Source organism: Variovorax sp. RCC_210 (assembly GCF_041355175.1).
Lineage (GTDB): Bacteria > Pseudomonadota > Gammaproteobacteria > Burkholderiales > Burkholderiaceae_C > Variovorax.
Genome location: NZ_JBFUPJ010000016.1, coordinates 167,106 through 221,692, shown reverse-complemented (window position 1 = coordinate 221,692; position 54,587 = coordinate 167,106). Strand labels below are relative to the sequence as shown.

The window sequence follows — 54,587 nt, the reverse complement described above, 5'->3', positions numbered from 1 at the left end:
ACCAGATCGCGGAGCAGGTGAGCCTGTCGCCCAGCGCGGTGCTGCGCCGGGTCAAGCGGCTCGAAGAGCACAAGGTCATCGATCGCTACGTGGCGCTGGTGCCGCCCGAGGCCGTGGGCCTGGGCCTGACCGCGTACCTCAACGTGCGGCTCGAAAAGCACACCGAGAGCCACAAGCGCAACCCGATGGACCTGTTCCGCGCGAGCGTGCAGACCTGGCCCGAGGTGGTCGAGTGCGCGGCGCTGACCGGCGACATGGACTATCTGCTGCGCGTGGTGGTGGCCGACATGGCCCACTACAGCCGCTTCATCATGGACACCCTGCTCAAGCACCCCAGCGTGCAGGACTGCAAGACCAGCTTCGTGCTGGACCGAGTCAAGGCCACCACGGCTGTGCCGGTTTAGCCACACCCGGTTGCGCGAGCGCCACGTGATCCGGCATTGGGTCACGAATGTGTCTTGCAATTGACCCTGCATGCTTGTTGATTAAGGGAAAACCCTTACATTCGACGCATGCTCAACGCCAAGACCTTCCTCAAAGCGTCTCTAGGCCTCGGCTCTTTCCTCAAGGCGCCGATGGTTGAAACGCAACCGCGCGCCGCCAGCGCGCCTCAACCCGTGATGGTGCCGATCCGCTCGATCGGCCCGCGCGAGCGCGAGCGCATCGCCCGCCACCTGCTCGACCTGACCCCGCACGACCGCTACCTGCGCTTCGGCTACGCGGCGGCCGACGAACAGGTGCAGCGCTACGTCGACGGGCTCGACTTCGAGCGCGACGAGCTCTTCGGCATCTACAACCGCCGCCTCGAACTGATCGCCATGTCGCACCTGGCCTTCGCGCCCGGCGACCAGCACAGCGACTGCGCGGAGTTCGGCGTGTCGGTGTCGGCACACGCGCGCGGCCGCGGGTATGGCGCCCGCCTGTTCGAGCGCGCCGTGGTTGTGGCGCGCAACGAGGGCGTGGGCATGCTCTTCATTCATGCGTTGAGCGAGAACGCCGCCATGCTGAAGATTGCGCGCAACGCCGGCGCCACCGTGGTGCGCAGCGGCGCCGAGGCCGAGGCCCACCTGCAGCTGCCCAGCGCCACCTTCGACAGCCGCATGAGCGAGATCGCCCTGGAACACTACGCCGCGGTCGACTTCGCGCTCAAGAGCCGGGCGAAGCAGTTCTGGTCGTTCCTGGCCAGCCTGCAGGAAGTGCGCAGCGGCATGCGCGCGGCACGGCGCAAATCGGGTTCCTGAGCCTCCGCTTTGGGGCGCCGCGCGGACTGGGCATGGCCCACGCAGGGCCCACGCATGGCCTATAACGGCCGTGCGATAGAGGCTGTCACACGCAATCCGGTATCCTTGCGTCTCTTCAACTAAGCCCTCCCGCAGTGGCCGAACCTCACCCTGAACGCGCTCCCGTTGAACGGGAAGACAAGCGCGGCTTCCTCCAGAAGCTCGCCGAATTCATCCACCCCGGACCAGACTCGCGCGACGAGCTGATCGAAACCCTGGCGGACGCCGAGGACAACGAGGTGATCGGCGCCGAGTCGCGCGTGATGCTCGAAGGCGTGCTGCGCATGGCCGACATGACCGCCGGCGACGTCATGGTCGCCGCCCCGCGCATGGACACGGTGAACATCGACGCGCCCTACGACGCGTTGCTGCACCTGGTCATCGACACCGCGCACTCGCGCTTTCCGGTGTACGAGGGCGAAAAAGAAAACATCATCGGCATCCTGCTCGCGAAAGACCTGCTCAAGCTGCAGCGCGCGCCGGGCCTGAACATTCGCGCGCTGCTGCGCCCGGCCACCTTCGTGCCCGAGAGCAAGGGCCTGAACGACCTGCTGCGCGAGTTCCGCGGCAACCGCAACCACCTGGCCATCGTCATCGACGAGTTCGGCCGCGTGGCCGGCCTGATCACCATCGAGGACGTGCTCGAGCAGATCGTCGGCGAGATCGAGGACGAGTTCGACATCGCCGAGGACGAGGGCGACATCTTCGGCCTGGCCGACCACACCTACCGCGTCTCGGGCGACACGCCCATCGAGCGCGTGGCCGAGGCCTTCGGCATCGTGTTCGACGAAGAGCAGCTCAGCGAAGACTTCGACACCATCGGCGGGCTGATCGCGCACGAGATGGGCCACGTGCCCAAGCGCGGCGAGCACCACGCCATCGGCGGCTTCGACTTCGTGGTGCTGCACACCAAGGGCGGCGCGGTGCGCTGGTTCAAGGTGTCCCCGGCCCGCGGCGGCGACGCGGCCGACTGATGCGCGGCACGCCCGCCTCTGGCACGCCGGCCTCTTCTTCCGCCCACCTGTTCCGCCTGCTCGGCTTCGGCGCCGCAGGGCTCGCCCAGGCGCTGTCGATGGCGTCGCCCGTGGGCGGCAAGCCGCTGTGGTGGCTGCAACTGCTGTCGCTCGGCGCGCTGGTGTGGCTGCTCGACGGGTTGCGCGCGCAAGGTGCCGGCTGGCGCCGGGCCGGCCTGCATGGCTGGCTTTTTTCGACCGCCTGGCTCACCGGCAGCTTCTGGTGGCTCTTCATTTCCCTGCACACCTACGGCGGCTTGCCCGCGCCCTTGGCGGTCATCGCCGTGGTGGCGCTGGCTGCGGCGCTCGGGCTCTACTACGCGGCGGCTGCCGCCTGGTTCGTGGTGCGTGGACCGCAGGGCCGGGTAACGGGCGCGCTGGTGTTCGCTGCCTTGTGGACGCTGGCCGAGCTCGTGCGCGGCAGCTGGTTCACGGGCTTCCCGTGGGGCGCGGGCGGCTACGCGCATGTCGAAGGGCCCCTGGCCGCGCTGGCCCCGTGGGTCGGCGTGTACGGCATCGGCGCGGCGGCGGCGCTGGTGGTGGCGCTGGTCGCGCTTCACCGGCCGGTTCGCGCCGTCGAGTGGGCGCAAGGCGTGGCGCTGATCGCGCTGGTGGTCGCCTTGCCGCACCTCGTGCCTTCGCTGCGCGCCGACGTGCAAGGCGACAAGGGCGCCGCCGGCAAGCTCCAGGTCGCGCTGCTGCAGGGCAACATCCCGCAGGACGAGAAATTCATTCCGGGCGGCGGCATCGAGACCGCGCTGCGCTGGTACGGCGAACAGCTGCGCGACGCCAAGGCCTCGCTCGTGGTCACGCCCGAAACCGCCTTGCCGCTGCTTCCCCAGCAGCTTCCGCCCGGCTACCTCGAGGCCATCCAGGCGCGCTACAGCCAGGGCACGCAGGCCGCCATCGTCGGCCTGCCCATGACCGGCCTCGGCGGGCCGGGCACCTACAGCAACTCGGTGCTCGGCTTCCAGCCCGGCGCCGTGCAGGCCTACCGGTACAGCAAGCACCACCTCGTGCCCTTCGGCGAGTTCATTCCCACGGGCTTTCGCTGGTTCATCCAGATGATGAACATCCCGTTGGGCGACTTCGAGCGCGGCGGCCTCGCGCAGGCGCCGTTCCTCTGGCAGGGCCAGCGCATCGCGCCCAACATCTGCTACGAAGACTTGTTCGGCGACGAGATCGGCGCCAACTTCAAGGACGAGGCCACGGCCCCCACCATCCTGCTGAACGTGAGCAACATCGCGTGGTTCGGCGACTCGGTGGCCATCGACGAACACCTGTCCATCTCGCGCATGCGCGCGCTCGAGTTCGCACGGCCGATGGTGCGCGCCACCAACACAGGCGCCACCGTGGTCATCGACGCGCAAGGCCGCGTGACGCACGAGCTGCCGCGCCTCACGCGCGGCGTGCTGGAGGCCGACGTCGAAGGCCGCCGCGGCCTCACGCCCTATGCGCGCTGGGTGGCGCCCTTCGGGCTGTGGCCGCTGTGGATTCTGGCGATGGCCATCGTGGCCGCGGCGTTCGTGCTCGGCCGCCGCCGCTGAACCTCAAGCGGTCTGAGCAGCCTTCACCGGCCAGTCGCGCAGCTTGCCAGGGTTCAGCAGCCCCAGCGGATCGAAGCGTTTCTTCACCTCGATGACCTCCGGCGGCAGCGGCCCGCCGGCCTTGCCGTCTTCCACGATGTTCACGTGCGGGTTGTTGATGTGCACGTGGTGCGCGCGGTGGATGTCGATGATCTCGTTCAGCCGCTCTTCCGTGCTGAAGCGCACCAGCTGCAGCCCGCTGCAGGTCAGCAGCCCCGCCACGTTGCGCAGGAACTCGACGTGCATCATCACCTCGCCGCCCAGCAGCTTTTCCATCTCGATGATCTGCTCGACGTGCTTGCCCGGAATGAAGCCGCTCTGCAGGTAGGTGAGCGTGGGGTCGATCTTCAGCGCGTGCAGCGTCGTGTGGTTCCAGGTGAACTCCATCAGCGTGCGGTTGCTCTTCTGCACCTCGGCCGCCGTCTTGCGGTAGCCCACGGTGCCGCCGTGCGCCTCCACCAGCAGCATCATGGCCGGCTCGTTCGACTCGGCCACCAGCGACAGCACCGTGTGGCAGCCCTTGGGCAAATGCGCCGCCAGCTGCGCCAGGTGCTCGCCGATGGGCGCCGCGAAGAAGGTGACGCCGCGCTTCACGATGCCCGGCGCGTTCGCGAGCTTGTCGGCGAAGTTCAGCGCGTTCTCGAAGCTGTCGAAAGTGACCAGCGTTTCCAGCCACGGGTGCGCGGGCGCCAGCGCGATCTCCAGCTCCAGCACCAGCCCGTTGGTGCCCCACAGGTGGTGCATGCGCATGGCGTCGGGGCCGCGCAGTTCCACCATCTGCGGCTCGGCCTCGATGGTCATCGCGCGAATGCCGATCACGTTGCCCGGCGCGCTCAGCGGCCCGTAGTTGAGGGAGCCCACGCCGCCGAAGCCGCCGCCGAAGAGCCCGCCCAGCGTCGCGCTGCGGTAGGTGGAAGGCACGCAGCGCATTTCCTGGCCGGTGGGCTTGGTCTGCTTCTCGAGCTCGCCCAGGCGGATGCCGGCCTGCGCGCGCGCCACGCCGGGGCGCACCCACAGGCAGGCGTTGTAGCCCGTCATGTCGAGCACCACGCCGCCGGCCAGCGGCGTGGTCTGGCCGTAGTTGCCGGTACCGCTGCCGCGGATGGTGATGGGCACGCCGCGGCGCGCGCAGGCACCGACCACCGAGCGGATTTCTTCTTCGGTGCGCGGTCGCACGACCACGTCGGCGCGCTTGTCCTTCAGCTGGCGCGTGAGCACCGGGCTGAACCAGGAGAAGTCTTGCGAGAGGCGCGTAACGCGGCCCTCGTCGGTGATCCAGTCGAGGTCGGGGAGCTCGAGCAGCAGCTGCTCGATGACGGAAGCGGGAGCGTTCATGGTTGGGTTCAATCCTGGGAAAGTTCGCTCGCATGCCACGAGCCCAGCGCCACCTTGGTGAGCCAGGCCATCAGCACGAAGAGCGCGACGCCGGTGAGGGAAATGAGCAGCAGGGCGGCGAACATGCGCGGAATGTTCAGCTGGAAGCCCGCCTGCAAGATCTGATACGCCAGCCCCGCGCCCGAGCCGCCCGTGCCGGCGACAAACTCCGCCACCACCGCGCCGATGAGCGCCAGGCCGCTGGAAATGCGCAGCCCGCCGAAGAAGTACGGCAGCGCGCTCGGAATGCGCAGGCGCACCAGCTGCTGCCAGCGCGTGGCGCGGTTCAGCTTGAAGTAGCTCTGCAGGTCGGGGTCGATGCTGCGCAGCCCCAGCGTGGTGTTGCTGATGATGGGGAACAGCGCCACCAGCGCCGCGCACACCGTCATGGCCGCCACCGGGTTCTTCACCCAGATGATGATCAGCGGCGCCACCGCCACGATGGGCGTCACCTGCAGCAGCACCGCGTACGGAAAGAGCGCGGTCTCGATGCGCTTGCTCTGCACGAACAAAAACGAGATCAGCACGCCCGCCACCGTGGCCAGCAGGAACGACAGCACCGTGATCTTCAGCGTGACCAGCAGCGCGTTGCCCAGCGGGCCCCAGTCGGTCACCAGCGTCTGCATCATCAGGTAGGGCGAGGGCACCAGGTAGGCGGGCAGCTCCATGGCGACCACCATCCATTGCCACAGCGCCACCAGCACCACGCCGATGAGCACCGGGTACAGCACGCGCTGCACGCGCGGCTGGGCCAGCAGCGGCGTGGGCGCCTTCTTCGTCGGCAAGTTCTTCGGCTTGTTCTTCTGTTGCGTCGCGGTCATGGCGCAGCCTCCTCTTCGGTGGTGCTGGCGCGCAGCAGGCTGTCCTGCAGCTGCTTGGCGTAGCGCGCGAACTCGGGCGTGACCATGAAGTCGGCCTTGCGCGGATAGGGCTCGTCGATGCGGAACTGCTCCACCACGCGGCCCGGCCGCGCGGCCATCATCACCACGCGGCTCGACAGGAACACCGCCTCATGAATGGAGTGCGTCACGAAGATCACCGTGAGCTTCTTCTTGCGCCACAGGTCGAGCAGGTCGGCGTCGAGCTTGTGGCGCGTGATTTCGTCGAGCGCGCCGAAGGGCTCGTCCATCAGCAGCAGGTCGGGCTGCGTGACCAGGCCACGCGCGATGGACACGCGCATCTGCATGCCGCCCGAGAGCGCGCGCGGCAGTGCGCTGGCAAACTTTTCGAGCCCCACCAGCGCGAGCGATTCGGTCACGCGCGCATCGGCCTCCTTGCGCGGCACGCCCGCCAGGTCCAGTGGCAGGCGCACGTTGGTCTGCACGCTGGCCCACGGCATCAGCGTGGCCGACTGGAACACGAAGGACATCTTTCGCGTGCTGTCCTGCAGCTGGCTCACCGGCTTGCGCCACACCAGCAGGCGGCCGTCGCTGGGTTCGAGCATGCCCGCCACCATCTTCAGCAGCGTGCTCTTGCCGCAACCCGAAGGGCCCAGCAGGGTGACGAACTCGCCCTCGGCGATGGACAGGTCTACCGGCAGCAGCGCCTGCGTGCCGTTGGGGTAGGTCTTTTCGGCCGAGAGTATTTCGACGGCGGGCACCGAGGGTGCGAGCTCCGGCGGTGGCGCCAGCGTGTGGGGTTCGATGCGATTCATGCTTGGGGCCTTTCGAGAACGGCCGCAACGCGCGGCCGCCTGGTTTCAGGGCTGAACAGGGTCCAGCGCGTCGAACGCGTCAGGGCAGGACCTTCGCGTCCTTCACGAACTCGGTCGTGTAGGTCTTGGCCAGCTCCACCTTGGCGGGGTCGAGCAGCTTCGCGCTCACCAGGAAGTCGTAGCTCGCCTTGGCGCGCGCATCGGTCATCACGCCGATGCCGAGCTTGGCGGCGTCGCCGCCGGTGATCATTCCCATCTCCTTCAGCTTGGCCACGCTGTAGGCGAGCTGGTCGTCGGTCATGTTGGGGTTGTCCTTCTTGATCAGCGCGTTGGCGGGCGCCGGGTCGGCCAGGTAGCTCTTCCAGCCTTCGGCCGAGGCCTTGACGAACGCGGCGACCTGCTTGTTGCGGTCCTTCAGCGTCTTCTCCATGCACGACACGGTGGTGGCGTAGGCCGGGAAGCCGTGGTCGCTGAACATCAGCACGGTGCTCTTCACGCCGGCCTTTTGAATGGCGTAGGGCTCGGAAGTGAGGTAGCCCTGCTGCGCGGTGTTCTTGTCGGCCACGAAGGGCTGGATGTTGAAGGTGTAGGGCCGCGTCTGTTCGTCGGTGAAGCCGAACTTGGTCTTCAGCCACGGCCAGTAGCCGCGTTGCGCCTGCGCGCCGATGAGCAGCGTCTTGCCCTTCAGGTCTTCGAACTTCTTCACGTCGTCGTGCGCGATGAGCACCTGCGGGTCCTTCTGGAAGAAGGCCGCCACGTTCACCACGGGCACGCCGCCTTCGCGCACCTGCATCATCTGGATGTCGCTCGAACCCATGATGCAGTCGGCCTGGCCGGCGGCCATCATCTGGGTGATGTTGACCTGCGGGCCGCCCATCTTGATGGTCACGTCCAGGCCGTACTTCTTGTAGATGCCCTGCGCCACGGCCTGGTAGAAGCCGCCGTGCTCGGCCTGCGCGTACCAGTTGGTCATGTAGGTGAACTTGTCCTCGGCCTGCGCGGGCGCGGCGGCGAGGAAGGCGATGGCGGCGGCGCCGGCCAGGGACAGAGCGAAGGAGCGCATGGAATGGACCTCTCGAGGGCTGGGTGAAGTGAAAAAAAAGGAAAACGGTGAAGGGGCCGATGCAAGAAGCAGGCTCGGCCGGGTTCAGGTCAGGCCGGCGTGAAGCTCTGCTGGATGAAGCCCTGCTGGTGGCCGCGCTCCCAGGTCGCTTCTTCGCGCACGACCCAGCGCAGCGCGTGGAGCTCGGTCAGCGCCTGCACCCAGCTGTCGGACAGCGTGTCCAGAATGGCCTCGCCCTGTTCGCGCGTGGCAGTGGTCGGGTCGCCGATGACGCCGCTGGGGCCGAAGTCGCGCGCCGTCCAGGCGCAGGCCGGGCGGCCGTCGGCCGACAGCAGCTTGATGGGGAAGGGCGGCGGAAAGTTGGCCACCGCGCGCTCCATGTGCACCGTCTCGGGCGCCAGCGCGAGCATCAGCGCGGTCTCCGAATGGCCGGCGTGCATCGCGAGCTTCTTTTCCTGCTCGCTCACCTGCTTGCTGGCCGCGCTCGGCAGGCGGGACACGCCGTGCGGCACGATCACGAAGTCGCCGTGGCGCAGGCGCAGCTCGCGCGCCGCCATCTCCAGCACCTGCGGCTGGCCGCCGTGGCCGTTGGCGAACAGCAGCTTGCGAAAGCCCGAGCGGTAGACCGACTCGCCGATCTCGATCACGGTCGACAGCAGCGTGGTGCCGGTGAGCGTCATGGTGCCCGGAAAGTGCAGGTGCTCTTCCGACTTGCCATAGGTGATGGTCGGCAGCGCGAAGGCGCGCACGTCGGCCGGCAGCTTTTCGAGCGCCTTGCCCATCACGCCCGAGCTGATGACGCTGTCGACCGAGCACGGCAGGTGCGGGCCGTGCTGCTCGATGGCACCGCAGGGCAGCACGATGACGGTGTTCTCGCGGTCGGGCAGGGCGGCGATTTCGGTCCAGCTCAGGTAGGGCAGGAAGCGGTGGGGCGGGATGTAGCCGTGGAGCATGGGGTGTCCTTGGGGTTCGTTACCGGGGGAGGAAGGGCGTGGCGTCGCCGCGCGTCACGCGGCCGTCGCGCAGCACCACGCGGTTCGCGGTGCGCGAGGGCCAGCCGTGACGGTCGGCGTCGGTGAAGAGCACCAGGTCGGCGGGCGCGCCGACCAGCGTCGGCTGGGCGGGGGCGGGCTCGCGCCGCAGCCAGTCACCGCGGCACAGCGCCTGCGACCAGGTGTCGAAGGGCTCGTCGAGCTGCGCCACCAGCGCGGCCGTGCCCAGCGCCTCGACCGGGTCGAAGCTGCCGAGGCGGCAGAAGGGGTCTTGCACGTTGTCGCTCGCGAACAGCAGCGGAATGCCGCGCTCGCGCGCTTCCTTCACCAGCGTGATGCCGCGCTGGCGCGGCGTGCGGCCGGTGACGGCGTCCTGCAACAGCAGGTTGGTGGCGGGCAGCGACACCACGGTGATGGGCGCGCGCGCCACCGCGTCGAGCGTGGCGAAGGCCTGCGCCTCGGGCTGGGCCGCCAGCGCGCAGATGTGGCCGCAGACCACGCGGCCTTCGTAGCCGATCTCGCGCAGGATGCGCGCCGTGGCCTGCAGCCCGACCGCCGCGGCGTTGAGCTCTTCGTCCACATGCAGGTCGATGTCCAGGTCGCAGGCCTGCGCCGACACCAGCAGGTTGCGCAGCGCGTTCTCGCTCCAGTTGGTGGAGTGCACGAAGCCGCCCAGCAGCGCGTGCGGGCCGGTGGCCTTCACCTGCCGGGCCAGGCGCAGGGCTTGCGCCGCGTCTTCGAACAGCGGCAGCTTGATGAGGCTCACCTGCTCCAGGCGCACCTTGCCGGCCCACTCCTGCGCCAGCTCGGCCATCACGGGCCAGGCCATGGGCAGCGACTCGGGCTCCCACCAGTCGACGTGCGTGCGCACGTGCGTGGTGCCGCATTCCCAGGCCCACTGCAGGCCGCGCGCGGCGCGCTCGCGCACGTCGGCGGACGTCCAGTGCACGCGGTCGGCCAGCATTGCGTCGATGGCGCCGAGCAGGCCGGGCTGCACCTGTTTCATGCGCGGCAGCGTGAAGGCCTTGTCGAGGTGCGTGTGGGCGTCGACGAAGCCGGGCAGGGCGAGCGTGCCGGCCAGGTTCCATGCGGTGGCGGCGCTGCCTTCGGTGGCGGGGCTGCCTTCGGCGTCGGCCACGGGGTGCACGGCCTGCACGCGGCCGGCTTCGATGGCGATGCGCGCCAGCACCGGCACGCCGTCGTGCTGCGGCCAGTCGGTCGGCAGCAGCCAGCGCGGCAGCCGCACGTTGTCGAGCAGGGTTGGCGCGGTGCTCATGCGAAGCGCGCCATCGCGTTGCCGACCTTCGCCATGAAGCGCTTCAGCTGGGGTTCGGTCGCCACGTTCATGTGGTAGTGGGCGTGGTAGTCCACCTTGGCGCCCTGGCCGGTAAGTCGTTTCATGTACCGCGTGACGATCTTGCGCGGCGGGTCGCCCATGTACATCGCCACCCAGCGCGGCCGGCCGTAGGTGACCACGGCGCTGATGCGCTTGATGTGCGTGAGCATCGGCTTCACGTTGGCCGGGTCGCTGATGTCGAAGGCCACGCCCGGCATGAAGATCCGGTCGAAGTAGCCCTTGAGCATGGCCGGCAGGCCGAAGCACCAGGTCGGAAAGCAGAACACGATGCCCTCGGCCCACTGCAGGCGCTCGATGTAGGGCTTCAGCGGGATCTGGTTGGCCGGCACCTCGTGGTAGCCCAGGCGCTCCTCGCGCGAGAGCACCGGGTTGAAGCCTTCGGCGTACAGGTCGCAGTCGTCCACCTCGTGCCCGGCGGCGCGCAGGTTCGCCAGCACCTCCTGGTGCAGGGCGGCATGGAAGCTGGTTTCGACCGGATGGCAGTAGATGACGAGCACGCGCATGGTGTTTGACCGCTTAATCAGAGCAAGTGGTCAGGTTATGCAAGCGACGTGCCAGAGCGAGTGCACCGGGTTGGGGCGGGCCTTCTCTTCAAGCGCCCCTTCAGTTCCGCCGGGGCTTGCCGATATCCGAGGGGCGGGCGCGGAGGGCGCGCGCCTTTCCTGCTTTTCTGATCGGCGACATGACGGAACCTTGGCTTCGATGGGCGAGTGGCGCGCGGTGTGCGGGGGCGCCTGTTGCCGGCGCGCTGGCGCTGGCACTCGCGGGCGTCGGCACGCTCGTGCCGCTGCCGTCCCGGGCGGAGTCAGGCTATGGCAGCGGCAGCGCCTCGGCGCGCGTGCACATCACCGTGGTCGTGCCGCCGGTGTTTCGTGTGCTGCAGGTCACGCCGGTGGCCGACGGCTACGAGTACCGGGTGTGGACCAACATGAAGCTGGTCGCCATCGGCGGGCGCGAGTACCGCTTCGACCACGTCGGCGAAAACACGGTGCGCGTGCCCACGGCGCCCGGAGACACCTGGATCGTGCACGGGCTCTAGGCCGCGTCAGCCCTGACAGCCCTGACAGCCCTGACAGCCATGCAGGCCCTGCAGCCCCGCGGCTTCAGGTCTTGATGCCGCACCCGTTCAGCACGAAGGTCACCAGCTCGCGCGCGATCGGCTCGCGGTCGATGGGCGCGTCCGGCGGCAGGCCGAGCATCACGCGCGTCTGGATGGCGTAGTCGGCGTAGCTCTGGGTCATGGCCCACACGTGCATCAGCAGGATGCGCGCGTCCAGCGGGCGCATCTGCCCGCGCGCGATCCAGCCGTTGATGATGTCGACCTTCTTCTGCGTCCAGGCCCGCGCGTTGGGCCAGTAGCGGTCCAGGTTGCGCCCGCCGTCGAGGATTTCGCGCGTGAAGATGCGTGACATCTCGGGGCTGTCGATGGCGTGGTCCAGCTTCTTGCGGATGTAGTCGCCCAGCACCGTGGCGGGGTCGCTCGCGTCCTCGAACGAGAACACCACCTTCCACGCGTGCAGCACCTGCATCAGCAGCTCTTCGTAGAGCTCTTCCTTGCCCACGATGTAGTAGTGCAGCTGGGGCTTGGTCAGGCCGGCGCGCGCGGCGATGGCCTGGGTGGACGTGCCCTTCAGGCCGTGCAGGCTGAACTCCGCGACCGCCGCGGTGCGGATCGCCGCCATGATGCGTTCGCGCCCGGGCCGCGCGCGCGACAGCGGCCCCTCGGGGGCGGGCATTTCCTGGGCGGGAGAGGCGGCGAGGGCTGCGGAATCTGCGGAGGAGTCTGCTGAGGAATCGGCGTTCATGGCAAGGCGGGCTGCAGAGGGGCGCGGTCGATGGTAATCCTTCGCGCATGGCTGCATGCGATGCCGGCATGGACGCGCGGTGCATGCGGGCATGGTTCATGTATCTTCCTCGCCGCCTCGAAAGATTCCACTTCAACACAGGAGCTCTCCATGTACCTTTCTCCCCGTTTCAGGGCCCTCGCGGCCGGTGCCGCCCTGCTGGCGGCCAGCGCGCTCGCGCAGGCGCAGCAGGCACTGCCCAACGTGGTGATCCTTGCCACCGGCGGCACCATCGCGGGCGCAGGCGCCTCGGCCGTCAACAGCGCCACCTACGCGGCGGCGAAGGTGGGCGTGGAGAAGCTCATCGCCGGCCTGCCGGAGCTTTCCAAGGTGGCCAACGTGCGCGGCGAGCAGGTGTTCCAGGTCGCATCGGAAAGCCTCACCAACGACAACCTGCTGACGCTGGCCAAGCGCGTGTCGGCGCTGTCGAAGCAGCCCGACGTGGACGGCATCGTCATCACGCACGGCACCGACACGCTCGAGGAAACCGCCTACTTCCTGACCCTCACCGTGCACACCGCCAAGCCCATCGTGGTGGTCGGCTCGATGCGCCCGGGCACCGCGCTGTCGGCCGACGGCGCGCTCAACCTGTACGACGCCGTGAACGTGGCGGGCAGCAAGGACGCCATGGGCAAGGGCGTGCTGGTGACGATGAACGACAACATCGACAGCGGCCGCGACGTGAGCAAGAACGTCAACATCAAGACCAGCGCCTTCTCCAGCCAGTGGGGCCCGCTGGGCATGGTGGTGGAGGGCCGGAACTACTGGTTCCGCGCGCCGGTGAAGCGCCACACCATGAACTCGGAGTTCAACATCGACAGCATCAACGCGCTGCCGCCGGTGGAGATCGCCATGGGCTACGAAGGCGTGTCCTCGGTTGCCATCGACGCCATCGCCAAGAGCGGCGTGAAGGCGCTGGTCCATGGCGGCACGGGCAACGGCTCGGTGGCCGACCGCATCGTGCCCAACCTGCAGAAGGCGCGCGCCGACGGCGTGATCGTCATTCGCAGCTCGCGCGTGCCCGACGGCTTCGTGATCCGCAACGCCGAGCAGCCCGACGACAAGTACGACTGGGTGGTGGCGCACGACCTGCGCCCGCAGAAGGCGCGCATCCTGGCGATGGTCGCGCTGACCAAGACCAGCGACACCAAGGAACTGCAACGCATCTTCTGGGAGTACTGATCTCCCGGGCCTGGCCTGGCCCGGTTCAGGCCAGCGCGCGCCGCAGCTTGCGGTGCCGCGCGTATTCCAGGCTGCCCACGCACACCAGCAGCCAGGCCAGGCCGGTCAGCAGGCCGGCGGCCACATCGCTCGCGAAATGCACCTGCAGGAAGATGCGGCTGCAGGCGATGGTGACGATGGCCCCGGCGGCGGCCATCGCGCCCGGCACATGCCAGCGCGGCGGCATGGTGCGCAGCAGCAGGTACAGCAGCATCCCGTAGCTCACGATCGCGCCCGCGCTGTGGCCGCTGGGAAAGCTGTAGCTGGTCTCCAGCGCCAGCCCGTGGTCGTGCAGCGGCCGGGCCCGCGCGAAGATGTGCTTCAGCGCCGGGTTCAGCACCACGATGCCGCCCAGCGCCATCACCCAGCCCAGCGCCAGACCGCGGTGCCGGTGCCACCACAGCACGGCCGCCACCAGCACGCACACCGGCGCCAGGAAAGCCGCGTCGCCCAGGTGCGTGACCCAGCTGAACACCACCAGCGCAGCCCACGGCAGGTGCGCGGCGATGGCGTCGGTGAGCGCGTGGTCGGCCTGGCCGACCACGCGGCCGTCGGAAATGTTCGACGCGATCCACGCGAACAGGCTGGCCGCCAGCAGGATCAGCACGAAGCCCGACGCCAGCCCGAGCGCGATGCGCGGCTCGCTGGGCTCGTCGGTGTCCAGCGTGTTGAAGTGGCGCTTCTGCAGCACATGGCAGACCGCGCCGGCTCCCAGCACGGCGACCGCGAGCAGCGAGACGAACCAGGGCAGCGCATGCGCGCCGAGCTGCTGCGCGGTGAGAACCAGGGAGGAGAGGGGGGCTTCCGTCGACATAGCGGCGCACCCTAAGGCTGCGTCGCTTCGCTGGCAAGAGAAAGCCCGAATACTTCGGCGCAGCCGAAGGCCTTGTCGCGCGCCACGTAGTCCCAGCGTTCCACCCGGCACGCGCGCCGGCCTTCGACCATGTCCGGGCGCACCACGTTCACCGAGTTGGGGTGCCCCGCGCGCACCCGCCACGACGTGGCCGTGCCCGCCTGCACCGCCCATGCCGTGCGCGCGCAGCCCGCGAAGGCGTCGTGCAGCGGCCGCACGAAGGGCAGGTGGATGTGGCCGCCCAGCACCAGGTCGGCGCCCGCCGCCGTCCAGCGCGCCACGGCCTTCTCGCGGCCGTGCAGGCGGTTGCCCAGGTCCTGCGTGCGCGTGACCATCACCGGCTGGTGCGTCACCACCACGCGCACCTGCGACGGCAGCGCGGAAGCGAGCCGCTGCGCCACCCGCTCCACCTGCGCCGCCGAGACCGCGCCGTCTTCATGGCGGTACCAGCGCGTGGTGTTGACCGTGACCACCAGCCACTCGGGCGACTCGAACACCGGCTCCAGGTCGTCGCCGAAGGCCTGGCGATAGCGCGCGTAGGGCGCGAACACGCGCGCGGCCAGCTGGTACAGCGGAATGTCGTGGTTGCCCGGCACGGCCAGCACCGGCGCGCCCAGCCGGTCGGCGAAGGCGCGCGCCGCCGCGAACTGCGCCACGGTCGCGCGCTGGGTGATGTCGCCCGAGAACACGACCAGCCCCGGCGCCAGCGCGTGCGACAGCCGCTCGAGCGCCTGCAGCACTTCGGGCTGCTCGGTGCCGAAGTGCGGATCGGAAATCTGCAGGAGGCAAGTCATCGGCAGCTCATTCGCGGGCGGCTTCCAGCTCGGGCGCAGTCTGCGCGGGCCGCACCAGCCACAGCGGCTCGGGCGACACGCGAAACAGCAGCGGCATGTCGACCCAGCCGATCTCGCCGTCGGTCGCCACCTTCACGCGGCGCGGGCCCCGCGGGCCCACCGGACCGAGCGCCCGGCCGCCCTTGACGGTGAGCGACTCGAACGGAAAGCTCAGCACCTCGTCGGCATCGCCCAGCCGGCCCAGCGCACCGCGCACCAGCAGCCCCGGCATCGACAGCGGCCCCACCGGCTTCAGCGCGATGGCGGCGAGCTGCCCCTGCTCGGGCGCGTCGGCCTCGGCGATGCCGACCTGGTGCAGCTGCAACGGGTTGTTGCCGACGAACAGCGTGGGCGTGCGAATGTCGCGCTCCTTGCCGCGCCAGGCCATGCGCAGGTTCCAGTGCCGGTGGCCGCGCAGCACCGTGAGCAGCCCGGCACCGAACGCGATCCAGCGGCTGCGGCCGAAGCGCGACTTGTAGCTCTCGCGCTCTTCCAGCAGCTCGGCGTACAGGCCCATGCTGGCGTTGACCAGGAACACGCGGTCGTTCACCAGCCCGACCTGCACCGCCCGGGGCTGCTCGGTCAGCAGGATGTGCAGCGCCTGCGCGGTGTCGCGCGGAATGCCGTGGGTGCGGCTGAAATAGTTGAAGGTGCCCTGCGGCAGCACGCCGAAGGCGCAGCCGCTGCCCAGCGTGGCCTGCGCCACCGCGTTGATGGTGCCGTCGCCGCCCGCGGCCACCACCACGCCGCCGGCCGCGCGCGCCCGCTCGACCGCTTCGCGCGCCAGCGCCTGCACCCGGCCGGGGCCGTCGACCACGAAGATGCGCAGGCGCCGCCCGGCCGCGGCGCAGCCCTCTTCGATGACCCGGCGCGCCTCGGCCGCGTCCTCGCTGCCGGAGCCGGCGTTGAGCACGATGAAAAGAGGAGCGTCGGGTGTGGGCTCGGGCACGGGCATGTCCAGGGGTCCAGGGAAAAACGGGGGAGGGCGGGTGGAAAGCGGCGGAAAAAAGAGAGGGATGGCGCCCGCCGCGGTCCGTCGCAAGCGACGGGTTGGCAGTTGTCGCACCCGCCGCGCGGCCTCGCCAGCAGGCGACTTCCCGCGCCGCTGTGGGAGAGTTGCCCTCCGAACGTAAAATCGCCCGCTTTCGCGGCGTGTCGCCGCGCTACCCGTCCACGCTACCGTCCAATGTCCGGCCCCTGCCGGCCAGCTTCATGTTGACCTTCCAGCAAATCATTCTCAAACTGCAGTCGTACTGGGCCGACAAGGGCTGCGCGCTGCTGCAACCGTACGACATGGAAGTGGGCGCGGGCACCTCGCACACCGCCACCTTCCTGCGCGCCCTCGGCCCCGAGCCCTGGAAGGCCGCCTACGTGCAGCCCAGCCGCCGCCCCAAGGACGGCCGCTACGGCGAGAACCCCAACCGCCTGCAGCACTACTACCAGTACCAGGTCGTGCTCAAGCCGGCGCCCAGCAACATCCTGGAGCTGTACCTCGGCAGCCTCGAGGCCCTGGGCTTCGACCTGAAGAAGAACGACATCCGCTTCGTGGAAGACGACTGGGAGAACCCCACGCTCGGCGCCTGGGGCCTGGGCTGGGAGGTGTGGCTCAACGGCATGGAAGTGACGCAGTTCACCTACTTCCAGCAGGTCGGCGGCATCGACTGCAAGCCCATCACCGGCGAGATCACCTACGGCCTGGAGCGCCTGGCCATGTACCTGCAGGGCGTGGACAACGTCTACAACCTGACCTGGACCGATGGCCTGAGCTACGGCGACGTCTACAAGCAGAACGAGGTCGAGCAGTCGACCTACAACTTCGAGCACAGCGACGCCGAGTTCCTGTTCACCGCCTTCAATGCGCACGAAAAGCAGGCCAAGCACCTCATGACCGAGCAGCTCGCGCTGCCGGCCTACGAACAGGTGCTGAAGGCCGCGCACAGCTTCAACCTGCTGGACGCGCGCGGCGCCATCAGCGTGACCGAACGCGCCGCCTACATCGGGCGCATCCGCAACCTCGCGCGCAGCGTGGCGCAGAGCTACTACGAAAGCCGCGAGCGGCTGGGCTTCCCGATGGCGCCGCGCGAATGGGTCGCGCAGATGCCGCCGAAGAAGGCGGCCTGATCCGCTTCACGCCCGCTGCTGCACCACCGATGCCCACCGTCTTCACCCACGTCGCCGTTCCCGTCTGCGCAGCCCTTGCGCTGGGCACGCGGCGCGTGCCGGTGCCGGCGCTGCTGGCGGGCATGGTCGCGGCCATCGCGCCCGACTTCGACGGCCTGGCCTTCAAGCTCGGCATCGCCTACGGCGGCATGGCAGGGCACCGCGGCTTCACGCACACGCTGCTGTTCGCGCTGCTGCTGGGCCTGGTCGGCTGGTGGCTCGCGCCGCGCTGGGGCATGCGCCGCGCGGTGGGCTGGGCGTGGATTTCGCTGTGCACCGTGTCGCATCCGCTGCTGGACATGCTGACCAACGGCGGCATCGGCATCGCCTTCTTCTGGCCGTTCAGCGACGTGCGCTACTTCAGCCCGTGGCGCCCCATCGAGGTGTCGCCGATCGCGCTGAAGAAGTTTTTCTCGCCGCGCGGCGCGGCGGTGCTGTTCAACGAGATGGTCACCGTGTGGGCGCCCTTGCTGGCGGCCGCGGTGCTGGTGCTCGTCGCGCGCCGCCATGTGGAGCGGCGCGACGGCGCCGTCGCCTCATGAATTCGACTTTCTCTTCTTTCCCCTCCACGGCGCCGCTTCGCTGCGCGCCCGTGACCGGTGCCGCTCGCGGCCCATTTCCAACAACGCTCTGAGCCATGTCGTCTGCCAGCCTTCTTGTCGAACTGTTTGTCGAGGAATTGCCACCCAAGGCGCTGAAGAAGCTCGGTGACGCCTTTGCCGGCGTCCTGCGCGACCAGCTCGTGGCGCAGGGCCTGGCCGAGCCGGGCGCCGTGCTCACCGCCTACGCCTCGCCGCGCCGCCTGGCCGCGCACCTCACTCACGTGGCCGAGCGCGCCGCCGACAAGGCCGTGTCGCAAAAGCTCATGCCCGTGGCCGTTGGCCTCGACGCTGCTGGCCAGCCCACGCCCGCGCTGCTCAAGCGCTTGGGCGCGCTGGGCGCCGACGCCTCGGCCGTGCCCGGCCTGAAGCGCGCGATGGACGGCAAGGCCGAGGCCCTGTTCTACGAAAGCACCGCCAAGGGCGCCACGCTGGCCGAGGGCCTGCAGAAGGCGCTGGCCGAAGCCATCGCCAAGCTGCCGATTCCCAAGGTCATGACCTACCAGCTCGAAGAAGGCAGCGAGCTGCCCGGCTGGAGCAGCGTGAGCTTCGTGCGCCCCGCGCACGGCCTGGTGGCGCTGCATGGAAGCACCGTGGTGCCCATCGAGGCCCTGGGCCTGAAGGCCGGGCGCGACACGCACGGCCACCGCTTCGAGGCGGCCGTCGACCCCGTGGTGCTGCGCGACGCCAACAGCTACGCGCTGCAACTGCAGGAAGAGGGCGCCGTCATCGCCAGCTTCGAGGCCCGCCGCGCAGAAATCGCGCGCCAGCTGGCCGCCGCGGCGGTGAAGGTCGGTGGCGGCTCCGTGCCCATCCACGACGACGCGCTGCTCGACGAAGTCACCGCGCTGGTCGAGCGCCCCAACGTGCTGGTCTGCAGCTTCGAGCGCGAGTTCCTCGAGGTGCCGCAGGAATGCCTGATCCTCACGATGAAGGCCAACCAGAAGTACTTTCCGCTGCTCGACGCGCAGGCCAAGCTCACCCACCAGTTCCTGGTGGTCAGCAACATCAGCCCCGACGACGCCAGCGCCGTCATCGGCGGCAACGAGCGCGTGGTGCGCCCGCGCCTGGCCGACGCCAAGTTCTTCTTCGACCAGGACCGCAAGAAGAGCCTGGCCTCGCGCGTGGAGTCGCTGGGCAAGGTGGTCTATCACAACAAGCTGGGCACCCAGGGCGAGCGCGTGCAGCGCGTGATGCACATCGCGCGCGGCATCGCCGAAAAGCTCGGCGATGCGAAGGTCGCCGCGCAGGCCACGCAAGCCGCCCAGCTGGCCAAGGCCGACCTCGTGACCGACATGGTCGGCGAGTTCCCCGAGCTGCAGGGCACCATGGGCCGCTACTACGCGCTGCACGACGGCCTCGACGCCGCGGTGGCCGACGCCATCGAAGACCACTACAAGCCGCGCTTCGCCGGCGACGAACTGCCGCGCAACACCGTGGGCGTGGTGGTGGCGCTGGCCGACAAGCTGGAAACGCTGGTCGGCATGTTCGGCATCGGCAACCTGCCCACCGGCGACCGCGACCCCTTCGCGCTGCGCCGCCATGCGCTGGGCGTGCTGCGCATGCTCATCGAGAAAGACCTGCCGCTGGGGCTCGACGCCCTGCTGCAGGACGCCGCCGCGCAGTTCGGCGGCATCGCCGGCTTCGACAGCGGCAAGGCCACGGTCGAGCTGCAGGACTTCGTGCTCGACCGCCTCGCCGGCAGCCTGCGCGAGCAGGGCGCCAGCGCACAGGAAGTCGACGCCGTGCTGGCCCCGCGCCCGCAGCGCCTGGGCGAAGTGCCCAAGCTGCTGGCGGCCGTGCGCGCCTTCGCTGCCTTGCCTGCCGCCGCCGCGCTGGCCGCGGCCAACAAGCGCATCGGCAACATCCTGAAGAAGGCTCCCGAAGCCGACGCGCACGTGAGCGAGCTGCTGCTGCAGGAGCCGGCCGAGAAGGCGCTGCACGCCGCCATGGCCCAGGTGGTGCCCGCCGCCAACGCGCAGTTCGACGCCGGCGACTACACCGCCTCGCTGCAGACGCTGGCCGCGCTGCGCGAGCCGGTCGACGCCTTCTTCGACGGCGTGATGGTCAACGCCGAGCAGGCCGATCTGCGGCTGAACCGGCTGGGCCTGCTGATGTCGCTGCACGCCGCGATGAACCGCGTGGCGCAGCTCGAGCGGCTGGCGGCCTGACCCCCTTCACGACGCCTCCTCCAGGAGTGTCCCCGCCATGAAACTCGTCATCCTCGACCGCAACGGCACGATCAACGTGCACCGCGAAGACTTCGTGAAGAGCGACATCGAGTGGACGCCGCTGCCCGGCGCGCTCGAGGCCGTGGCGCGGCTCAACCATGCGGGCTGGCACGTGGTGATCGCGTCGAACCAGTCGGGCCTGGGCCGCGGGCTGTTCGACATGGCCTCGCTCAACGCCATGCACGCCAAGATGCACAAGATGCTCGCGGCCGTGGGCGGCAAGGTCGATGCGGTGTTCTATTGCCCGCACAGCCCCGACGAGGGCTGCGACTGCCGCAAGCCCAAGCCGGGCCTGTTCCTGCAGATCGGCGACCGCTACGGCATCGACCTGAAGGGCACGCCCACCTGCGGCGACAGCCTGCGCGACCTGCAGGCCGGCGCGGCCGCCGGCTGCGAGCCGCACCTGCTGCTCACGGGCATGGGCGCGGCCTGCCGCGGGGTCGATCCGCTGCCTTCCGAATACCCGGCGAACACGATGGTCCACGACGACCTTCCCGCCTTTGTCGATTTCCTGCTTGCGCGCGAAGCGCAGGCTGCATTGCAGGTGTCTATTTGATGGCGTTTTTTCGTTCCGTTCTCCACGCGCTGTGGATGCTCGTCACCGTGGTGCCCTGGGGCATCATCATGTGCGTCAGCTCGATCTGGAAGCGCGGCATTCCGCTGTACTGGATGGCCGAGCGCTGGCTCGGCTGGGCCATCGGCGGCGCGCGCGTGCTGCTGGGCATCAAGACCCGCGTGAGCGGCATGGAGAACCTGCCGACCGACGCGCTCGCCGGCGCGGTGCTGCTCGTAAAGCACCAGTCCACGCTCGAGACCTTCCTGATGCCCACGCTGATGCCGCACCCGCTGGCCTACGTGTTCAAGAAGGAGCTGATCTACGTGCCCTTCTTCGGCTGGGCGATGGCGCGGCTGGACATGATCCACATCGACCGCAGCCAGCGCGCGCAGGCTTTCAACAAGGTGGTCAACCAGGGCCGCAAGCTGCTGGCGCAGGGCATCTGGATCATCATGTTCCCCGAAGGCACGCGCATTCCGCGCGGGCAGAAGGGCACCTACAAGAGCGGCGGCACGCGCCTGGCGTGCGAGACAGGCGTGCCGGTGATTCCCATCGCCGTCACCTCGGCCAAGGTGTGGCCGCGCAAGGCCTTCATCAAGCGCCCCGGCGTGGTGGACGTGTCCATCGGCCCGGCGATTTCCAGCGTGGGCCGCAAGCCCGACGAGCTGATGCGCGAGGTCGAGGCCTGGATCGAGGCCGAGATGCGCCGCCTCGACCCCGAGGCCTACGCCGACAGCCCGCAGCCCGTGCAGGAAGCGGTGCACTGAAGACGAAAGAGCCCGACATGGGGGGACTGCTCCAGTTCACGATGGACCTCTTCGAGGGGCTGGGCAGCGAGTTCGCGCCACCCGCGCCTGCGCCCGCACCGGCACCTGCGCGGCCGCCGCGGGCGAAGAAGCCCCGGGCGGCGACACCGCCGGGCTTGCCCCTGGCGCCGCCCGCACCCGTCGATTTGCCTGACCTGCACGCGCCACCCGCCGTTCCACTGTCCGACACGCTCGCGCTGGCCAGCTTCGTGCACCCGCAGGCCTCGCGCGAAGTGGTGCTCGGCGCCGCGTGCGTGGCCTACGAGTTCAAGCGCGGCAAGCGCAAGACCATCGGCTTCCTGGTCGGCGCCGAAGGGCTGTCGGTGCGGGCGCCGCGCTGGGTGGCGCTGCGCGATGTCGATGCGGCCATCCACGAGAAGTCCGACTGGATCCTGCGCAAGCTCACCGAGACGCAGCAGCGCCATGCGCGCGTGGAGGCCACGCGCATCGAGTGGCGCGACGGCGCGCTGTTTCCGTTCATGGGCGAGACGGTGGTGATCCGGCTCGACCCGAAGCACGGCTTTGCCAGCGTCGGCGGCACGCTGGACGCGGCGCAGGGCGACGAACCGCGCGTGCTGCGCCTGGCGGTGGCGCAGAACGCCCAGCCCTCGCAGATTCGCGACGCGGCGCAGGCCTGGCTCATGCGGCAGGCGCGGCGCCTGTTCATCGAGCGGCTGGACCACTTCGCGCCCCTGCTGGGCGTGCGCTGGGCGAAGCTGTCGCTGTCGAACGCGGCCACGCGCTGGGGCAGCGCGAGCGCGGACGGCTCGATCCGGCTGAACTGGCGGCTCATTCATTTCCGCCTGCCGGTGATCGACTACGTGGTGGCGCACGAGCTGGCGCACCTGCGGGTCATGGACCACTCGCACAGGTTCTGGGAAACGGTGGAAAGCGTGGTGCCCGACTACGGCGTGCTGCGCCAGCAGCTGAAAGACGAAGCGGTGCCGCGCTGGGCCTGAGCCCTTCGGGGCTCACCCGTTGAACCGCCTTCCGGCGCCGCGCAACGGCACCGCCGGAAGGCAAGCTCAGGCGGTCAGGAAACGGCGCGAATGGGGATGTACATCTCCCCGCCGCCCGCCATGAACTCCTTCGACTTTTCCTGCATGCCCTCGGCCATGGCCGCGCTTTCGGCCACGCCCTTCTTCGCTGCGTACTCGCGCACTTCCTGCGTGATCTTCATCGAGCAGAACTTGGGCCCGCACATCGAGCAGAAATGCGCGACCTTGCTGGAGTCCTTCGGCAGCGTCTCGTCGTGGAACTCGCGCGCGGTGTCGGGGTCGAGGCCCAGGTTGAACTGGTCCTGCCAGCGGAACTCGAAGCGCGCCTTGCTCAGCGCGTCATCGCGCGAGCGCGCGCCCGGGTGGCCCTTGGCCACGTCGGCCGCGTGCGCGGCGATCTTGTACGCAATGATTCCCTGCTTCACGTCGTCGCGGTCGGGCAGGCCCAGGTGTTCCTTGGGCGTCACGTAGCACAGCATCGCGGTGCCGGCCCAGCCGATCATGGCCGCGCCGATGGCGCTGGCGATGTGGTCGTAGCCCGGCGCGATGTCGATGGTCAGCGGCCCCAGCGTGTAGAACGGCGCTTCGTGGCAGTGCTTGATCTGCTCGTCCATGTTGGCCTGGATCATGTGCAGCGGCACGTGGCCGGGGCCTTCGATCATGGTCTGCACGTCGTGCTTCCACGCGACCTGCGTGAGCTCGCCCAGCGTGCGCAGCTCGGCGAACTGCGCCTCGTCGTTGGCGTCCGCGCCCGAGCCCGGGCGCAGGCCGTCGCCCAGCGAAAAGCTCACGTCGTACGCCTTCATGATGTCGCAGATGTCCTCGAAGTGCTCGTAGAGAAAGCTCTCCTTGTGGTGCGCGATGCACCACTTGGCCATGATCGAGCCGCCGCGCGACACGATGCCCGTCATGCGGTCGGCCGTGAGGTGAATGAACGGCAGCCGCACGCCGGCGTGGATGGTGAAGTAGTCGATGCCCTGCTCGGCCTGCTCGATCAGCGTGTCGCGAAAGATCTCCCACGTCAGGTCTTCGGCCACGCCGCCCACCTTTTCCAGCGCCTGGTAGATGGGCACGGTGCCGATGGGCACGGGCGAGTTGCGCACGATCCAGTCGCGCGTGGTGTGGATGTTCTTGCCGGTCGACAGGTCCATCACGTTGTCGGCGCCCCAGCGAATGGCCCACACGAGTTTTTCGACCTCTTCCTCGATGCTCGAGGTGACGGCGGAGTTGCCGATGTTGGCGTTGATCTTCACCTTGAAGTTGCGCCCGATGGCCATCGGCTCCACTTCCGGGTGGTTGATGTTGGCGGGAATGATGGCGCGGCCGCGGGCCACTTCGTCGCGCACGAACTCGGGCGTGATGATGCGCGGAATGGTGGCGCCCATCGGGTTGCCCCGCACGCGCGTGGCGCGTTCCTCGTTGGCGAGGTACTCGGCCATCCACTCGCGCTTGCCGTTCTCGCGCAGGGCCACGTACTCCATCTCGGGCGTGACGATGCCGCGGCGCGCGTAGTGCATCTGCGTGACGTTCGCGCCCGACTTCGCGCGGCGCGGCGTGCGCTGCAGCGCCGCGGCACCGGCGCGCAGTTCGGCCAGGCGTTGCGCATCGCGGTCTTCGTTCTTCGCGCCGTCGTCCAGCGCGTGGTGCGTGCGGCCCTGGTAGGTCTCGGTGTCGTCGCGCTCGGCGATCCACGCGGCGCGCACGTCGGGCAGGCCGCGGCGCACATCGATCTCGACCTTCGGGTCGGTGTAGGGGCCCGAGGTGTCGTACAGCGACACGGTCTCGCCGTTGGTCAGCTGCACGTCGCGCACGGGCACCAGCAGGTCGGGCCGGCTGCCCGGAATCACGCACTTGTGCGACGCCGGAAAGGGCTCGCGCGTGAGCGAAAGCAGCGTGGTGAACTTGTCGGGGGCATTCATCGGGAGGCACTCCTTGTGGGGGAAAGGGTGCTCCGCAATCGCTCGATGGACTTCGGCAAGGCCCGTCACTGAAGGGGGAGTGACGGACCGAAGTCAGGGAGTGCAGCTCTTCTTACGCCGGTATGACCCGGATCAAGTTCGCGGGTCGGCAGCTTTGCCATCTCAGCACGCCACATGCGTGCACCCCGGAGCGGGGCCGATTGTGCGAGCCTCGGCCCGGCGCGTCAAGCCAGGGGCAGTTGCAGGTCGCCGTCGAGGTAATACCAGCGCTCGCCCTCGCGCACGAAGCGGCTGCGCTCGTGCAGCCGGGTGGCGGCGCCGGTGGCCGCGCTGCGCTGGCGGGCGACGAACTCGACCTCGGCGTGCTCTGCGTCGAGCACCGAGCGCGAGCGGATGTCCAGCCCCAGCCACTTGACGCCCGGCTCGAACTCGATGGCCGCCGGTCGCCGGGCCGGGTCCCAGGTGGCGAGCAGGTAGGCCCCGCGCTCCAGCACGAAGGCCGTGTAGCGCGAGCGCATCAGCGACTCGGCGTCGGGCGCGGGGGTGTTGTCGAAGTCGTCGAGGTAACGGCCGCAGCACATTGCGTAGGCAATGGGCTTGTCGCGGCGGTCGGTGCGCCCGCAGGGGCAAGGTCCGGTGGTGGGATCGTTGGCGCTCATGAAGACCGCTATTGGAACACCTTGCGCACGAAGCGCCGAGAGGGCAAGCCCGGAGGCCGCCCGCCCGGCTTGCCCTGGCTCAAGCCAGCGCGCGCTGGATCAGCAGCTTCTGGATGTCCGAGGTGCCTTCGTAGATCTGGCACACGCGCACGTCGCGGTAGATGCGCTCCAGCGGAAAGTCGTTCACGTAGCCATAGCCGCCCAGCGTCTGGATGGCCGCGCTGCACACGCGCTCGGCCATCTCGCTGGCGAAGAGCTTGGCCATGGCGGCCTCCTTCAGGCAGGGCCGGCCGGCGTCGCGCAGGCTCGCGGCGTGCCAGATGAGCTGGCGCGCGGCCTCGATCTGCGTCGCGCACTCGGCCAGGCGAAAGCCCACCGCCTGCTGGTCGAAGATCGAACCGCCGAAGGCCTGGCGCTCCTTGGCGTAGGCCAGCGCCACGTCGAAGGCGCTGCGCGCCATGCCCACGCTCTGCGCGGCGATGCCGATGCGCCCACCCTCGAGCGCGCCGAGCGCGATCTTGTAGCCTTCGCCCTCCGCGCCGATGAGGTTCTCGCGCGGAATGCGGCAGCCGTCGAAGTTGATCTGCGCGGTGTCGCTGCTGTGCTGGCCCAGCTTGTCTTCCAGGCGGGCCACGTTGTAGCCGGGTGCGTTGGTGGGCACGATGAACGCGCTCATGCCGCGCTTGCCCGCGCCCTTGTCGGTCACCGCGATCACGATGGCCACCTGGCCGTTCTTGCCGCTGGTGATGAACTGCTTCACGCCGTCGATCACGTAGCCGTCGCCGTCCTTGCGCGCCGTGGTGCGCAGGCTCGATGCGTCGCTGCCGGCCTGCGGCTCGGTGAGGCAGAAGGCGCCGAGCATCTGCCCCTGTGCCAGCGGCTCCAGCCACTGCTTCTTCTGCTGCGCGTTGCCGTAGCGCATGAGGATGGCGTTGACCGGGCAGTTGGTCACGCTGATCGCGGTGCTGGTGCCGCCGTCGCCGGCCGCGATTTCTTCCAGCACCAGTGCCAGCGTGAGGTAGTCGAGGCCGGCGCCGCCGTGCTCCTCGGGCACGCAGATGCCGTAGGCGCCCAGCGCGGCAAGGCCTTGGTGGGCCTCCTTGGGAAAGCTGTGTTCGCGGTCCCACGCGGGGGCGTGGGGCCAGAGCTCGGCTTGCGAAAAATCGCGCACCGCGTCGCGAATGGCTTCCTGGTCTGCGCTGAGCAGCATGGCGTTGTCTCCTGTCTTTTTTCGATGCGGGGCTTGCGGGACTGCGCGGGCTTTACTTGCCGGCGCCCAGGTCCATGATCAGGCGCGCGGCCATGTACAGGCGGCGCGGAATGGCGCTGATGTCCACGTACTCGGCCTTGTCGCTGTGGTAGCCGAAGCCGGGCAGGCCCAGGCTCTCGATCACGGGCTTGCCCGAGAGCGCCGCGTAGGCCGCGTCGGTGCCGCCGCCGGTGCGCTCTTCCACGCCCAGGTTGCCGCCGGCTTCCTTGTAGAAGGCCACGGCCTTGTCGACCAGCTTCTTGCCGCCTTCGCCCGCGTTGAAGGCCGGGCGGCCGCGCGTGACCAGCACCTTGACGTCGGCGTCGGGCAGCTTCTTTTGCTGCGCGCGCTCTTCCAGCGTCTTCATGGCGGCATCGAAGTCTTCGTTGCGCGCGTAGCGCACGTCGGCGTTCAGCGTGGCGCTGGCGGGAATGATGTTCGACACGTTGCCGGCCTTGGCAATGGTCCAGTTGAAGCGCAGGTTCTTCGACTTGTCGTCGATGTTCATGGTGCGCAGCACCAGGTCGGAGGCCTCCACCAGCGCGTTCACGCCCAGCTCGGGCGCGGCGCCCGCGTGCGAGGCCTTGCCCGTGATGTTGACCTGCACGTAGGCGATGCCCGAGGTGCCCAGCGAGAGCTTCTCGTCGCCGGCGCTGGTGGGCTCGAAGGAGAGCACGTAGTCGGCCAGCTTGGCTTCTTCCTGGATCAGGTCGCGCGAACCGAAGGAGCCCTTTTCCTCGTCGGTGTTGAACAGCACGGTGATGGTGCCGTAGTCGCGCACGCCGTAGTCCTTCAGCAGCTTGAGCGTGTGCAGGATGACGGCGTTGCCGCCCTTGTCGTCGGCGATGCCGGGGCCGTAGGCCTTGTCGCCCTCGACCTTGAACGGCGCCTTCGCGAGGATGCCCTTCAGGTACACGGTGTCCATGTGCGACAGCAGCAGCAGGTTCTTGCCGCCGCGGCCCTTGATCTTGCCCACGATGTTGTCGCCCACCACGATGCCGGCCGACTTGCTGCGCGTGACGGTGAAGCCCAGGTTCTTGAGCTCGCCCTCGAGGTAGCTGCCCGCGGCGGCAATGCCTTCGGCGTCGCCGGTGCCGGTTTCGATGTTGACGAGCTTTTCCAGCGTCTTGATCACCGCGGGCTGCTCGTCGGTGGCAGCCTGGAACAGCACGTTGTCGCGCTTCTGGGCCCAGGCGGCGTTCGCCATGAAGGCGGTGGCCAGCACGGCGCCAATGGCGGTCACGGCGGTACGGTGGATGGATGGGCGCATGAATTCTCCTGCTCTACGCATGTTTTGCATTGTTTGAAATAACCGAATGAAAAAGCCGGCAAGGCGCCCGTCCCCCGGGCGCCGTGCCGACCATTGCTTTTATAGCAATTCGAGTGCCACCGCCGTGCCTTCGCCCCCGCCGATGCACAGCGTGGCCACGCCGCGCTTCTTGCCGCGCGCCTTCAGCGCGTGGATCAGCGTGACCATGATGCGCGCGCCGCTCGCGCCGATCGGGTGGCCCAGCGCGCAGGCGCCGCCGTGCACGTTCACGATCTCGTGCGACACGTCGAGCTCGTGCATCAGCGCCATCGGCACCACGGCGAAGGCTTCGTTCACTTCCCACAGGTCCACGTCCTTCACCGCCCAGCCGGTCTTCTTGAACAGCTTGGCGACGGCGCCCACCGGGGCGGTGGAGAACCACTCGGGCTGCTGCGCGTGCGTGGCGTGGCCGACGATGCGGGCAATGGGCCTGGCGCCGATCTTCTTCGTGTGCGACTCGGTCATCATCACCAGCGCGGCCGCGCCGTCGTTGATCGACGAGCTCGACGCGGCGGTGATGGTGCCGTTTTCCTTCTTGAACGCGGGCTTGAGCGTGGGGATCTTGTCGAGCTTGACCTTGCCCGGGCCTTCGTCGATGGACACCACCGTCTCGCCGCCGCGGCCCTTCACGGTGACGGGCACGATCTCGTCCTTGAACAGGCCGGTGTCGGTCGCCTTCTTGGCGCGCTCGACGCTGGCGATGGCGAAGGCGTCCTGCTGCTCGCGCGTGAACTTGTACTTGGCCGCGCAGTCTTCGCCGAAGGTGCCCATGGAGCGGCCCGGCTGGTAGGCGTCTTCCAGGCCGTCGAGCATCATGTGGTCGAAGATGCGGTCGTGGCCCATGCGGTAGCCGCCGCGGCCCTTGAGCATGAGGTAGGGCGCGTTGGTCATGCTTTCCATGCCGCCCGCCACGATCACGTCGTGCGTGCCGGCCAGCAGCAGGTCGTGCGACAGCATGGCGGCCTTCATGGCCGAGCCGCACATCTTGCTGAGCGTGACCGCGCCCGCGCTGTCGGGCAGGCCGCCCTTGTAGGCCGCCTGGCGCGCCGGCGCCTGGCCCTGGCCGGCCATCAGGCAGTTGCCGAACAGCACCTCGCCCACGCTGTCGGGCGCGATGCCGGCGCGCTCGACGGCGGCCTTGATGGCGGCGCCGCCCAGGTCGTGCGCGGCAAGCGATGAAAAGTCGCCCTGGAAGCTGCCCATGGGGGTGCGGGCCAGGCCGACGATGACGATGGATTCGGACATGTGGAGGTCTCCTTCAGGAATGTGGAAGCGAAGCGAAAAACAAACAGAAACGGTCGGTCAGAAATGCGTCGCGTGGCCTTCGTGCTGGAAGCGCTGCGACTCTTCGTACGGGAACACATCAAGCATCTGGCCGGCCTGGATGCGTTCCTTGTGGTGCTGCCAGAAGGCGGCGTCGAGCAGGTCGGCGTGGTGCGCCATGAAGGCCGCGCGCACGTCGCTGTTGCCCAGCAGGAAGGGCTCGAAGGTCTCGGGGAACACATCTTTCGGGCCCACCGAGTACCAGACCTCGCCGCTCATTTCTTCTTCTTCGTTGCGCGGCGCGGGCACCTTGCGAAACTTGCAGTCGGTGACGTATTCGATCTCGTCGTAGTCGTAGAACACCACCTTGCCGCCGCGCGTGACGCCGAAATTTTTCCACAGCATGTCGCCGGGAAAGATGTTGGCCGCGACCATGTCCTTGATGGCGTTGCCGTACTCGACCACCGCATGCTCCAGCTGGTCTTTCGCGCGCCTGGCGTGCGCCGGGCTCTCGGGGTCGGCCAGCGTGTCGAAGGCTTCCTGCAGGTAGATGTTCAGCGGGATCATGCGGCGCTCGATGTAGACGTGCTTGAGCACGACCTCCATTTCGCCGTTGCCGTCGCGGTCGCCGATCTCGAGCTGGCTGGGCGCGAACTTCTGGATTTCTTCGATCAGCCCGGGCTCGAAGCGGTCGAGCGGAAAACCCACGTCGCTGTACTCCAGCGTGTCGGCCATGCGGCCCACGCGGTCGTGCTGCTTCACGAGCATGTACTTGCCCTTGATCTGCTCGCGCGTGGTGTCCTTCTGCGGCGGGTAGTAGTCCTTGATGAGCTTGAACACGAAGGGGAACGACGGCAGGTCGAACACCAGCATGACCATGCCCTTGATGCCGGGCGCGATGCGGAAGCGGTCGCTGGAGTAGTTCAGGTGCGAGAGAAAGTCGCGGTAGAAAAGGGTCTTGCCCTGCTTGGCCAGGCCCAGCGCGTTGTAGATCTCGGCGCGGGGCTTGCGCGGCATGAGCGAGCGCAGGAACTGCACCCACGCCGAAGGCACTTCCATGTCGACCATGAAGTACGCGCGCGCAAAGCTGAAGAGCATCTGCAGGTCGTCTTCGCCGAACAGCGCCGCGTCGATGTAGAAGCGCCCGCGGCTGTCGTGCAGGATGGGCAGCGAGAACGGAATCTCGACGAAGCCGTTCATGATCTTGCCCACCACGTACGCGCCCTTGTTGCGAAAGAACAGCCCCGAGAGCACCTGCAGCTGGAAGTTGGCGCGCAGCTTCACCTGGTGGAAACGGTTCGATATGGCATGCGCCACGCGCTCGGCATCGCGCCGCTTGTTGGCGAAGGTGCCCAGCAGCGCGAAGTCGTCGAGCATCTGCTCCACGGTGTCGGCCAGCGTCCGGGGCTCGGGGTAGTAGGGGCGGTAGGTGGGGGCGCCGCGCGGCTCGATGTACTCGGTGCTGATCGCCGGGCGCACGAAGATGAAGTCGTTCTGGAAGTACGCGCGGTGAAGGATCTTGGTGGTCACCGAGTTGAAGAAGCTCTCGGCCAGCTCGGGCTGGTGGTGGTCCACCAGCAGGCCGATGTAGTGCAGCTTGACCTGGTGCCACACGTCCATCGGCTGCTCGCCGGCCTTGAACTCCTTCTCGAGCCGGGCCACGGCCTCGCTCACGCGCAGGTCGTAGAACTCGATGCGCTCGCGCTGCGCGCGCTGCTGGCCGTGCCAGTCGGCGGTTTCGAAGCGGTGCTTGGCACGCGCCGACTCGGCGCGAAACAACCGGTAGTGGCGGTTGAAACCGTCCATCATCGCCTTCGCGATGTCATAGGCCAGCGGCGAGTCGAGGCGTTGCGGGAACATGGACGGGGGACGGGGCAAAGCGCCGCTGGATTGCCGTTCTATTACCGTTCTATTGCCGTTGCGTCGGTCTGCCGCGGCCCGCGTCAGGCCGCGGCGGGGCTTCCCGTGCCGCCGGCCTCGGGCTGCGGCGCGATGGCCTGCGCCTCCTGCACGGCCTGGTTCACCTGCACGCCTTGCGTGGTCAGCGCCTGGATCACTTCGCCGGGCTTGCTCCACTTGTAGCGAATGCGCTGCACCGCGGCCTTGTACACGCCGTCCAGCGGCTTGGCGCCGTCCACGCTCAGGCCCAGGTCCTGCAGCAGTCCGTCGTGCACGCCGAAGGTCCAGCCGTGGATCTTGACCTTCTGGCCGCGCGCCCAGGCGTCGACCATGACGGTGCTGACGGCCACGTTGACCACCTGCTCGGCCACGTTCAGCTCGCACAGCGCATCGACGCGGGCTTCTTCGTCGGGCAGGCTTTCGAGCATCACGTGGTGGCGGTCGCGCACGTCCTGGATGTGGCGGATCCAGTTGTCGGCCAGGCCGATGCGCTTGCCGCTGAGCGCGGCCTTCACGCCGGCGCAGCCGTAGTGGCCCACCACCATGATGTGCTCGACCTTCAGGTGCTCCACCGCGAACTGGATGGCCGAGAGCGCGTTGAGGTCGGAGTGCACCACGATGTTGGCGACGTTGCGGTGCACGAACACTTCGCCGGGCTCCAGCCCGGTGATCTGGTTGGCGGGCACGCGGCTGTCGGAGCAGCCGATCCACATGTAGCGCGGTGTCTGCTGCTTGACCAGGCTGGTGAAGAAACCGGGGCGGTCGCGCTCCATTTGCGCGGACCACGCACGGTTGTGGGCAAAGAGGTCGTCGAGGTTGTCGGTGATGTCGGACATAGTGGCTCTATTGTCGATGAGTCGCGTGGTTCAGGCGCTGGCTTCCGCCGCCTTGGGGGCCTTGAGGGCCTTGTTGGGCCTGGCCGGCCTGACCTGCTTTGTTGTCTTGCTTCCCTTGATTGCCTTCTGGGCCTTGGCCAGCGTGGCCCGCCCCTTTTTCTCGTGTTCGCGCACTTCCGCCAGGTTGGCCTGCAGCTCGGTCAGCTGGGCTTCGAGCTGGGCCCGGTGCGCGCCCAGCACGCCGAGGAATTTTTCCAGCTGCGGCACCGTGTCGCGCGGGCTGTCGTACATGTCCAGGATGTCCTTGGCCTCCGTCAGGCTCAGGCCCAGGCGCTTGGCGCGCAGCGTGAGCGTGAGCCGGGCCCGGTCGCGCGCGCTGTACACGCGCTGCAGCCCGGCCCGCTCGGGGGTGAGCAGGCCCATGTCCTCGTAGAAGCGGATGGCCCGCGTCGTGAGGTCGAATTCCTTCGCGAGCTGGCTGATGGTGAAGGTGGACGCGGGCATGGCAGGGAGTGGTGACGACGAAGGAGCCGAACAGGGCAAAAAAGGGTCGTTGCGCGGGCGACAGCAGATTCACGCCGCGATCCCTACAATGGTGCCCTTGACTCATGACGTTTACGTAAACGTCAATCTTACATGAACCTCCTCGAACGCGAACTCCACTACCCCCTGGGCGACACGCTGCCCCAGCCCGGCGAAGCCATGGAGGTGGCGCCAGGCGTGCGCTGGATCCGCATGCGGCTGCCCTTTGCGCTCGACCACATCAACCTCTGGCTGCTGCGCGACACCCTGGACGGCGTGGCCGGCTGGACGGTGGTCGACTGCTGCATCGACCACGCCGAGTCGCGCGCCCAGTGGGAGCAGATCTTCGAGACCCAGCTGCAGGGGTTGCCGATTCTGCGCGTCATCGTCACCCACATGCACCCCGACCACATCGGCCTGGCGCACTGGCTGTGCGAGCGCTGGAAGGCGCCGATGTGGATCAGTTCCACCGACTACCACGTGGCCCGCGTGCTCAGCACCGCCGGCGACACGCTCGCGGGCGGCGAGCAGGCGGCGAGCTTCTTCGCCTCGCACGGCATGACCGACCCCGAGGCGCTGGACAAGATCCGCGGGCGCACCAACTACTACGCCGAGCTGGTGCCCGCGGTGCCCGACACCTTCGTGCGCATGCTCGACGGCGACACCGTCACCATCGACGGCCACGCCTGGCGCTGCATCGTCGGCTACGGCCATGCGCCCGAGCACATCGCGCTGTTCTGCGACGAGCTGAAGCTGCTGCTGGGCGGCGACATGATGCTGCCGCGCATTTCCACCAACGTGAGCGTGCATGCGGGCGAGCCCGAGGCGAACTCGCTGCGCCTGTTCCTGGACAGCATCGACAAGTTCAAGGCGCTGCCGGCCGACACGCTGGGACTGCCGTCGCACGGCAAGCCCTTCACCGGCATCCACCGCCGCGTCGAGCAGCTGCAGGAGCACCACCGCGACCGCCTGGCCGAACTGCTCGAGGCCTGCCTCGCCAGCCCGCTGACCGGAGCGCAGGGCCTGCCCATCCTGTTCAAGCGCCAGCTCGACGTGCACCAGATGACCTTCGCCATGGGCGAGACCGTGGCCCACCTGCACCTGCTGTGGTTCTCGGGGCAGGTGAAGCGCGAGCTGGGCAAGGACGGCATCTACCGCTTCGGCGCCAAGGCGAGCACCGCCTGAGGGAAATGCCGGGCATTTAGACTTGCCCGCATGAACACGCTGGCTCAGCTCCGCGCGGGCCAGCTGGCAGGCGCACAACGAATCGATCTCTCTTGCGGGCTCACCGAGTTCCCGCGCGAGGTCTTCGACCTTGCCGACTCGCTCGAGGTGCTGAGCCTGTCGGGCAACGCACTCGACACACTGCCCGACGACCTGCACCGCCTGCACAGGCTGCGCGTGCTGTTCTGCTCCGACAACCGCTTCACCACGCTGCCCGAGGCCATCGGCCGGTGCCAGGGGCTGGACATCGTCGGCTTCAAGGCCAACCGCATCCACACCGTGCCGGCCGCCTCGCTGCCGGCATCGCTGCGCTGGCTGATCCTCACCGACAACCACATCGAAGAGTTGCCTGATTCGCTGGGCGCCTGCACCCGCATGCAGAAGCTGATGCTCGCGGGCAACCGGCTGCGCAAGCTGCCGGCATCGATGGCGGGGCTGGAGCGGCTCGAGCTGCTGCGCATTTCGGCCAACCGCTTCGAGGCGCTGCCCGCCTGGTTGCCGTTGCTACCGCGGCTCGCATGGCTGGCCTGCGCCGGCAACCCGTTCGACACGCAGGCTGAAGACGCAGCCATCGCCGCGCAGTCGGTGCCGCGCGTCGACTGGGCCGAACTCTCGCTCGGCAAGAAGCTCGGCGAGGGCGCCTCGGGCGTGATCCACCAAGCGTCGCTCGGCAAGAAGGCGCAGCAAGTGGCCGTCAAGCTCTTCAAGGGCGCGGTCACCAGCGACGGCTGGCCGCACAGCGAAATGGCCGCGTGCATCGCCGCCGGCCCGCACCCCACGCTGATTGCCGCGCAGGGCCGCATCGACGGCCATCCCGAGCGCACCGAAGGCCTGGTGATGGGGCTGGTCGACCCCACCTTCGTCACGCTCGCCGGGCCGCCCAGCCTGGCGTCGTGCACGCGCGACGTGTATGCGGACGACGCGCGGTGGACCTGCGGCGTGGCCCTGCGCATCGCCCGCGACATCGCCTCGGCCGTGCAGCACCTGCACGCGCGCGGCATTGTTCATGGCGACCTGTATGCGCACAACATCCTGTGGCATGCGCAGCGCGGCGGCCGGCTCGGCGACTTCGGCGCGGGCTGGATGACGGCGTCGTTGGACGCCGCACAGGCGCGCGCGTTCCAGGCGCTGGAGATGCGCGCCTTCGGCTGCCTGCTCGAAGAGCTGCTCGAGCGCTGCGCCGACGCCGTGCCGCCCCAGGTGGTCGCGCTGAAAGACCGCTGCCTGCAGCCCGATGCGCGGAAGCGGCCCTCGGCCGCCGAGGCGCTGTCGCTGCTGCAGCAGGCCTCCTCGTCGCCATGACCCGCCGCCGTCCGCCGCAGCTGCCGCTGCCCACGCGCGACGGCGTGGGCCCGAGCTGCGTCGGCCTGCCGTACGGGCCGTGGCCGACCATCGCCGAGTTCCTGATCGAGCGCTTTCCCGCCATCACGCGCGAGGCGTGGCTGGCGCGCATCGAGGCGAACGACGTCGTCGACGAGCACCACGTGCCGGTGACCGTGGCGCGCCGCTACCAGTCGCCGCTGCGCGTGTACTACTACCGCGCGCTCGACAACGAGGTGCGCATTCCGTTCGACGAGCAGATCGTTCACCAGGACGACGAGCTGCTGGTGGTCGACAAGCCGCCCTTCGTGCCCGTCACGCCCACCGGCAAGTACCTGCAGGAAAGCCTGCTGGTGCGGCTGAAACGCAAGCTGCAGCTCGACGACCTGGTGCCCATGCACCGCATCGACCGCAGCACCTCGGGGCTTGTGTTGTTCTCGGTGCGGCAAGCGACGCGCGGCGCCTACCAGGCCATGTTTCCGGAGCGCCGCATCGACAAGCACTACGAGGCGGTGGTGCCCTGGCAGGAGGGCGTGTCGTCGGTGCCCGAGGTGTACCGCAGCCGGCTGGTCGACGACGCGCATTTCATGCGCGTGCGCGAGGAGCCCGGCGAGCCCAATTCCGAGACCCGCATCGAGGTGCGGCAGGTGCGCGACGGCCATGCGCTGCTCAGGCTCTCGCCGGTCACGGGCCGCAAGCACCAGCTGCGCGTGCATTGCCAGGCGCTGGGCATGCCCATCGTGAACGACCCGATCTACCCCGTGCTGCTGCCCGAGGGCGCGGACGATTTCAGCAAGCCCTTGCAGCTGCTGGCCAGGTCGCTGTCGTTCGTCGATCCGCTGAGCGGCGAGCTGCGCAGCTTCACCAGCCCGCGCAGCCTGTCGCTGCCTTCGGCGCAGACGTCGGGGCTGACACCGAGGTGACGCGCGCGCGGCGCCGCGCGCACTAAGCTCGTTTCCTGAAAAATCTTTCATTCAGGAGACACCCGCACCATGGACACCACCCAACTCTTCTCGCTGAAGGGCCGCACCGCGCTCATCACCGGCGGTTCGCGCGGCATCGGCCGCATGATCGCCGAGGGCTACCTGGCCCAGGGCGCGCGCGTGTACATCTCGGCACGCAAGGCCGCGGCCTGCGACCAGACGGCGAAGGAGCTGTCGGCCTTCGGCCACTGCGTGTCGCTGCCGGCCGACGTGTCGACGGTGGAGGGCGCGCAGGCGCTGGTCGAGGCCTATGCCAAGCATGAAGGCTCGCTCGACATCCTGGTGAACAACGCCGGCGCCGCCTGGGGCGCGCCGTATGCGGAGTTTCCGGAAAGCGGCTGGGACAAGGTGGTCGACCTGAACCTGAAGACCCCGTTCTTCCTGACCCAGGCGCTCACGCCGATGCTGAAGAAGGCGGCCACCGACCACCTGTCGAAGGTGATCAACATCGCCTCGATCGACGGCATTTCGGTGAACCCGCAGGAAACGTATTCGTATGCCGCCAGCAAGGCCGGCCTGATCCAGCTCACGCGCCGCATGGCGCTGCGGCTCGCGCAGGACCGCATCGTGGTCAGCGCCATCGCCCCGGGTGCTTTCGCCTCCGACATGAACAAGGACGCCCGCGACCACGGCGACGTGGTGAAGGACCGCATTCCGGCCGGCCGCATCGGCGTGCCCGAGGACATGGCGGGCGCGGCCATCTACCTGGCCTCGCGTGCCGGCGACTACGTGATGGGCTCGACGCTGGTGGTGGACGGCGGCGTGACGCACGCGCGCTGAGCGGAACCACGCGCTTTCACGGGGCGCCTTGTCCCTTCGGGGGCGGCATTGCACAGGCGGTTGCTACCATCAAGGCAATCCCAGCAATGCCAACCCATGACTTCATTTCCCTTCTCCGCCGTGCTGTTCGACTGCGACGGCGTCCTCGTGGATTCGGAACCCATCACCAACCGCGTGCTCGCCGAAATGCTCGGCGAGCTCGGCTGGCACCTGAGCACCGAGGAGTCGATGAACACCTTCACCGGCAAGGCCGTGAAGGACGAGGCCGCCCTCATCGAAGCGAAGACCGGCTTCAAGATCACCGACGAATGGCTCAAGGCCTTTCGCGCGCGCCGCAACGAGGCGCTGGAGCGCGACCTGGTCGCCATCGCGCATGCGCCGGCCGCCATTCGAGAAATCCACGCGAAGCTCAAGGGCCGCATCGCCTGCGCCTCGGGCGCCGACCGCCACAAGGTCGAGCTGCAGCTGGCCAAGGTCGGCCTGCTCGACCTGTTCCAGGGGCGCATCTTCAGCGGCCACGAAATGCCGCGCTCCAAACCTCACCCCGACGTGTACCTGGCCGCCGCCGAGGCGCTGGGCGTGGACCCGAAGCGTTGCGCCATCGTGGAGGACACCGTCACCGGCGCCATGGCTGGCGTGGCCGCGGGCGCCACGGTGTTCGGCTACAGCACCGGCGAATCGGGCCACAGCGGCCCCGGCCCGCTGCTGAGCGTGGGCGTGGCGCGCGTGTTCAGCGACATGGCCGAATTGCCCGCGCTGCTTTCGGGGTACGGCCTGCAGCCGGCCTGAGTTTCTGATGCAATGAGGGGCTAAACCGACGAGCCGCAAGGCCTGCAGAGGAACCACACCCCCATGACCTCCGAATACAAGACCGAGCAACCCGAACGCACCCACATCGACGCACTCACCGGCCCCGCCGTCGTCGAGTTCGGCACCAACTGGTGCGGCATCTGCAAGGCCGCGCAGCCGAACATCGAAGAGGCCTTCGCCAAGTACCCGAACGTGCGCCGCATCAAGGTGGAAGACGGCAGCGGCCGTCCGCTGGGCCGCTCGTTCAACGTGCGGCTGTGGCCCACGCTGGTGTTCATGCGCGATGGCCAGCAGCTTGCCAAGCTGGTGCGGCCGGAAGACAGCCAGTCGATCGCGGATGCGCTGGCGTTGATCGATCAGCCGGGCTGAGTCTCGGGGTTTCGTTGCTGGGCGCGATCAGGCCGGCGGCCTGTTCATGCGCGCCGAACCTACAACCCCTGCTGCCGGAAGTCCCGGGGCGCATGCCCCGTCCACTGGAAAAAAGCGCGAGAAAAACTCTTCTCGTTGCGAAACCCGACCGCCAGCGCCACCTGCTTGATCGGCCGCGTGGTGCGGCGCAACTGGTCGACCGCCATCTCGTGGCGCACCTCGTTCTTCAGCACCTGCAGCGATGTGCCTTCCTCGTGCAATTGCCGATGCAGCGTGCGGCTCGACACATTGAGCAGCCCCGCCAGCGCCTCCGCCGTGGTCGCCTCGCTGGCGCGTGAGCGCAGCAGCTCGCGCACGCGCTGGCCCAGCAGCCGGTCCCGACGGTATTGCAGGATGGTCAGCGGCAGCGCCCGCTTGAGCATGGTGCGCAGCGCGCGCTCGTCGCGTTGCAATGGCAACGCCAGGTAGCGCTCGTCGAAGCTGATGCTCGCCTGCGGCGCGTCGAAGCTCACGTCGGGCGTGAACATCGGGGCGTAGGCGTCGCGGTGCGGCGGCGGCGCGAACGGAAAGCCCGCATGGCGCAGCGAAATGCGCGAGTCGATGGCCCAGCACATGTAGCCGTGCATGAAGCGCAGGCTGGTCACCAGGCAGAACTCACGAAAGGCCGCGTCGAGCGGGCGGTTCTCGGTGATGCGCAAGGTGGCCATGCCGCCCGCCACCTCCAGCGCCAGCCCGATGTCTTCGGTCAGCAGCCGGTGGTGGCGGCACCAGCGCTTGATGGCCACGCCCAGGTCGGGCGAGCTCAGCGAGGCGCGGCACAGCATGCCGTAGCTGCCCCAGGGCAGGCGCCGCGAGAACCAGCCGAGCGCCTCGTCGTCGAGCTCCTGCATGGCGTGCTCGGACAGCGCCTCGAACTGCGCCGCCGTCACCCGGGCGCCCGGCCGGGCCAGATCGCGCGGCGTGATCTGTGCCGCTTTCAGGGCCTCGGCCGGGTCCTTTTCATAGCGCTCGTAGCCCTGCACGATGGCTCTCACGAAGGCCATGGGCGTGACGGCGCGGGCGGGCCTGAGGAACGATGGGGACGACATGTGTTCAGCGAATGGGCGTGGCGCAATTTGCAACCATTGTGGCGCCAATTGCGGCGCTGCCGGGCGTAAGCTGCGGTTCTTCCAAGCGCCATTTCGCGTGGGCAGCCCTGCGCGCCGACCCCTCAGAGGAGACAACACACATGCACGATCCCGGCCTGAACTTCGACCTGGGCGACACCATCGATTCGCTGCGCAGCGCCATCCAGGACTTTGCCGCGAACGAAATCGCGCCGCGCGCCGCCGACATCGACCGCGACAACCTGTTCCCGCACGACCTCTGGCAAAAGCTCGGCGAGCTCGGCCTGCACGGCATGACGGTGAAGGAAGAGTTCGGCGGCACCGAGCTCGGCTACCTGGCGCACATCGTGGCCATGGAAGAAGTCTCCCGCGCGTCGGCCTCGGTGGGGCTGTCTTACGGAGCGCACTCCAACCTGTGCGTGAACCAGATCCACCGCAACGGCAGCGACGCGCAGAAGAAAAAATACCTGCCCAAGCTGGTGAGCGGCGAGCACGTGGGCGCGCTGGCCATGAGCGAGCCCAACGCCGGCTCCGACGTGGTGAGCATGAAGCTCAAGGCCGAGAAGAAGAACGGCTACTACGTGCTTAACGGCGGCAAGATGTGGATCACCAACGGCGGCGACGCCGACACGCTGGTCATCTACGCCAAGACCGAGCCCGAGATGGGCGCGCGCGGCATGACGGCCTTCATCGTCGAGAAGAGCTACAAGGGCTTCTCCGCCGGCAACAAGCTCGACAAGCTCGGCATGCGCGGCTCCAACACCTTCCCCCTGTTCTTCGACAACTGCGAAGTGCCCGAGGAAAACGTGCTGGGCGGCGAAGGCCTGGGCGCCAAGGTGCTCATGAGCGGGCTCGACTACGAGCGCGCCGTGCTCTCCGGCGGCCCGCTGGGCATCATGGCCGCGTGCATGGACGCGGTGCTGCCCTTCGTTCACGACCGCAAGCAGTTCGGCCAGAGCATCGGCGAGTTCCAGCTCATGCAGGGCAAGCTGGCCGACATGTACTCGACCTGGCAGGCCACGCGCGCCTACGTGTACGCCGTGGGCAAGGCCTGCGACCGCAACGACCATGCGCGCACCTTCCGCAAGGACGCGGCCGGCGCGATTCTGTATTCGGCCGAGAAGGCGACGTGGATGGCCGGCGAGGCGATCCAGGCGCTGGGCGGCGTGGGGTACACGAAGGAGTTTCCGGTCGAGCGGCTGTGGCGCGACGCCAAGCTGTACGAGATCGGCGCGGGCACGAGCGAGATCCGTCGGATGCTGATCGGTCGCGAGCTTTTCGCGGAAACGGCGTAGGGTTCCAGGATGAAGCGCTGCCCCCTCTTGCTCCCTCTCCCCTCGGGGAGAGGGCTGGGGTGAGGGCAGCAGCGATCGAGTCGAGCGCCGCGCTTCATCAAGGGCCGGCACCCTCACCCCAACCCTCTCCCCAAGGGGAGAGGGGGCAAGACAAGGAGACAAGACGATGCCACTGACACAAAGCATGGCCCAGGGCGCCACAGACGTCCCCCTCATCGAACAACCCATCGGCGACTTCTTCGACGACATGGTCGAGAAGCAGCCCGAGCGCGAAGCGCTCATCAGCCGCCACGAAGGCCAGCGCTTCACCTACCGCGCGCTGCAGGCCCGGTCCAACCAGCTCGCCAGCGCCCTGCTGAAGCTCGGCCTGCGGCCCGGCGACCGCGTGGGCATCTGGTCGCACAACAACGTGCCGTGGGTGCTGATGCAGATCGCCACCGCCAAGGTCGGGCTGATCCTCGTCAACATCAACCCGGCCTACCGCACCTCGGAGCTCGAGTACGCGCTCAACAAGGTCGGCTGCAAGGCGCTGGTGACGATGGCGCAGTTCAAGACCAGCGACTACCTCGGCATGCTGCGCGAGCTCGGCCCCGCGCGCCTGCCGCAGCTGCAGCACACCTTCTGGATCGACAAGCCCGGCCAGGGCGACGAACAGCCGGGCATGCAGCGCTTCAGCCAGCTGCTGGCCAGCGGCGACGCCGCCGACCCGCGCGTGGCCGCCACGCAGAAGACGCTGAAGGCGACCGACCCCATCAACATCCAGTTCACCAGCGGCACCACGGGCTTTCCGAAGGGCGCGACGCTCACGCACCGCAACATCCTGAACAACGGCTTCTTCATCGGCGAATGCATGAAGCTCTCGCCGGTCGACAAGCTGTGCATTCCCGTGCCGCTGTACCACTGCTTCGGCATGGTGCTGGGCAACCTGGCGTGCCTCACGCACGGCTCGGCCATCGTGTACCCGAACGACGGCTTCGACCCGCTCACCGTGCTGGAGACGGTGCAGGCCGAGAAGTGCACCGGCCTGCACGGCGTGCCCACCATGTTCATCGCCGAGCTCGACCATCCGCGCTTCAAGGAGTTCGACCTGTCCACGCTGCGCACCGGCATCATGGCCGGCTCGCCGTGCCCGACCGAGGTGATGAAGCGCGTGGTCGACCAGATGCACCTGGGCGAGATCACGATCGCCTACGGCATGACCGAGACCAGCCCCGTGAGCTGCCAGAGCAGCACCGACACGCCGCTGGACAAGCGCGTGTCCACCGTGGGCACGGTGCAGCCGCACCTCGAGGTGAAGATCATCGACCCCGAGACCGGCGCCATCATGCCCACGGGCCAGTCGGGCGAGCTGTGCACGCGCGGCTACTCGGTGATGCACGGCTACTGGGACGACGAGCCGCGCACGCGCGAGGCCATCGACCCCGAGCACTGGATGCACACCGGCGACCTGGCCACCATGGACGCCGAGGGCTACGTCAACATCGTCGGGCGCATCAAGGACCTGGTGATCCGCGGCGGCGAGAACATCTACCCGCGCGAGATCGAGGAGTTCCTGTACCGCCACCCGAAGGTGCAGGACGTGCAGGTGGTGGGGCTGCCCGACCGGAAGTACGGCGAAGAGCTGTGCGCGTGGATCATCGTCAAGCCCGGCCAGAGCGCCACCGACGAGGACATCCGCAGCTTCTGCAAGGGCCAGATCGCGCACTACAAGGTGCCGAAGTACATCCAGTTCGTCACCGAGTTCCCGATGACGGTGACAGGCAAGATCCAGAAATTCAAGATCCGCGACGCCATGACCGAGCAGCTCGGCCTGACGAAAGAAAAGACAGCATGAGCCAACTAGAAACCAAACTCAACGCACGTTCGGCCGACTTCCAGGCCAATGCCGCCGCCATGCGCGCGCTGGTCGACGACCTGCACGCGCAGTTCGCCAAGGTGGAACAGGGCGGCGGCGAGGCCGCGCGCGCCAAGCACACGGCGCGCGGCAAGCTGCTGCCGCGCGACCGCGTGGCCGAGCTGCTCGACCCGGGCACGCCCTTCCTGGAGATCGCGCCGCTGGCCGCGCATGCGATGTACCTCGACGCGAAGGGGGCCGAGTCGGCACCCGGCGCCGGCATCATCGCGGGCATCGGCCGCGTGAACGGCGTCGACTGCATGGTCGTGTGCAACGACGCCACCGTGAAGGGCGGCACCTACTACCCCATGACGGTGAAGAAGCACCTGCGCGCGCAGGAAATCGCCGAGCAGAACCGCCTGCCCTGCATCTACCTGGTCGACTCGGGTGGCGCCAACCTGCCGAACCAGGACGAGGTGTTTCCCGACCGCGACCACTTCGGCCGCATCTTCTACAACCAGGCCAACATGAGCGCCCAGGGCATCCCGCAGATCGCGGTGGTCATGGGCTCGTGCACGGCCGGCGGCGCCTACGTGCCGGCGATGAGCGACGAATCGATCATCGTGAAGAACCAGGGCACCATCTTCCTGGGCGGCCCGCCGCTGGTGAAGGCGGCCACCGGCGAGGTGGTGACGGCCGAGGACCTGGGCGGCGGCGACGTGCACACGCGCCTGTCGGGCGTGGTCGACCACCTGGCGCAGAACGACCTGCATGCGCTGGCGCTCGCGCGCTCGGCGGTGGCCAACCTCAACGCGAAGGCGGCTGATGCCCCGGTGAAGACCGGGGTGCGCGCACCCGCGTTCCCGCGCGAAGAGCTCTACGGCGTGATCCCCACCGACACGCGCAAGCCCTTCGACGTGCGCGAGATCATTGCGCGCATCGTCGACGGCAGCGAGTTCCACGAGTTCAAGGCGCGCTTCGGCGCCACGCTGGTGTGCGGCTTCTCGGAGATCGAGGGCATGCCCGTGGGCATCGTGGCCAACAACGGCATCCTGTTCAGCGAGTCGGCGCAGAAGGGCGCGCACTTCATCGAGCTGTGCTGCCAGCGCAAGATCCCGCTGGTGTTCCTGCAGAACATCACCGGCTTCATGGTGGGCCGCAAGTACGAGAACGAAGGCATCGCGCGCCACGGCGCCAAGATGGTGACGGCGGTGGCCACGGCCAACGTGCCCAAGTTCACGATCATCATCGGCGGCAGCTTCGGCGCCGGCAACTACGGCATGTGCGGCCGCGCGTACAGCCCGCGCTTCCTGTGGATGTGGCCCAACGCGCGCATCAGCGTCATGGGCGGCGAGCAGGCTGCGAGCGTGCTGGCCACGGTGAAGCGCGACGGCATCGAGCTCAAGGGCGGCAGCTGGAGCAAGGAAGAAGAAGAGGCCTTCAAGGCCCCCATTCGCCAGCAATACGAAGACCAGGGCCACCCCTACTACGCCACCGCGCGCATCTGGGACGACGGCATCATCGATCCGGCGGACACGCGCCGCGTGCTGGCGCTCGGTCTTGCCGCGGCGCGCAACGCGCCGATTCCCGAGCCGAAGTTCGGCATCTTCCGCATGTGAGGCGAGCGGCATGAGCGAATTCACCAAGCTGAAACTTTCCATGGAAGGCGCCATCGCCCGCGTGTGGCTCGACCAGCCCGATGCGCGCAACGCCTTCGACGACGTCGTCATCGCCGAGCTCACGCAGGCCTTCACCGAGGCCGGCGCCGCCGCGCAGGTGAAGGCCATCGTGCTCGGCGCCAACGGGCCGGCCTTCTGCGCCGGCGCCAACCTCAACTGGATGCGCCGCATGGCCGACTACACGCGCGACGAGAACATCGCCGACGCGGGCAAGCTGGCCCGGATGCTGCGCACCATCGCCGAGTGCCCCAAGCCGACCATCGCGCGCGTGCAGGGCGACGTGTACGCGGGCGGCATGGGGCTGGTGGCGGCCTGCGACATGGCCGTGAGCGTGGACACCGCCTGGTACTGCCTGAGCGAAGTGAAGATCGGCCTGGTGCCAGCCACCATCAGCCCCTACGTGCTGCGCGCCATGGGCACGCGTGCCTCGCAGCGCTACTTTCTCACGGCCGAGCGCTTCACCGCCGCCGAGGCCCACCGCATCGGCTTCGTGCACGAGGTGGTGGCGGCCGACGCGCTCGACGCCAAGGTCGACGAGCTGCTGAAGGCGCTCACCGGCGCCAGCCCGGCCGCCGTGCGCGCCTGCAAGCAACTGATCGACGACGTGGCCGGCCGCGAGATCGACGACGCGCTGGTCGCGAAGACCGTCGAGGGCATCGCCGACATCCGCGCGAGCGACGAGGGCCGCGAGGGCGTGCAGGCCTTCCTGCAGAAGCGCAAGCCGTCGTGGCTCAACGCAGGCAAGGGCTGACGCACATGGCCACGCACGTGCCGCACGGCGCACTCATCGAACGCATGGACGCGTGGCTCGCCGCGCACCGCGCCGGCTACCACGCGTCGCTCCAGCCCGGCGTGACCGACGCCGAGCTCGACGCCTTCGAGGCCAGGTTCTCGCTGAAGCTGCCCGAGGCCTTTCGCGCGCTCTACCGCTGGCGCAACGGCCAGCCGAACAGCAACTTCGACAGCCTGCAGCACAACCGCATGTTCAGCGCGCTGGGCGATGTCGCCGACACCAAGGAGATGCTCGACGACATGATCGGCACCGACTTCGAAGACCCCGCCATCTGGCGGCGCGGCTGGGTGCCCTTCCTGTCGAACGGCGGCGGCAGCTACCTGTGCGTGGACATCGACGCCGAGGGCGGCGGCCGGCCCGGGCAGCTCGTCGCGTTCTGGAAGGCCGACGAAGACCGCCCCGTGGAACATGCGTCCGTCGACGCATGGCTCGCCGACCTCGTGGCTTCCATGGAAGCCGGCACCATCGAATTCGACTGAAGGAGAGGCCGCCATGGACACCCCGCTCGACATGCCCCAGCTGCTCGCACTGGCCGCCGCCATCGGCTGGGCCAGCGGCGTGCGGCTGTACCTGGTGGTGCTGCTGACGGGCGTGGTGGGCTACTTCGGCTGGGTGCCCTTGCCCAGCGGGCTGCAGCTGCTGGCGCACCCGGTGGTCATCGCGGCCAGCGGCTTCATGGTGTTCATCGAGTTCTTCGCCGACAAGATTCCTGGTCTCGATTCGCTGTGGGACGTGGTGCACACCGCCATCCGCATCCCGGCCGGCGCGGCGCTCGCGGCCAGCGTGTTCGGCGCCGACCACGGCGTGATGGCCATCGTCGCGGCGCTGGTGGGCGGCGGCTTCGCGGCCACGGCGCACGCGGCCAAGGCCACCACGCGCGCGGCCATCAACACCTCGCCCGAGCCGTTTTCCAACGTGGGCGCGTCGCTGGTCGAAGACACGATGGTGCCCGCCGGGCTGTGGCTCGCGGTGGCGCACCCCTTCGTCTTTCTCGTGCTGTTCGTGCTGGTGCTTGTGCTGAGCGTGTGGCTCATTCGCAAGAGCTGGCGTTTCCTCAAGGCGCTGTTCGGTCGCGTGGCCCGCATCTTCAGCGGCCGAACCGATCCGGGCGTGGTGCCCGCGTTTCAACTGAAAAAGAATCCTCCGGGAGACATTCCTCATGTTTAAGAAGATCCTGATCGCCAACCGTGGCGAGATCGCCTGCCGCGTGGCGGCTACCGCGCGCCGCATGGCGATCCGCACCGTGGCGGTGTACTCCGATGCCGACGCGCACGCCAACCATGTGCGCGCCTGCGACGAGTCGGTCCACATCGGCGGCAGCGCCCCGAAGGACAGCTACCTGCGCTGGGAACGCATCCTCGAGGCCGCCAAGGCCACGGGCGCCGAAGCCGTGCATCCTGGCTACGGCTTCCTGAGCGAGAACGAGGAGTTCGCGCAGGCCTGCGCCAACGCGGGGCTGGTCTTCATCGGCCCGCCGCCCTCCGCCATCAAGGCGATGGGCCTGAAGGCCGAGTCGAAGCAGCTGATGGAAAAGGCCGGCGTGCCGCTGGTGCCCGGCTACCACGGCCACGACCAGGACCCGCAGTTGCTGCAGCGCGAGGCCGACCGCATCGGCTACCCGGTGCTCATCAAGGCCAGCGCCGGCGGCGGCGGCAAGGGCATGCGCGCGGTCGACAAGGCGGAAGACTTCGCCGCCGCGCTCGCCTCGTGCCAGCGCGAGGCCATCAACAGCTTCGGCGACGACGCGGTGCTGATCGAGAAGTACGTGCAGCGCCCGCGCCACATCGAGATCCAGGTGTTCGGCGATACGCAGGGCAACTGCGTGTACCTGTTCGAGCGCGACTGCTCGGTGCAGCGCCGCCACCAGAAGGTGCTGGAGGAAGCGCCCGCGCCGGGCATGACCGAAAGCATGCGCAAGCAGATGGGCGACGCCGCCGTGGCCGCGGCGCGTGCCGTGAACTACGTGGGCGCGGGCACGGTCGAGTTCATCGTCGAGCAGCGCGAAGGCGGCGAGATGAACTTCTTCTTCATGGAGATGAACACGCGTTTGCAGGTGGAGCACCCCGTGACCGAAGCCATCACCGGCCTCGACCTGGTCGAGTGGCAATTGCGCGTGGCCTCCGGCGAGCCGCTGCCCGCCAAGCAGGCGGACCTGAAGATCCACGGCCACGCCATCGAGGCGCGCATCTGCGCCGAGAACCCCGACAACAACTTCCTGCCCGCCACCGGCACCTTGCGCGTGTACCGCAAGCCGCAGGCCACGGCCTTCCAGCGCAGCCGGGTGCGCATCGACGACGGCGTGCGCGAGGGCGGCGAGATTTCGCCGTTCTACGACTCGATGATCGCCAAGCTCATCGTGCACGGCAGCACGCGCGAAGAAGCGCTGGCCCGGCTCGATGCCGCGCTGGCGCAGGTGCAGATCGTGGGCGTGCAGACCAACGTGCAGTTCCTGCGCGGCATCCTGGCGACCGAGTCGTTCGCCAAGGCCAACCTGGACACCGCGTTGATCGAGCGCGAACGCGCCGTGCTGTTCGACCGCGAGACGCTGGGCCTGCCGCTCGCGGCCGCCGCGGCCATCACGCGCACGCTGATCAGCGAGTGGCCCGGCAAGATGCCCGACCCCTTCGCGCGCCGCGACGGCTGGCGCTCGCACGGCGAGTACCTGCGCCGCTTCGACTTCGAATTCCGCGGCGCCGAACAGATCGCCCTGCTGACCTACAAGCGCGACGGCAGCCTGTGGCTAGAGGCCGGCGGCGCCGAAGGCGCGCTGGTGATCGGCCAGTTCCCGAGCGGTGAGTTCGAGGTCGAGTTCGCGGGCGCCCGCCAGACGCTCGACGTGCGCCTCGACGGCGCCACGGCGCACATCTTCGCGTCGAAGGGCGCGACGAAGATCACCACCATCGACCGCCTCGCCCACGCCGGCGAAACGCAGGCCGAAGGCGGCCGGCTCACCGCGCCCATGCCGGGCAAGGTCGTGTCCTTCGCCGTGAAGGCGGGCGACAAGGTGGTGCGCGGCCAGCCGCTGGCGGTGATGGAGGCGATGAAGATGGAGCACACCATCGCCGCGCCGGCCGACGGCACGGTGGACGAGCTGATGTTCGCCCCGGGCGAGCAGGTGGCCGAGGGCGACGAGCTGCTGCGCATGAGCGCAGCCACTGCGGCGACTGCGGCGAGCGGAACCGCGGCAACCGCGGCGACCGCGGCCTGAAAAAAAGTTAACCCCGTCGCGGGCGGCCGCCCGTATCAGCTGCGGTAGTCATCACTCAAGGGATCTCTCCATGACCAGCCGCACGCCTTCCCGCACGCCTTCCGCTTCGCCGCGCCTTTCTTTTTCTTCTCTTTCTCGTTCTGCCCGCCACCGCTCGGGCATCGTCCTGCTCGCCCTGGCGGCCGCGCTGTCGCTGGGCGGCTGCGACCGCAAGAGCGACGAGGCGGCGGGGCTTTCCGAGCCGGCTCCCCCGCCCGCGCCGATGCAGGCCGCGCCTCGCCTTGCCGGCGGCATGGCCATGAAGGAGCAGCGCCGCGCGAAGTCGGTGGAGGCGGCGCTCGACGAATCGGCCTCGTCGCAAGACACGCCGCTGCAGCGCTTTCTCGCGGTGCGCCAGGAGCTGAACGTCGAGGTGCCGTCGGAGCAGCTCGCCGATGCCTGGGGCAAGGTGCGCGACCTGTGCGGCACGCTGAAGTGCGAGCTGCTGTCGTCCTCACTGCTGCGCGAGACGCCGCAGCAGCCCGGCAACGCCATGCTCGAAGTGCGCGTGGAACCGGCGGACGTCGACAAGCTGCTCGGCGGCCTGGCCGGCGTGGCCAACGTGGTCTCACACACCACCACCAGCGAGGACAAGACCGCCGAGGTGATCGACGTCGAGGCCCGCATCCGCAACCGCACCGAGTTCCGCGACAGCCTGCGCGTCATGCTGCGCGACACCGTCACCAAGCGCACCATGGCCGACCTGCTGGCCATCCAGCGCACGCTGTCGGACACGCAGGCCGAGCTGGACGCCACCGCCACGCAGCGCAAGGTGCTGGCGCAGCAGACCAGCAAGCAGCACATCCAGATCCAGTTCACGCCCAGGCGCGCGCTGGTGGGCAGCGGCGACGGCTACAGCCCGATGGGGCAGGCGCTGCGCAACGCGGGCTCGGTGCTGGCGGAGAGCGTGGGCTCGCTCATCACCTTCGTGGCGGCGGTGCTGCCGTGGCTGGTGCTGGTGGTGCTGCCGCTGGGGTGGCTGGTGCGCGTGCTGTGGCGCCGCAAGGCCAAGGGCAAGGTCAGCGTCAAGGCCGCCTGAGTTCGTTGCGGGGGTGAGGCACGGCGCGGCAAGCTGCGCCGTGCGGCTCGGTCAGCCGACCACCACTTCGTTGATCTGCATCACGGGCGCGATGTCGGTGTAGTTCTTCACGTCGCCCATGATCTCCTTCACGTGCGGGCCGAACGCCTTCTGGAAGGCCTCGACCGATTCGCTGAATACATGGCACATGCCCACGTAGGTGGGCGGCGAGCCGGGGGCGCCGCCGGCCAGGCCCTTGTCGACGGTGTACGAGAGGCAGGCGTCGCCCATGCGGGCCTTGAGCATCGGCATGTGCTTGTCGCGGTAGTAGTCGTGGTCGAACCGGGCGCCGGGGGTGTGGGGGTACATCACGCTGACCTTGATCATGGCTTGTCTCCTGGAGAGGGTTGGGTTGTCGGGGGGGCGTTCGAGCATAGCCATAAGATCCTTGCCCATGCGAATCACCGTCTACCTCACCGACAACCGCCCAGACTCCTGGATCCAAGGCCTGCAGGCCGAACTCCCCGACGCCGTCATCGAGGCCTGGAAGCCCGGCGCCCCGCAGGCCGACCATGCCGTGGTGTGGGCGCCGCCGCAGGAGTTTCTCGACGAGCAACCCGCGCTGCGCGGCATCTTCAACATCGGCGCGGGCGTGGACGCCCTGCTCAAGCTCAAGGTGCCGGCGCACACGCGCATCGTGCGGCTCGACGACGCGGGCATGTCGGTGCAGATGGCCGAGTACGTGTGCCACACGCTCATTCGCCACTTCCGCGAGTTCGATGCCTACGAGGCCGACGCCCGCGAAGGCAAGTGGAGCTACCGCAAGCCCCGGCTTCGCAGCGACTTTCCGGTCGGCATCATGGGCCTGGGCGTGCTCGGCGAGCGCGTGGCCAAGGCCGTGGCGCAGTTCGAGTTCCCGGTGCTGGGCTGGAGCCGCACGCCCAAGGCCATCGACGGCGTGCGGGTGTTCAGCGGCGAGGCGCAGTTCGACGAGTTCCTGTCGTCCACGCGCGTGCTGATCAACCTGCTGCCGCTGACCGAGGCCACGCGCGGCATCCTGAACCGCGACACGCTGGGCAAGCTGCGGCCCGAGGGCTACCTGATCAGCATCGCGCGCGGCGGCCACCTGGTGGAAGACGACCTGATCCCCCTGCTCGACGCCGGCCGGCTCGCGGGCGCGACGCTGGACGTGTTCCAGGTCGAGCCGCTGCCGGCCGACCACGCCTTCTGGCGCCACCCGAAGATCACCGTGACGCCGCACGGCTCGGCGCGCACGCTGCGCGAGGAGTCGATCGCGCAGATCGCCGGGAAGATCCGCGCGATGGAGCAGGGGCTGCCGGTGAACGGCATCGTGGACCCGGGGCGCGGGTACTAGGCCACTGACCCAGTTCGCCCGGACAGCGCCCAGCGTATGCCATCACACCGCTGGGGGCTGGTGGCCAGCGCGAGAATGTCGTTCGGCCAAGGCCATACTTCGAATGAAGCAATAAATGCTTCGTTCGAAGCTATAAAAACTACAATCGAAGCATGAACGGCTTCAATTGAGCTCCATGCTGACCGACATCCTGTTTGGCGACTACCGCAAGAAAGTGCTGAGTCAACTGCTGCTGCACCCCGACGAGGACTACCACGTCCGTGAGCTCGCGCGCCTGACCGGCACGGTCCCCGGCACGCTGCACAAGGAGCTGACCCGCCTTGCCGGCGCTGGCTTGCTCCTGCGCAAGGCGCAAGGCAACCAGGTGCGCTACCAGGCCAACCGCCAATGCCCGGTGTATCCGGAGCTGGCTGCGCTTTTTCGCAAGACCACCGGTGCGGCGGAGCAGGTGGCCCAGGCGCTGGCGCCGCTGCAGCCCTCGTTGGCGCTCATCTTCGGGTCTGTCGCGAGCGGCACCGAAACCGCCGCGAGCGATGTGGACGTGCTCGTCGTCACCGACCGCGGCTTCGGCGAAGTGGTGCGCGCGCTGCATGCCGCCCAGACCGAACTGGGCCGCGACATCAACCCGGTCGTGTACACCGCGGCCGAATTGCAAGGGCTTGCGTCGGCGCAGGACCCTTTCGTGGCCAATGTGCTCGCCGGCCCCCGCCTTCTCCTGATCGGAACCGACGATGACCTTGGTCAACTTGCTCGCCATTCAGCGGCTGCAGGCGTTTAACGCTTCGCCGCAGGGCGTGCAGCGCCTGCTGGCAGCGGCTGCGCGCAACCTGGCGGACGCGCAACTGCAGGCCTTGAGCCCGGAGAACCGTTTCGACGCCGCGTACAAGTGCATCCTGCAATGCGCCATGCTCGGCCTGTGGGCGCAGGGCTACCGCACGCCGACCAGCCAGCCCGGCCACCACCAGACCACGCTGCAATGCCTGCCCCTCACCATGGGCTTGCCGACCGATGCGATCATCGTGCTCGACGCCTTGCGCAAGCAACGCAACCAGAACGACTACGAAGGCGATCCGGTGAGCCAGGCCGTGGTCATCGAATGTCTTGGCCAGGCGCAAAGCCTGCTGGCACACACCCGCCAGTTCTTGCAAACCCGCTTTCCGGACTTGCTGAAGTAAGCAGGCCGCCAAATTTCCGTTGCCACCCCGCCAACCCGAAACCTCCGAGGTCATGTCATGAGCCTGAAGAACAATATTCCCACCCGCGTCAAACTCATCGACGTCGGCCCGCGCGACGGCCTGCAGAACGAAAAGCAGCCCGTCGCCGCCGAAGTCAAGATCGGCCTCGTGCACCGCCTGCAGGACGCCGGGCTGAACGAGATCGAGGTCACCAGCTTCGTCTCGCCCAAGTGGGTGCCGCAGATGGCCGACAACGCCGAGGTGATGCACGGCATCCGGCGCAAGGCCGGCGTGCGCTACTCGGTGCTCACGCCCAACATGAAGGGCTTCGAGGCCTCCATTGCCGCGCCGCGCGAAGAGTGGCCCGACGAGATCGTGGTGTTCGGCGCCGCGAGCGAGGCCTTCAGCCAGAAGAACATCAACTGCTCCATCGCCGAGAGCATCGAGCGCTTCGCGCCCGTGGTGGCCGCGGCGCTCGAGAAGGGCATTGCCGTGCGCGGCGCCATGTCGTGCACGGTCGGCTGCCCCTACGAAGGCGAGATCGCGCCGGCCAAGGTCGGCTACCTCGCGCAGCTGATGAAGGGCATCGGCGTGCAGCGCGTGGACGTGGCCGACACCATCGGGGTGGGCACGCCGCGCAAGGTGCAGGCGGCAATCGAGGCCACGCTGGCGCACTTCGATGTCGCCGCGGTTTCCGGGCACTTTCACGACACCTACGGGCAGGCGCTGGTCAACACGCTGGCGGCGCTCGAGCTGGGCGTGTGGAACTTCCAGTCGTCCTCGGCCGGCCTGGGCGGCTGCCCCTACGCCAAGGGCGCGACGGGCAACGTGGCCACCGAAGACGTGGTCTACATGCTGCACGGCATGGGCATCGAGACAGGCATCGATCTCGACAAGCTGATCGACGCGGGCGTGTACATCAGCCAGGCGCTGGGGCGCGAGCCGAACTCGCTGGCGTCGAAGGCCATTCGCACCAAGCGGGCCGGCTGAACGCGCCACCCACACAGCACAGCACACAGGAGTTTTCGTGGACCTTCAAGTCTGGCTCGCATTCGTGGTGGCGAGTTGCGTCATCGCGGTTTCGCCCGGTTCGGGCGCGGTGCTCAGCATGAGCCATGGGCTCAGCTACGGCGTGCGGCGCACCACGGCGACCATCGTCGGGCTGCAGCTGGGGCTCGCGGTGATCCTGCTGGTGGCCGGCTTGGGTGTGGGCGCGGTGCTCACGGCCTCGGCCACCGCGTTCACGGTGATCAAGGTGGTGGGCGCCTGCTACCTGCTGTGGCTGGGCTGGCGCCAGTGGCGCGCGCCGGTCGCGAAGATCGAAGGCGACGCGCAGGCCGCGGCCAGCGAGCCCGACCTCACCGCGGGCCAGCGCGTGCTGCGCGGCTTTCTGACCAACGTGACCAACCCCAAGGGCATCGTCTTCATGGCGGCCGTGCTGCCGCAGTTCATCCAGCCGACGCGGCCGCTGTGGCTGCAGCTGCTGGTGCTGCTGGCCACCACGGTGACGGTCGACGTGACGGTGATGCACGGCTACGCCTGGCTGGCCGCGCGGCTGCAGGGCGTGCTGCGCAGCGTGCGCGCCCGGCGCGCGCAGAACCGCGTCTTTGGCGGGGTGCTGATGGCGATGGGCGCGTTCCTGTTCATGTTCAAGCGCAGTGCCTGACGGCGCGCGGCACCGGCAGCACATGCGGCACCGCCGGCACTGGTAGATTCGAACGCATGTGCGGCTCCGAACTCCATTCCCTACCTGAAGGCGTCCAGCGCGTTGCCCGCGTGCTGCAGGACGCCGGCCATCCCCATTCCCCCCGCATGCTCGACGACGCCTGCCGCACCGCGCAGCAGGCGGCCGACGCGCTCGGCATCGCCGTGGGGCAGATCGCCAAGAGCATCATCTTCCGGCGCCTGAGCGACGAGGGCGACGAGGCGGCGGTGCTGGTCATCACCTCGGGCGACAAGCGCGTGGACGAGAAAAAAGTCGATGCGCTGGTCGGCAAGACCGGCCGCGCCGACGCCGAGTTCGTGAAGGCGCGCACCGGCTTCACCATCGGCGGCGTGTCGCCCGTGGGGCACGTGACCAAGCCGGTGGTGCTGATCGACCGCGAGCTGTTCCGCTTCGAGGAGATCTGGGCCGCCGCGGGCCATCCGCACGCGGTGTTCCAGTTGCGCCCGCAAGACCTCGAGACGCTCACCGGCGCGCCGGTGGCGGACGTGGTGTGAACTTCAGCGACGCCGAAACGCTGGCCGAGCGCGCGGTGACCGTGCAGGCCGCAACGGACAACGCGCCGTCGCCCTGCACGTCGGTGTGCCGCATGGACCGGCTGAGCGGCTTCTGCGAAGGCTGCCTGCGCACCATTCCCGAGATCGCGGGCTGGAGCAAGATGGAAGACGACATGCGCCGCCACGTGTGGCGCGCGATCGAGCTGCGCGCCAGGGCGGGCATCTGGCGCGTGCCCGAAGCCGACAGCCACGCAGGCACAGGAGACAGCACCGCATGAAGCACATCGATTTCTATCTCGACTTCATCTCGCCCTACGCGCACCTCGCGTTCGAGCACCTGCCCGAGGCGCTCGAGGGGCTGAGCTACAGCGTGGCATACAAGCCGGTGCTGCTGGGCGCGCTGCTCAAGCAGCACGGCCAGCTCGGCCCGGCGGAGATTCCGTCGAAGCGCAGCTGGACCTACCGCCACGTGCTGTGGCTGGGCCACACGCACGGCATCCAGGTACAGATGCCGGCCTCGCATCCCTACAACCCGCTTGCGCACCTGCGGCTCGCGCTGTCGACCAGCGACGACGGCACGGTGAGCCGCCTGGTGGCCGAGACGGTATTTCGCCATGTGTGGCGCGGCGGCGAAGAGGCGGGCGATGCCGCGCGGCTCGCCACCTTGACCGACCAGCTGAAGCCCAGGCGCGAAGCGGGCAGCGACGAGAGCAAGGCCCTGCTGAAGCGCAACACCGAAGAGGCACTGCAACTCGGCGTGTTCGGCACGCCGGCGTACGTGGTGGACGGGCGCCTGTTCTGGGGCTTCGACGGCCTCGCGATGCTGCGCGCGTACCTGTCGGGCGACGCCTGGTTCGACGGGCCGCAATGGGCCACGGCCGACCAGCGCCCGTCTTTGCTGCGCAGCACAAAGAACTGAGGCTTTTGCTGCGCAGCAGCAGGAATTGAAGCCCTTTGCCGCCACGCAGCAAGGGCTGAGGACAAACCCGAGCAGGGTCCGAATTTCTTACAGGCTGAAACGCGCCCCGCGGGTTTCACCTTAATTCGTAAGCGTCGGTTCAGTTTCGCGAAAGCCTCGGGTCAGTCGCGCCTCCAAGAATGCCTCACGGCCCCGAACCAACGGGCGCCGCATGAACGCAAACACACAGGAGACGACCCATGGCAGCCACACTAGATTCGCGGGGAGTGCCGCATCCGGCCCCCCGTCCCATGTCCGCGGAGGAGAAGAAGGTCATCTTCGCCTCCTCGCTCGGCACCGTGTTCGAGTGGTACGACTTCTACCT

The 54,587-nt window shown here is 68.5% G+C and carries 56 protein-coding genes and 1 riboswitch (2 of these 57 cut by a window edge); of the genes, 35 read left to right on the top strand and 21 right to left on the bottom strand.

The window, feature by feature from the left end; translation table 11 throughout:
• The 4 genes from AB6807_RS32930 to lnt all read left to right on the top strand — a co-directional run.
• Positions 1-404, top strand: the 3' portion of a protein-coding gene (locus tag AB6807_RS32930; RefSeq protein WP_116909612.1) for an Lrp/AsnC family transcriptional regulator. Its footprint begins 70 nt before the window's first position; 404 of the gene's 474 nt are visible here — the last part of the coding sequence; its start codon lies beyond the left edge, outside the window; the stop codon is at positions 402-404.
• Positions 405-512: 108 nt separating this feature from the next.
• Complete coding sequence (locus AB6807_RS32925) at positions 513-1,241, top strand: GNAT family N-acetyltransferase (RefSeq protein WP_116909611.1); 729 nt, start codon at positions 513-515, stop codon at positions 1,239-1,241.
• 134 nt (positions 1,242-1,375) lie between these two features.
• Positions 1,376-2,254, top strand: a complete 879-nt coding sequence (locus AB6807_RS32920; protein ID WP_116909610.1) for an HlyC/CorC family transporter — start codon at positions 1,376-1,378, stop codon at positions 2,252-2,254.
• On the top strand, positions 2,254-3,840 hold the full coding sequence (gene lnt, locus AB6807_RS32915; RefSeq protein ID WP_371087858.1) for an apolipoprotein N-acyltransferase: 1,587 nt from the start codon (positions 2,254-2,256) through the stop codon (positions 3,838-3,840). The genes AB6807_RS32920 and lnt overlap by 1 nt, the downstream gene beginning before the upstream one ends.
• Positions 3,841-3,843: 3 nt before the next feature.
• Here lnt and AB6807_RS32910 read toward each other — a convergent pair whose 3' ends face one another.
• The 7 genes from AB6807_RS32910 to AB6807_RS32880 all read right to left on the bottom strand — a co-directional run bounded on the left by AB6807_RS32910 (position 3,844) and on the right by AB6807_RS32880 (position 10,822).
• Positions 3,844-5,214, bottom strand: a complete 1,371-nt coding sequence (locus AB6807_RS32910) for an FAD-binding oxidoreductase (protein ID WP_371087857.1) — start codon at positions 5,212-5,214, stop codon at positions 3,844-3,846.
• Positions 5,215-5,222: 8 nt separating this feature from the next.
• The gene (locus AB6807_RS32905; RefSeq protein WP_371087856.1) at positions 5,223-6,074 is read right to left on the bottom strand and encodes an ABC transporter permease; all 852 of its coding nucleotides are present in this window, start codon (positions 6,072-6,074) and stop codon (positions 5,223-5,225) included.
• Positions 6,071-6,907 (bottom strand): ABC transporter ATP-binding protein, encoded by an 837-nt coding sequence (locus AB6807_RS32900; protein WP_116909606.1) that lies wholly within the window; start codon positions 6,905-6,907, stop codon positions 6,071-6,073. Before AB6807_RS32900 ends, AB6807_RS32905 begins: the two co-directional genes overlap by 4 nt.
• 79 nt (positions 6,908-6,986) lie before the next feature.
• Positions 6,987-7,970 (bottom strand): ABC transporter substrate-binding protein, encoded by a 984-nt coding sequence (locus tag AB6807_RS32895; RefSeq protein ID WP_116909605.1) that lies wholly within the window; start codon positions 7,968-7,970, stop codon positions 6,987-6,989.
• 89 nt (positions 7,971-8,059) lie between these two features.
• Positions 8,060-8,923, bottom strand: coding sequence for a creatininase family protein (locus tag AB6807_RS32890; protein WP_116909604.1), 864 nt, complete (start codon positions 8,921-8,923; stop codon positions 8,060-8,062).
• Between the two features lie 19 nt (positions 8,924-8,942).
• On the bottom strand, positions 8,943-10,238 hold the full coding sequence (locus AB6807_RS32885) for an amidohydrolase family protein (protein WP_371087855.1): 1,296 nt from the start codon (positions 10,236-10,238) through the stop codon (positions 8,943-8,945).
• Complete coding sequence (locus AB6807_RS32880; RefSeq protein ID WP_371087854.1) at positions 10,235-10,822, bottom strand: NAD(P)H-dependent oxidoreductase; 588 nt, start codon at positions 10,820-10,822, stop codon at positions 10,235-10,237. Before AB6807_RS32880 ends, AB6807_RS32885 begins: the two co-directional genes overlap by 4 nt.
• A gap of 179 nt (positions 10,823-11,001) precedes the next feature.
• Here AB6807_RS32880 and AB6807_RS32875 point away from each other — a divergent pair, with 179 nt between their 5' ends.
• Complete coding sequence (locus AB6807_RS32875) at positions 11,002-11,358, top strand: hypothetical protein (protein ID WP_371087853.1); 357 nt, start codon at positions 11,002-11,004, stop codon at positions 11,356-11,358.
• A gap of 64 nt (positions 11,359-11,422) precedes the next feature.
• On the opposite strand, the gene AB6807_RS32870 is transcribed toward AB6807_RS32875, so the two are convergent.
• Positions 11,423-12,055: a TetR family transcriptional regulator C-terminal domain-containing protein gene (locus tag AB6807_RS32870; RefSeq protein WP_371087868.1), complete on the bottom strand. Its 633-nt coding sequence runs from the start codon at positions 12,053-12,055 to the stop codon at positions 11,423-11,425.
• Between the two features lie 219 nt (positions 12,056-12,274).
• Between AB6807_RS32870 and AB6807_RS32865 the strand changes: the two genes are divergently transcribed.
• On the top strand, positions 12,275-13,345 hold the full coding sequence (locus tag AB6807_RS32865; RefSeq protein WP_371087852.1) for an asparaginase: 1,071 nt from the start codon (positions 12,275-12,277) through the stop codon (positions 13,343-13,345).
• 25 nt (positions 13,346-13,370) lie between these two features.
• Here the strand turns inward: AB6807_RS32865 and AB6807_RS32860 are convergent, their stop codons facing one another.
• The 3 genes from AB6807_RS32860 to AB6807_RS32850 are packed head-to-tail and all read right to left on the bottom strand — an operon-like array spanning position 13,371 to position 16,025.
• Positions 13,371-14,198, bottom strand: a complete 828-nt coding sequence (locus AB6807_RS32860; RefSeq protein ID WP_371087851.1) for a phosphatase PAP2 family protein — start codon at positions 14,196-14,198, stop codon at positions 13,371-13,373.
• 11 nt (positions 14,199-14,209) lie between these two features.
• Complete coding sequence (locus tag AB6807_RS32855) at positions 14,210-15,031, bottom strand: metallophosphoesterase (RefSeq protein WP_116909596.1); 822 nt, start codon at positions 15,029-15,031, stop codon at positions 14,210-14,212.
• 7 nt (positions 15,032-15,038) lie between these two features.
• Complete coding sequence (locus AB6807_RS32850; protein WP_371087850.1) at positions 15,039-16,025, bottom strand: diacylglycerol kinase family protein; 987 nt, start codon at positions 16,023-16,025, stop codon at positions 15,039-15,041.
• A gap of 257 nt (positions 16,026-16,282) precedes the next feature.
• Here AB6807_RS32850 and glyQ point away from each other — a divergent pair, with 257 nt between their 5' ends.
• From glyQ to AB6807_RS32820, 6 genes are all read left to right on the top strand, one after another.
• The gene (gene glyQ / locus AB6807_RS32845) at positions 16,283-17,191 is read left to right on the top strand and encodes a glycine--tRNA ligase subunit alpha (protein ID WP_093130572.1); all 909 of its coding nucleotides are present in this window, start codon (positions 16,283-16,285) and stop codon (positions 17,189-17,191) included.
• Complete coding sequence (locus AB6807_RS32840) at positions 17,155-17,772, top strand: metal-dependent hydrolase (RefSeq protein WP_371087849.1); 618 nt, start codon at positions 17,155-17,157, stop codon at positions 17,770-17,772. The genes glyQ and AB6807_RS32840 overlap by 37 nt, the downstream gene beginning before the upstream one ends.
• A gap of 95 nt (positions 17,773-17,867) precedes the next feature.
• A complete protein-coding gene (glyS, locus tag AB6807_RS32835) occupies positions 17,868-20,000 on the top strand; it encodes a glycine--tRNA ligase subunit beta (RefSeq protein WP_371087848.1) in 2,133 nt (710 codons plus the stop codon).
• Between the two features lie 37 nt (positions 20,001-20,037).
• Positions 20,038-20,616, top strand: a complete 579-nt coding sequence (gene gmhB, locus AB6807_RS32830) for a D-glycero-beta-D-manno-heptose 1,7-bisphosphate 7-phosphatase (RefSeq protein WP_116909592.1) — start codon at positions 20,038-20,040, stop codon at positions 20,614-20,616.
• Positions 20,616-21,383, top strand: coding sequence for a 1-acyl-sn-glycerol-3-phosphate acyltransferase (locus AB6807_RS32825; protein ID WP_116909591.1), 768 nt, complete (start codon positions 20,616-20,618; stop codon positions 21,381-21,383). Before gmhB ends, AB6807_RS32825 begins: the two co-directional genes overlap by 1 nt.
• A gap of 17 nt (positions 21,384-21,400) precedes the next feature.
• Entirely contained in the window at positions 21,401-22,381 is a 981-nt protein-coding gene (locus tag AB6807_RS32820; RefSeq protein ID WP_371087847.1) for a M48 family metallopeptidase, read from the top strand.
• A gap of 74 nt (positions 22,382-22,455) precedes the next feature.
• Here AB6807_RS32820 and thiC read toward each other — a convergent pair whose 3' ends face one another.
• The 8 genes from thiC to AB6807_RS32780 form a co-directional block, all read right to left on the bottom strand.
• On the bottom strand, positions 22,456-24,339 hold the full coding sequence (gene thiC / locus AB6807_RS32815; RefSeq protein WP_371087846.1) for a phosphomethylpyrimidine synthase ThiC: 1,884 nt from the start codon (positions 24,337-24,339) through the stop codon (positions 22,456-22,458).
• 92 nt (positions 24,340-24,431) lie between these two features.
• Positions 24,432-24,537: riboswitch (TPP riboswitch) on the bottom strand.
• 26 nt (positions 24,538-24,563) lie between these two features.
• Complete coding sequence (locus tag AB6807_RS32810) at positions 24,564-24,998, bottom strand: YchJ family protein (RefSeq protein WP_371087845.1); 435 nt, start codon at positions 24,996-24,998, stop codon at positions 24,564-24,566.
• Between the two features lie 79 nt (positions 24,999-25,077).
• The gene (locus AB6807_RS32805) at positions 25,078-26,208 is read right to left on the bottom strand and encodes an acyl-CoA dehydrogenase family protein (protein ID WP_371087844.1); all 1,131 of its coding nucleotides are present in this window, start codon (positions 26,206-26,208) and stop codon (positions 25,078-25,080) included.
• 52 nt (positions 26,209-26,260) lie between these two features.
• Positions 26,261-27,517 (bottom strand): glutamate carboxypeptidase, encoded by a 1,257-nt coding sequence (locus AB6807_RS32800; protein ID WP_371087843.1) that lies wholly within the window; start codon positions 27,515-27,517, stop codon positions 26,261-26,263.
• 99 nt (positions 27,518-27,616) lie between these two features.
• Positions 27,617-28,801, bottom strand: a complete 1,185-nt coding sequence (locus AB6807_RS32795) for an acetyl-CoA C-acyltransferase (protein ID WP_371087842.1) — start codon at positions 28,799-28,801, stop codon at positions 27,617-27,619.
• Positions 28,802-28,858: 57 nt separating this feature from the next.
• Positions 28,859-30,679: a bifunctional isocitrate dehydrogenase kinase/phosphatase gene (gene aceK, locus AB6807_RS32790; RefSeq protein WP_116909584.1), complete on the bottom strand. Its 1,821-nt coding sequence runs from the start codon at positions 30,677-30,679 to the stop codon at positions 28,859-28,861.
• 83 nt (positions 30,680-30,762) lie between these two features.
• A complete protein-coding gene (gene can, locus AB6807_RS32785) occupies positions 30,763-31,554 on the bottom strand; it encodes a carbonate dehydratase (protein WP_207786687.1) in 792 nt (263 codons plus the stop codon).
• Between the two features lie 30 nt (positions 31,555-31,584).
• Positions 31,585-32,058 (bottom strand): MerR family DNA-binding transcriptional regulator, encoded by a 474-nt coding sequence (locus AB6807_RS32780; protein WP_371087841.1) that lies wholly within the window; start codon positions 32,056-32,058, stop codon positions 31,585-31,587.
• 132 nt (positions 32,059-32,190) lie between these two features.
• Here AB6807_RS32780 and AB6807_RS32775 point away from each other — a divergent pair, with 132 nt between their 5' ends.
• The 6 genes from AB6807_RS32775 to AB6807_RS32750 all read left to right on the top strand — a co-directional run bounded on the left by AB6807_RS32775 (position 32,191) and on the right by AB6807_RS32750 (position 37,562).
• Complete coding sequence (locus tag AB6807_RS32775; protein WP_116909582.1) at positions 32,191-33,261, top strand: MBL fold metallo-hydrolase; 1,071 nt, start codon at positions 32,191-32,193, stop codon at positions 33,259-33,261.
• Positions 33,262-33,291: 30 nt separating this feature from the next.
• Entirely contained in the window at positions 33,292-34,602 is a 1,311-nt protein-coding gene (locus tag AB6807_RS32770) for a leucine-rich repeat-containing protein kinase family protein (RefSeq protein ID WP_371087840.1), read from the top strand.
• Positions 34,599-35,543, top strand: coding sequence for a pseudouridine synthase (locus AB6807_RS32765; protein ID WP_371087839.1), 945 nt, complete (start codon positions 34,599-34,601; stop codon positions 35,541-35,543). Before AB6807_RS32770 ends, AB6807_RS32765 begins: the two co-directional genes overlap by 4 nt.
• A gap of 69 nt (positions 35,544-35,612) precedes the next feature.
• Positions 35,613-36,383, top strand: coding sequence for an SDR family oxidoreductase (locus AB6807_RS32760; RefSeq protein WP_116909579.1), 771 nt, complete (start codon positions 35,613-35,615; stop codon positions 36,381-36,383).
• Between the two features lie 96 nt (positions 36,384-36,479).
• Positions 36,480-37,172, top strand: a complete 693-nt coding sequence (locus tag AB6807_RS32755) for an HAD family phosphatase (protein ID WP_116909578.1) — start codon at positions 36,480-36,482, stop codon at positions 37,170-37,172.
• A 63-nt stretch (positions 37,173-37,235) separates the two neighbouring features.
• Positions 37,236-37,562, top strand: a complete 327-nt coding sequence (locus tag AB6807_RS32750) for a thioredoxin family protein (protein ID WP_371087838.1) — start codon at positions 37,236-37,238, stop codon at positions 37,560-37,562.
• Positions 37,563-37,621: 59 nt separating this feature from the next.
• Here the strand turns inward: AB6807_RS32750 and AB6807_RS32745 are convergent, their stop codons facing one another.
• Entirely contained in the window at positions 37,622-38,650 is a 1,029-nt protein-coding gene (locus AB6807_RS32745; protein ID WP_371087837.1) for an AraC family transcriptional regulator, read from the bottom strand.
• Between the two features lie 140 nt (positions 38,651-38,790).
• Here AB6807_RS32745 and AB6807_RS32740 point away from each other — a divergent pair, with 140 nt between their 5' ends.
• The 8 genes from AB6807_RS32740 (at position 38,791) to AB6807_RS32705 (ending at position 48,555) form a co-directional block, all read left to right on the top strand.
• The gene (locus AB6807_RS32740) at positions 38,791-39,963 is read left to right on the top strand and encodes an isovaleryl-CoA dehydrogenase (protein WP_371087836.1); all 1,173 of its coding nucleotides are present in this window, start codon (positions 38,791-38,793) and stop codon (positions 39,961-39,963) included.
• Between the two features lie 166 nt (positions 39,964-40,129).
• The gene (locus AB6807_RS32735) at positions 40,130-41,797 is read left to right on the top strand and encodes an AMP-binding protein (protein WP_116909574.1); all 1,668 of its coding nucleotides are present in this window, start codon (positions 40,130-40,132) and stop codon (positions 41,795-41,797) included.
• Positions 41,794-43,416, top strand: a complete 1,623-nt coding sequence (locus AB6807_RS32730; RefSeq protein ID WP_116909573.1) for a carboxyl transferase domain-containing protein — start codon at positions 41,794-41,796, stop codon at positions 43,414-43,416. Before AB6807_RS32735 ends, AB6807_RS32730 begins: the two co-directional genes overlap by 4 nt.
• Positions 43,417-43,426: 10 nt before the next feature.
• On the top strand, positions 43,427-44,227 hold the full coding sequence (locus AB6807_RS32725) for an enoyl-CoA hydratase/isomerase family protein (RefSeq protein WP_371087835.1): 801 nt from the start codon (positions 43,427-43,429) through the stop codon (positions 44,225-44,227).
• Positions 44,228-44,232: 5 nt separating this feature from the next.
• On the top strand, positions 44,233-44,748 hold the full coding sequence (locus AB6807_RS32720) for an SMI1/KNR4 family protein (RefSeq protein ID WP_371087834.1): 516 nt from the start codon (positions 44,233-44,235) through the stop codon (positions 44,746-44,748).
• Between the two features lie 13 nt (positions 44,749-44,761).
• Positions 44,762-45,436 carry a DUF4126 domain-containing protein gene (locus AB6807_RS32715; protein ID WP_371087833.1) on the top strand — a complete coding sequence of 225 codons (675 nt, stop codon included), beginning with the start codon at positions 44,762-44,764 and terminating at the stop codon, positions 45,434-45,436.
• The gene (locus AB6807_RS32710; protein ID WP_371087832.1) at positions 45,429-47,477 is read left to right on the top strand and encodes an acetyl-CoA carboxylase biotin carboxylase subunit; all 2,049 of its coding nucleotides are present in this window, start codon (positions 45,429-45,431) and stop codon (positions 47,475-47,477) included. The genes AB6807_RS32715 and AB6807_RS32710 overlap by 8 nt, the downstream gene beginning before the upstream one ends.
• Before the next feature lie 70 nt (positions 47,478-47,547).
• Positions 47,548-48,555, top strand: a complete 1,008-nt coding sequence (locus tag AB6807_RS32705) for a DUF4349 domain-containing protein (protein ID WP_371087831.1) — start codon at positions 47,548-47,550, stop codon at positions 48,553-48,555.
• A 51-nt stretch (positions 48,556-48,606) separates the two neighbouring features.
• On the opposite strand, the gene AB6807_RS32700 is transcribed toward AB6807_RS32705, so the two are convergent.
• Complete coding sequence (locus AB6807_RS32700) at positions 48,607-48,921, bottom strand: EthD family reductase (protein WP_371087830.1); 315 nt, start codon at positions 48,919-48,921, stop codon at positions 48,607-48,609.
• A gap of 67 nt (positions 48,922-48,988) precedes the next feature.
• On the opposite strand from AB6807_RS32700, the gene AB6807_RS32695 reads away from it, so the two are divergent.
• The 9 genes from AB6807_RS32695 to AB6807_RS32655 all read left to right on the top strand — a co-directional run.
• The gene (locus AB6807_RS32695) at positions 48,989-49,909 is read left to right on the top strand and encodes a glyoxylate/hydroxypyruvate reductase A (RefSeq protein WP_116909566.1); all 921 of its coding nucleotides are present in this window, start codon (positions 48,989-48,991) and stop codon (positions 49,907-49,909) included.
• A 175-nt stretch (positions 49,910-50,084) separates the two neighbouring features.
• Positions 50,085-50,687: a nucleotidyltransferase domain-containing protein gene (locus AB6807_RS32690; RefSeq protein ID WP_371087829.1), complete on the top strand. Its 603-nt coding sequence runs from the start codon at positions 50,085-50,087 to the stop codon at positions 50,685-50,687.
• Positions 50,641-51,084, top strand: a complete 444-nt coding sequence (locus tag AB6807_RS32685) for a DNA-binding protein (protein WP_371087828.1) — start codon at positions 50,641-50,643, stop codon at positions 51,082-51,084. Before AB6807_RS32690 ends, AB6807_RS32685 begins: the two co-directional genes overlap by 47 nt.
• A gap of 57 nt (positions 51,085-51,141) precedes the next feature.
• On the top strand, positions 51,142-52,074 hold the full coding sequence (locus AB6807_RS32680; protein WP_371087827.1) for a hydroxymethylglutaryl-CoA lyase: 933 nt from the start codon (positions 51,142-51,144) through the stop codon (positions 52,072-52,074).
• 37 nt (positions 52,075-52,111) lie between these two features.
• Complete coding sequence (rhtB, locus tag AB6807_RS32675) at positions 52,112-52,750, top strand: homoserine/homoserine lactone efflux protein (protein WP_371087826.1); 639 nt, start codon at positions 52,112-52,114, stop codon at positions 52,748-52,750.
• A gap of 56 nt (positions 52,751-52,806) precedes the next feature.
• Positions 52,807-53,304, top strand: a complete 498-nt coding sequence (locus AB6807_RS32670; RefSeq protein ID WP_371087825.1) for a YbaK/EbsC family protein — start codon at positions 52,807-52,809, stop codon at positions 53,302-53,304.
• Positions 53,301-53,582 (top strand): DUF1289 domain-containing protein, encoded by a 282-nt coding sequence (locus tag AB6807_RS32665; protein ID WP_116909557.1) that lies wholly within the window; start codon positions 53,301-53,303, stop codon positions 53,580-53,582. The genes AB6807_RS32670 and AB6807_RS32665 overlap by 4 nt, the downstream gene beginning before the upstream one ends.
• Positions 53,579-54,223, top strand: coding sequence for a 2-hydroxychromene-2-carboxylate isomerase (locus tag AB6807_RS32660; RefSeq protein WP_371087824.1), 645 nt, complete (start codon positions 53,579-53,581; stop codon positions 54,221-54,223). The genes AB6807_RS32665 and AB6807_RS32660 overlap by 4 nt, the downstream gene beginning before the upstream one ends.
• A 239-nt stretch (positions 54,224-54,462) precedes the next feature.
• Positions 54,463-54,587 carry the start of an MFS transporter gene (locus AB6807_RS32655; RefSeq protein WP_371087823.1) on the top strand. 1,570 nt of this gene lie beyond the right edge of the window, so only the first 125 of its 1,695 coding nucleotides appear in the window; its start codon is at positions 54,463-54,465; its stop codon lies off the right edge, out of view.

Bases quoted from the DNA above. Each gene is read 5' to 3' on its own strand.
- AB6807_RS32925 (WP_116909611.1), top strand. From the start codon at position 513: ATGCTCAACGCCAAGACCTTCCTCAAAGCGTCTCTAGGCCTCGGCTCT.
- lnt (WP_371087858.1), top strand. From the start codon at position 2,254: ATGCGCGGCACGCCCGCCTCTGGCACGCCGGCCTCTTCTTCCGCCCAC.
- AB6807_RS32910 (WP_371087857.1), bottom strand. From the start codon at position 5,214: ATGAACGCTCCCGCTTCCGTCATCGAGCAGCTGCTGCTCGAGCTCCCC.
- AB6807_RS32905 (WP_371087856.1), bottom strand. From the start codon at position 6,074: ATGACCGCGACGCAACAGAAGAACAAGCCGAAGAACTTGCCGACGAAG.
- AB6807_RS32900 (WP_116909606.1), bottom strand. From the start codon at position 6,907: ATGAATCGCATCGAACCCCACACGCTGGCGCCACCGCCGGAGCTCGCA.
- AB6807_RS32895 (WP_116909605.1), bottom strand. From the start codon at position 7,970: ATGCGCTCCTTCGCTCTGTCCCTGGCCGGCGCCGCCGCCATCGCCTTC.
- AB6807_RS32890 (WP_116909604.1), bottom strand. From the start codon at position 8,923: ATGCTCCACGGCTACATCCCGCCCCACCGCTTCCTGCCCTACCTGAGC.
- AB6807_RS32885 (WP_371087855.1), bottom strand. From the start codon at position 10,238: ATGAGCACCGCGCCAACCCTGCTCGACAACGTGCGGCTGCCGCGCTGG.
- AB6807_RS32880 (WP_371087854.1), bottom strand. From the start codon at position 10,822: ATGCGCGTGCTCGTCATCTACTGCCATCCGGTCGAAACCAGCTTCCAT.
- AB6807_RS32875 (WP_371087853.1), top strand. From the start codon at position 11,002: ATGACGGAACCTTGGCTTCGATGGGCGAGTGGCGCGCGGTGTGCGGGG.
- AB6807_RS32870 (WP_371087868.1), bottom strand. From the start codon at position 12,055: ATGCCCGCCCCCGAGGGGCCGCTGTCGCGCGCGCGGCCCGGGCGCGAA.
- AB6807_RS32865 (WP_371087852.1), top strand. From the start codon at position 12,275: ATGTACCTTTCTCCCCGTTTCAGGGCCCTCGCGGCCGGTGCCGCCCTG.
- AB6807_RS32860 (WP_371087851.1), bottom strand. From the start codon at position 14,198: ATGTCGACGGAAGCCCCCCTCTCCTCCCTGGTTCTCACCGCGCAGCAG.
- AB6807_RS32855 (WP_116909596.1), bottom strand. From the start codon at position 15,031: ATGACTTGCCTCCTGCAGATTTCCGATCCGCACTTCGGCACCGAGCAG.
- AB6807_RS32850 (WP_371087850.1), bottom strand. From the start codon at position 16,025: ATGCCCGTGCCCGAGCCCACACCCGACGCTCCTCTTTTCATCGTGCTC.
- glyQ (WP_093130572.1), top strand. From the start codon at position 16,283: ATGTTGACCTTCCAGCAAATCATTCTCAAACTGCAGTCGTACTGGGCC.
- AB6807_RS32840 (WP_371087849.1), top strand. From the start codon at position 17,155: ATGGGTCGCGCAGATGCCGCCGAAGAAGGCGGCCTGATCCGCTTCACG.
- glyS (WP_371087848.1), top strand. From the start codon at position 17,868: ATGTCGTCTGCCAGCCTTCTTGTCGAACTGTTTGTCGAGGAATTGCCA.
- gmhB (WP_116909592.1), top strand. From the start codon at position 20,038: ATGAAACTCGTCATCCTCGACCGCAACGGCACGATCAACGTGCACCGC.
- AB6807_RS32825 (WP_116909591.1), top strand. From the start codon at position 20,616: ATGGCGTTTTTTCGTTCCGTTCTCCACGCGCTGTGGATGCTCGTCACC.
- AB6807_RS32820 (WP_371087847.1), top strand. From the start codon at position 21,401: ATGGGGGGACTGCTCCAGTTCACGATGGACCTCTTCGAGGGGCTGGGC.
- thiC (WP_371087846.1), bottom strand. From the start codon at position 24,339: ATGAATGCCCCCGACAAGTTCACCACGCTGCTTTCGCTCACGCGCGAG.
- AB6807_RS32810 (WP_371087845.1), bottom strand. From the start codon at position 24,998: ATGAGCGCCAACGATCCCACCACCGGACCTTGCCCCTGCGGGCGCACC.
- AB6807_RS32805 (WP_371087844.1), bottom strand. From the start codon at position 26,208: ATGCTGCTCAGCGCAGACCAGGAAGCCATTCGCGACGCGGTGCGCGAT.
- AB6807_RS32800 (WP_371087843.1), bottom strand. From the start codon at position 27,517: ATGCGCCCATCCATCCACCGTACCGCCGTGACCGCCATTGGCGCCGTG.
- AB6807_RS32795 (WP_371087842.1), bottom strand. From the start codon at position 28,801: ATGTCCGAATCCATCGTCATCGTCGGCCTGGCCCGCACCCCCATGGGC.
- aceK (WP_116909584.1), bottom strand. From the start codon at position 30,679: ATGTTCCCGCAACGCCTCGACTCGCCGCTGGCCTATGACATCGCGAAG.
- can (WP_207786687.1), bottom strand. From the start codon at position 31,554: ATGTCCGACATCACCGACAACCTCGACGACCTCTTTGCCCACAACCGT.
- AB6807_RS32780 (WP_371087841.1), bottom strand. From the start codon at position 32,058: ATGCCCGCGTCCACCTTCACCATCAGCCAGCTCGCGAAGGAATTCGAC.
- AB6807_RS32775 (WP_116909582.1), top strand. From the start codon at position 32,191: ATGAACCTCCTCGAACGCGAACTCCACTACCCCCTGGGCGACACGCTG.
- AB6807_RS32770 (WP_371087840.1), top strand. From the start codon at position 33,292: ATGAACACGCTGGCTCAGCTCCGCGCGGGCCAGCTGGCAGGCGCACAA.
- AB6807_RS32765 (WP_371087839.1), top strand. From the start codon at position 34,599: ATGACCCGCCGCCGTCCGCCGCAGCTGCCGCTGCCCACGCGCGACGGC.
- AB6807_RS32760 (WP_116909579.1), top strand. From the start codon at position 35,613: ATGGACACCACCCAACTCTTCTCGCTGAAGGGCCGCACCGCGCTCATC.
- AB6807_RS32755 (WP_116909578.1), top strand. From the start codon at position 36,480: ATGACTTCATTTCCCTTCTCCGCCGTGCTGTTCGACTGCGACGGCGTC.
- AB6807_RS32750 (WP_371087838.1), top strand. From the start codon at position 37,236: ATGACCTCCGAATACAAGACCGAGCAACCCGAACGCACCCACATCGAC.
- AB6807_RS32745 (WP_371087837.1), bottom strand. From the start codon at position 38,650: ATGTCGTCCCCATCGTTCCTCAGGCCCGCCCGCGCCGTCACGCCCATG.
- AB6807_RS32740 (WP_371087836.1), top strand. From the start codon at position 38,791: ATGCACGATCCCGGCCTGAACTTCGACCTGGGCGACACCATCGATTCG.
- AB6807_RS32735 (WP_116909574.1), top strand. From the start codon at position 40,130: ATGCCACTGACACAAAGCATGGCCCAGGGCGCCACAGACGTCCCCCTC.
- AB6807_RS32730 (WP_116909573.1), top strand. From the start codon at position 41,794: ATGAGCCAACTAGAAACCAAACTCAACGCACGTTCGGCCGACTTCCAG.
- AB6807_RS32725 (WP_371087835.1), top strand. From the start codon at position 43,427: ATGAGCGAATTCACCAAGCTGAAACTTTCCATGGAAGGCGCCATCGCC.
- AB6807_RS32720 (WP_371087834.1), top strand. From the start codon at position 44,233: ATGGCCACGCACGTGCCGCACGGCGCACTCATCGAACGCATGGACGCG.
- AB6807_RS32715 (WP_371087833.1), top strand. From the start codon at position 44,762: ATGGACACCCCGCTCGACATGCCCCAGCTGCTCGCACTGGCCGCCGCC.
- AB6807_RS32710 (WP_371087832.1), top strand. From the start codon at position 45,429: ATGTTTAAGAAGATCCTGATCGCCAACCGTGGCGAGATCGCCTGCCGC.
- AB6807_RS32705 (WP_371087831.1), top strand. From the start codon at position 47,548: ATGACCAGCCGCACGCCTTCCCGCACGCCTTCCGCTTCGCCGCGCCTT.
- AB6807_RS32700 (WP_371087830.1), bottom strand. From the start codon at position 48,921: ATGATCAAGGTCAGCGTGATGTACCCCCACACCCCCGGCGCCCGGTTC.
- AB6807_RS32695 (WP_116909566.1), top strand. From the start codon at position 48,989: ATGCGAATCACCGTCTACCTCACCGACAACCGCCCAGACTCCTGGATC.
- AB6807_RS32690 (WP_371087829.1), top strand. From the start codon at position 50,085: ATGCTGACCGACATCCTGTTTGGCGACTACCGCAAGAAAGTGCTGAGT.
- AB6807_RS32685 (WP_371087828.1), top strand. From the start codon at position 50,641: ATGACCTTGGTCAACTTGCTCGCCATTCAGCGGCTGCAGGCGTTTAAC.
- AB6807_RS32680 (WP_371087827.1), top strand. From the start codon at position 51,142: ATGAGCCTGAAGAACAATATTCCCACCCGCGTCAAACTCATCGACGTC.
- AB6807_RS32670 (WP_371087825.1), top strand. From the start codon at position 52,807: ATGTGCGGCTCCGAACTCCATTCCCTACCTGAAGGCGTCCAGCGCGTT.
- AB6807_RS32660 (WP_371087824.1), top strand. From the start codon at position 53,579: ATGAAGCACATCGATTTCTATCTCGACTTCATCTCGCCCTACGCGCAC.